The sequence below is a fragment of the Nonomuraea sp. NPDC050680 genome (assembly GCF_040654555.1).
In the GTDB taxonomy this organism is placed as follows: domain Bacteria; phylum Actinomycetota; class Actinomycetes; order Streptosporangiales; family Streptosporangiaceae; genus Nonomuraea.
Genome location: NZ_JBFAIF010000035.1, coordinates 1 through 56,380 on the forward strand (window position 1 = coordinate 1; position 56,380 = coordinate 56,380).

Here is a 56,380-nt window from a genome sequence, read left to right on the forward strand (position 1 = left end):
AGCCCAGAACCCACTGCCGCAGACACTGACCGCTTAACCTGCAGAAACAGGATCACGCGAAGATCCACTCATACACCACGTCCGTGGACGTGACCAGTCCCGCGTGATCACGTCCGCCCGCTGGGGCAGGCCGGTTCCCTCGGCCCGTCTGCCCCTCTCCGTCCCCGAACGGTCGGCCATCGTGATCGCCCCTATTGTTGGCTGCCTCGCGTGCTGGAAGTCGCTGTGGCCGGGGGTGGGCTGAACATCGTGTTCACCGCAGGCCGTGAACCGGCGCCGTGGTGTCACGAACCGTGGGTGCAGGAGATTCAGCGATCGCCTGTTCGGGCTGATGACGACGTGATGCGCTTGGGGCATGCGATGCCGACATCCCACTGGATGACCCTGAACGTCTCGGGCTCGCTCCGGTTATGAGACCGCTTGCGTTTGGAAGGCGCCCGAGCGATCAGCGAGGACCACGCTTGTGAAGGTGGGGGTGTGGGGGCGCTGCCCCCCACTGGGCGCAGCCCGAAGCCGACAGCGCGACAGCGCCCCCAAAAGCACTCGAAGCTCCCGTGGGCTGCTGGCGTTCGGCAACCGTTAGAGCCTGCTGACAAAGGCTCAAGTGCTGGCGGGCATGGGCCCGTAGAGAGCCGGTTGATATAGCCCTGGTGGGACCAAAGGTGGCTTCAGCCTTTGTAACCGATGGCGGCGTCGCTGCCGTGACCGCCGTTGCGCCGTGCCCGGTAGATGTCGCCGTCGGGGACAAGGAAGGAGCCGTCTGCGGCCTGCTCATCGATCGCCGGGACGTGGCCGTCGAGCCTGAGGTAGTACCAGGCGTGAGCGGAGCCCTTGGCGGTGCACCGGGAGCCCGGGACGCGAATGCGCGTTACCTTCCGGACACAGACCACGACCCGGGGAACGACACCGACCTCGACCATCACGAATCGGCTCCGGCCGCCCTGCGCGGGTGCCCGGAAACGATAGATGTAGTCGTCACGTGGCGTCGGTGAGGCATCGGTGATCTTCTCGCCCACTCCGGGAACCCGGGCGAGGCCGCCCAGAAGGTAGTAGCGCAACACGAACCCGGGCAGAGCATCGTCACACGGGCGGTACCGCACCCGAATCTCGGTCTTGCGATCGGCGCACACCTCTACGTACGCCGTCGCATCCAGCTCCTCGTGCTCGCCCTCCGGGGTCGCCACCGAAGGAGCCGCCGTCGAAGAGGCTGGTGCGGCCGACGGCCGGACGCGATCCACGTCCTGCGTGCACGCCGAGATCAGTGGCGCCAACGCCAGGGCAAGACTGGCCAGAACCCGGGACGACGACACCGGTCCAAGGTGAAGGGCGCCGTCCACACCTGTCAAGAGCCGCACCGGGCGGGCCCGTCCTGAGCCCACTCGTCATCGCCATCCTCCTACACCGACCTCCGCTTCGTCTTAGAAGGTGCGGGTGGTGACCCAGTTTGCCTGACTCGACGGATTATTCAGGTCGAACGTGGTCCCGGACAGGCGCCTGTCCGGGCCCAGCGAGCCGGTGTATCGGCCTCTGGCTCCGAACGACCACCCAACGGTGAAAAAGATGTTCCGGCCTTCCACCGCGCCTTCCTCGATCGTCCCCACGCCGCCGGACCAGGAGGCGGTCCCGAAGAGCCTCCCGCTGCTGTCCTGTGTCACATTCATCGTCACTGTGATCCCGCCGCTCTGAGTGAACTGCCACCTGCCATTGACGGAGAACTCGGGCGCCGTGACGGTCGCCGTCCGCGGAGCGGAGGACACGCTGGCGGCGCTGGCGGCAGGGGCCAGAGCGAGACCAACGCCACCCAGAACAAGAGCGAGGCCGGCCGTGGCGAGCTTGGTGCGCATGGGAGATCCCTTCGTTGATGTTCGATCGATCCGCTGAGCGGACCTGAGCGCTCCTCGGCGTCTTTTCTCGGTCGGGTGGCCTGACGCCTCGTGAGGACACATCTGATGGTGCGCTAACGGCCAACACACCCGGCATCCCATGCTTTCGGGGGTTGACCTGGTCTATCGTCGCCGACTGCACTGGTGTGGGCTGGTTGAGGCGCCCCGAACCTTCCGGGCATTGGCCCAACCATGATTGGGTGCGCGCCTCGGGCGTGATCGAGGGGAGCAGGCTCTCGCCGTACCAGTAGGCGGGGGTGCAGCGGAAACCGTAGCCGAAGCCGATGAGGTGGCCGTCGGCGTAGGTCGCGATGAGGGTGAACTGGTCGTGCCGGGTGTGGCCGGTGATCTGAGAGCGGGCCACTGCTGCTGGGACTCCGCTCCCCCGAGAAGGAGGTCTTGAGTGATCTCGGCTCGGGCACCGGCCACCTCAGTTATCTTGGGTGACTTCAAGTAGTCAGCCATGTCAGGCAAGTAAGGTTTCCAGGTACTTGCCTCACGGATATCCAGGGGTCTTCAGGCACGTCAGGCACGGCCTCGGTACCACCACCCTGGGTGAGCGGCGGCCGCGCCGCTCACGTGCTCCATCGCCGCGGCGTAGTCCTCCGGCTCGAGCTCCGGGCTCACCCGGCGGCATATAGCTTGGCGATGCGTGCACCCAGGTCGGCGCCGTAGTTCTCGTGGTAGACCTGGGCGGAGCAGTAGACCGCACCACCCTGGCGGGCCAGGGTGGGCGTCCAGACGGCGGCGTTCTCCACGCCGGGGTCGCTCATCGCCAGGCCGATGAGCGCGATGTCGTCCACGCTGACGTCGATGACGTAGTCGCTCACGCCCTTGCGCTCGTACAGGCGCCATTGCAGCGTCGCGCTCGTCGTCCCGCTCAGCTTGGCTGTGAGGTCGACCGTCGCCTTCACCCAGGTGTCCGCTGCGTCGGCGGTGACGTCCCGCTCCCAGACCACCTTGCCGTTGAGCAGGAGCTGCTTGATGTGGTATCCAGCCGGATGCTCCGGCCCGCGGGCGTCGCGGTGCCAGAAGCTCACCACCCGCTTGGCCGCCCCTGAGGTCAGGACGGTCTTCCGCGTCGCGCCGCACGACATGCCGGCCGTGGTGGCTGCCTGCTTCTGGACGACGAAGCTCAGCCGCCCGTCGCCCGTGCGGGCCAGGTTGTCGGCCGCGGGGCGCGTCCATGCCTGGTCGCGGGAGACGAAAGGGAGCTTGTACTGCAGGACCCCGGCGAGTTCACCGCTGCGTACGTGCTCGATCCCGTTCTTTGTGACCGCCTCGACGTAGGAGACCGTCGGCTTCTGGGCGGCGTGACTCAGCGGGTGGGCGTAGGGCATCAGGTAGACCTCGGTGGCTGGCAGCCGCTTGGCGAGCTGCCGCACCTGGTACGACAGGCTCCACGACCAGGAGGTGTCCCGGTACGGCTCGTCACGGAAGGGAAAGATCACCCCGTCCACGAGCGGGATCTGCTCGGTGATGAACGCGTCGGTGAACTGGACGTAGTAGACGGTCGGGACGAACTTGAGCGCGGGGCTGATCGCCTTGGCCACAGACCGCATCTGTCCGACGTAGGCGGGGGTGAACGTCTTGAGGTCGTAGGCGTAGTCGTCCACCGTCCAGCCGACCAGGTTCGGGTGGCTCTTGGCGAGGGTGGCGATCTCGCGGGACCAGGCAACGTAGTCGTGCTTGAACGGCCGGGACACGCAGCAGCTTTCCTGGCTCGGCGAGTACACCAGCACCCAGACGTCGATCCCGGCGGCGGCGGCCGCGGGCAGAAACTCATCCCGCAGGTCGGTCCAGTGCACGTTGTCACCGGCCATCGGATAGACGTAGGTGTTCGCGTTGAGTGCTTTCAGCCCCGCGATGATCGCCTTGGTGTCCACGTGCCTGATCCCGTCGGCGCGCGGCTGCTCTTCACGCACAAGGTTGCCCGCCGTGCCCAGCGCGCCCGGAACCCTGGCGTCAGACACGCCGGGGATCATCGACAGCAGTACGGCGACGACGGTCACGAACGCGAGACGGATCACGAGAGTTCCTTCGGGCATGATCAAGTACGGCCCGTCAGCGTAGCGAGCTCCGGTATATCCCCGGTATGTCGCCGGTGGGGCCGATCAGGTCGGGATAGCCGTCGTTGTTCAGGTCCTTGAGCCCGTCGGGCAGAAGCACCCGGTCGGACGGCCAATGCCCCATGCCTTCAAGGCCGGCCAACGTGCCTTACGTGCCTGACAAGATCATCGGGCTCCGACTGCGGGAAGAGGTCAACAACCCCAGATAGGCCCTGCCGTCACCGGGGCGACGGCGATCGCGATGGCCGTGATGACCGCGCCGGGACATGGTTGAGCTTCGAGTGCTTGCATACGCAGCTTCAAGCCGAGGACCTCCGCCGGGTGCGGCTCGCTCTCAGGGACCCGCTGAGCTGGGCGGACAGGTCGCTGAGAGACGCACTGCACCAAGCGAACTGCTTGTGGCGGTGACTGGGGTGCTGGAAGCTTGGTCGTCATGCCGGTGCCCCCGACGGTTTCGACGTGGTGGTTCCCTTGAACTCGCTGTCCCGGCCGGGTGGAGACACGAGCCCGACGTGAACGGGGCCGGGATCGGCGTGCTGGCCCCCGCCGACGCGTTCACCGACCGCAGCTACGTGTACGCCGTCGGGTGGATGGATGAGATTATCACCGATGCCGACCGTCTGCTGGGAGCTGGATTCCCGGCGACCGCCCTGCTGGAACTCATCGACGCCTTTCACGACGACCGCGACCGGTTCGCCGACCTACGCCCCCTTTGGGCGCGCGCCTACCAAGACCTAGGCCGTCCCCAACTCGCGGCTCGACTCGAAACGATGCTCCCGATGTATCAACGCCTCCCATACTGAGGACCTCGGTTGGCGACCGCGTGAGGCCGACATCCCAGCGGATGACCCTGCTCGTTTCGGGCTCGCTCCGGTCATGGGGCCGCTTGCGTTTGGGAGGCGCCCGAGCGATTAGCGAGGCCCATGCTTGTTCAGCCCGTCAGCGGTCCGAACGCCTTGCGGGTGTCGATGACGTCGCCGAACAGCTCCCACCGCTCGCCCTTGAACTTCATGAGCTGCATCGACTCAATCGGGAAGCCGTCATCGGCGGCGGTGTTCATCGTCACCCCGGGGAGCAGCATGTTGATCTGTACGTTGCTCAGGCTGCGCATCGAGTCGCGCAGCCCCTCGCGGGTCGGGCACTTCGCGGCCGACATCGTCTTGTTGAAGGAGTCGGCCACCGCCCAGCCGAAGGTGAAGAACGGCACGTTCGGGTCGGTGCCCGGGGCGTACTGCGCCATCTTCGCCTTGTAGAGCTTCATCTCCGCGTCGTCGTTCCACGTCGCGTCCCTGGGGTCCTTGTAGTAGGTGGAGGACACGACGCCCTGGACGTTCTCGAAGCCGACGGGCTTGAGCACGGTGATCGAGGCGGCGACGTTGTTGAGGATGTGCAGCGGGTTCCAGGTGGTGTTCTTGGCGTCGGCGGCCAGCGCCTGCGAGCCGAACTTGGGCGTGGTGATGTTGAGGAACACGTCGGCCTTGGACCCGGCGAGGTTGCGCATCTGCGGGTCGATGCTCGGGTCGGTGACCTCGTAGCTCTGCTCGCCGACGACCGTGATCCCGCTGCCTTCGATGGCCCGCTTGAACCCGCCGAACAGGTCCTTGCCGAAGTCGTCGTTCTGGTAGAGCACCGCGACCTTGGCGTTGGGTTTCTCCTGCTTGAGATATTGGGCGTAGACGCGCGCCTCGGAGATGTAGTTGGGTTGCCAGCCGATGGTCCACGGGTGCTTCGTGTCGGTGCCCCACTTCGAGGCGCCGGTCGCGACGAAGATCTGCGGCACCTTCTGCTGATCGGTGTAGTCCCAGGTCGCCGTCGTCGAGGGGGTGCCCAGTGTCTGGAACAGCGCGAACACCTGCTCCTGCTCGACGAGCCGGCGGGCCTCCTCGACCGCCTTGGGCGGCTGGTAGCCGTCGTCGCGGACCACGAACTCGACCTTGCGCCCGCCGATGCCGTTCTTCTCGGCGTTGATGTAGTCGAAGTACGCCTTGATGCCCTTGGGGATGTCACCGTAGGCGGAGGCGGGTCCCGACAGCGGGTAGATGCCGCCGAGCTTGATGCTCTTGTCGGTGATGCCGGTCGTCTGCTGGCCCTGGCACGGCCCCGACGCCGTGCTGGCCGGCTCGGTCCCGCCCCGCCCCCCGCAGGCCGCCACCGCGGCCAGGAGCATCGCCGTACAGCCGATAACGGATACGCGCATGCCTGTTACTCCTTCCGGAGGGTCTTCTTGATCGAGTACGCCGCGCGGCCCGCCAGCCCGGCCAGGCCGGTCGGGGCGACGTACATCACCGCGATGATCAGCAGGCCGAAGACGACGCCGGGCGCGGCGTCGTTCACGCTCTGGGAGATGCTCGGCACGAACATGACGAACAGCCCGCCCAGCAGCGGCCCCCAGTACGAGCCGAGGCCGCCCACGACGAGGCCCGCCAGCAGCGTGATCGAGAGTGTGACGACGAACGAGTCCGGCGAGACGTACCCGATCACCCACGTGTAGAGGCAGCCCGCGATCCCGGCGAGCATCGCGCTCCAGGCGAAGGAGAGCGTCTTGTAGAACGACAGCCGCACGCCCATGACCTCGGCTGCCGCCTCGTTGTCCCGGATGGCGTGCAGCGCCCGGCCGACCCGCGAGCGCAGCACGCTACGGGTCACCAGGAACGCCACCACGGCCACGGCCAGCGTGAGGAAGTACAGCCATTGGTCCTCGGCCAGTCCCGTCCACGCGGGCGGCACCGGCTTGGCCAGCGTCAGCCCCATGGAGCCGCCGGTGACCGACTCGAACCGCTTGAGCAGCGGCACCAGGAAGATCGCGATGGCCAGCGTCACCAGGGCCAGGTAGAGGCCGCGCAGCCGGACGGCGGGCACGCCGAGCGCCAGCCCCAGCGCGAACGCCACCGCGGCGGCGGCCGGCAGCGTGGCCGGGTAAGGCACGTCCCAGCTGTGCAGCAGGATGGCCGCGGTGTAGGCGCCGACGGCGAAGAAGGCGCCGTGCCCGAGCGAGATCTGGCCCGCGTGCCCGACGAGCAGGTTCAGTCCGAGCAGCGCCACCGCGTAGATCAGCACCATGGTGAACTGGAAGACCCGGAACGGCACCAGCTGGAAGGGCGCGTAGCAGGCCAGTACGAGCAGCAGAGCGACGACGATCCAGCGCCAGTTCGCGGGCACCGGCCACCGCCGGGCGACCCGCCCTCCGGGCTCCTTCGCGACCGGAGAACCGGGCTCCTTCGCGACCTGAGAACCGGGCTCCTTCGCGACCTGAGAATCGGGCCCTTTCGCGATCGGCGAACCGGTCGCTTCCGCCGACTCGCTCATACCCGCTCCACCACCGCTCGTCCGAACAGCCCTTGAGGCCGCAGCAGCAGGACGCCGAGGATGATGACCAGCGGCACCCCGATCTTCAGATCCGATCCGATGAAGCCGACGTACGCCCCGGCGAGCGTCTCGGCCACGCCGACGACCAGGCCGCCCACGACCGCGCCCAGCGGGCTGTCGAACCCGCCGAGCGTCGCCGCCGCGAAGGCGTAGATGAGCACCCCGCCCATCAGGTTGGGGTCCAGGAAGAGCAGCGGCGCCACCAGCACGCCCGACACCGCGCCGACCGTGGCGGCCAGGCCCCACCCGAGCGCGAGCGTCCAGCCCACCCGGATGCCGACGAGCCGGGCGGACTGCGGGCTGGAGGCCACCGCGCGCATGCCCAGGCCGATCTTGGTGTGCTGAAAGAGCAGGTACAGCAGGCCCATGACCACGCCGACGACGCCGAGAATGCCCAGCGTCGAGTACCCGATGCTGACGCCTCCCGCTGTGAGCGCGCCTTCGGGGAACGGGTTGGGGAAGTCCTTGATGAGGAAGGACCAGATCCACCCGGCGGCGGCGTTCACGAAGATGAACAGCCCAACGGTGACGATCACCACGGTCAGCTCGGGAGCGCCTTCGACCGGGCGGATGATCACCCGCTCGATGAGCATGCCGCCCGCGAACGACACCACGAGCGTGATGACCAGCGCCAGCCAGAACGGCAGCCCGGCGGCGGTGAACTGCCAGGCCAGGTAGGTGGAGAACATCGCCAGCTCGCCCTGGGCGAAGTTGACGATGCCGGTGAACTGGTAGATCAGCACCAGGGCCAGCGCCAGGCTGGCATAGATGGCGCCCGCGCCGAGCCCCTCGACGACCTGCTGCAGGAAACCGGCCATGGCTAGACCCGGTATCCGAGGTAGGACTGGGCGACCTGCTCGTCCGCCCTGATCCGCTCCGCCGTGCCCGACAGCACGATCCGGCCGGTCTCCAGGACATGCGCCTGCTGGGCGATGCCGAGGGCGAGATGGGCGTTCTGCTCGACGACGACCACGGTGGTCCGCTCCTGTTCGTTGATCGCCCGCACGATGCGGAACAGCTCCCGGGTGACCAGCGGCGCCAGACCCAGTGACGGCTCGTCCAGCAGGAGCAGCCGGGGGCGCAGCATGAGCGCGCGGCCGATGGCCAGCATCTGCTGCTCGCCGCCGCTGAGGCTGCCCGCCGTCTGCCGCAGCCTGGGCTTCAGCGCCGGGAAGTAGGTGTAGATGCGGTCGAGGTCGGCCTGCACGCCGCTTCTGCCCCGGCGTACGTAGGCGCCCAGGCGCAGGTTCTCCTCGACGGTGAGCGGCATGAACGTGCCGCGCCCTTCCGGCACGTGGGCGACGCCGCGCCGGGCGATCGCGTCCGGCGAGCGGCCGGTCAGCTCGGTCCCGCCGAGCCGGACGCTGCCGCGCCCGCGGACCATGCCGGACAGCGCCCGCAGCAGGGTCGTCTTGCCGGCTCCGTTCGGCCCGAGTATCGCGCAGATCTCCCCCGGGCCGACCGCCAGGCTCAGCCCGTGCAGCACCTTCGCGTCGCCGTACCCGGCGACCAGATCCGTCACCACCAGTTCGCTCATACGGCGGTCCCCAGGTACGCCTCGATGACCCCGGGATCGCGCTGGACCTCGGCCGGGGCTCCTTCGGCGATCTTGCGGCCGAAGTCCAGGCAGACGATCCGGTCGCAGATCCCCATGACGAAGCCCATGTGGTGCTCGACCACGACCATGGTCAGGTCGTACTCGTCGCGGATCGCGCGCAGGACGCCGGCGAACTCCTCGACCTCCGCCGAGCTGAGCCCGTTCACCGGCTCGTCGAGCAGCAGCAGCGCGGGGCGGCCGACCAGCGCCCTGGCCAGCTCCACCCGCTTGAGCGTGCCGAACGGGAGCCCGGCGGCCGGATGGTCGGCGACCTCGGTCAGCGCCAGCCGGTCGAGCACCGCGTCGGCCTCGGCGCGCAACCCGGCCTCCTCCCGGCGCACGCCGGGCAGGCGCAGGCCGGCGGTGAGAAAGCCGGCCCGGCCCCGGTGATGCGCGCCGACCAGCGTGTTGTCGCGGACCGACATGCGCGGGAACAGGCCGAGGTTCTGGAAGGTCCGGGCGATGCCCAAGGCCGCGATCGCGTGCGGAGGTACGGCGAGCAGGTCCCGCCCCTCGTACGCGACCCGGCCCGCGTCGGCGTCGTGGCGGCGGGTCAGGCAGTTGAACAGCGTGGTCTTGCCCGCGCCGTTCGGCCCGATGAGTCCCACCATCTCACCGCGCCGCACCGAGAAGCCCACGCCGTCGAGAGCCGTGATGCCACCGAAGCGGACCGTGAGCTCGCTGACCTCCAGCATCCGGCCTCCTGCTGATGGTGAGCGGAGAACAATGTTCTGAAAGCGTAGGAGCCACCCGTCCGAGACCACATTGGGCACGGTCACCCAAGATGCGTCCTGGCTGTTGTCCGCCGGGCACAGGATCTGTCTCGGACCGGTTACGAGCTGTTGACCGCCCGGCAAAGTGCATGGATCATCCCGGCATGTCCGGTGGTTTCAGCACGGAAACGCTCACCGGTTCGGCGACGGTCCGCGTCCAGCGCACGCGCATCCTCTCCGAGCTCCTCGATCACCTAGCCGACCTGGCCGACACGGCCGTCCAGACGATGCGGGCCGAGATCCCCGCCTACGCCGCTCAGGACGAGAACTTCCTCGCTGACGTACGCGACCAGGTGGTCCGCCATTACCGCAGCAAGCTGGCCGTGATGCTCGAAGACCGCACGGTCACCGTCGACGACATCGCCTTCGCCCGCCGGGCCGCCATACGGCGGGCCAGGGCCGGGCTCGCCCTGGCCGACTACGTCAACGCCTTCCGCGTGTGCCAGCGGGTCTTCTGGGGGTCGGTGCTGGAGCGGGCCGGCCACTCGGCCGCCGGCCATGAGGCGGCGCTCTCCCTGGCGGCCCCGATCATGCGTTACTGCGACTTCGCCAGCACGCACGCGGCCAACGCGTACATGGAGTTCCAGCGCTACGCCGCGGCGGAGGCCGTTCATGAGAACAGGGACCTGCTGGAGACCCTGCTGGCCGGCGGCGCGCCCACGCGCGGCGGGCAGCTCGCCGCGGCCCAGGCGTACGGTCTGGGGTCCGACACCCGCTCGCCGCTGCTCGTGGTGATCGCGGTCCTGCTCGGGCCGCATGCGCTCGTGACCGGCGGGAACCCGGTCACCACGGGCCCCGACCGCGGCGTGGACGCGCGGCACGCGGCCTGCGCGGCCATCTCCAGGGCCGGGGCGAACGGCACGCGGACGCTGTCGGTCGTACGGCAGTCGGAGATCGTCGCCATCCCCGCGCTCGGCCTCGGCGGCGGCCCGGAGGAGCTGTGCGACCGGCTGCAGGCCGTGCGCGAGAGCCTCATGGGCGAGGGGATCGTGCTGGCGATGGGCATCAGCACGGTCGTCGCCGGGACGGCCGGGATCCCGCGGGCGTATGACGAGGCCCGTACCATGCTGGAGTTTCTGCCGGAGGACGGCGGTGTGGCCGCGCTGCCGCGGCTCTCACCGTTCCAGTACCTGGCGTTGAGGGCCGACGACACCGCCCGCCACCTGGTGGATCCGCGGATCACCGCGCTCCTGTCCGAGGACCGGGCGCGCGGCGGCGTGCTCACCGCCACCATCCGCGCCTTCGCCGCCGCCGACCTGAACCTGCGCGCCTCGGCCGAGCGGCTGCAGATCCACCCCAACACCGCTCAATACCGCCTGCGCCGCATCCAGGAACGCACCGGTCGCAGCCTGCGCCGGATCAGCGACCTGCTCGACCTGCTCGTGGCGATCGCCCTGCACGACTCTCTCCCGCCCAACACCGATCAGCCACCCAACACCAATCAGCCGCCCAACGCCAATCAGCTGCTCACCCCCAAACAGCCGCCCAACACCAACCACGGGCGGCAAAGACTGGCCACCGCGACCGATGAGCGACGTGGGAGCGGGGACGTACGGTCGTTCCATGAATCTCGCTGACCGGCTCCACACCGCCGCCGATCGGCTCGGCGGGAGGACGGTTGTCACGCTCGACGACGAGGCGCTCACCTACGGCGCGCTCGATCTGATGAGCGCCCGCGTCGCCGCGCTGCTGCGGCTGCGCGGGATCGGCGCGGGCGACCGGGTGGCGGTCATGCTGCCGAACGTCCCGGAGTTCGCCGTCGTCTACTACGGGGTGCTGCGGATCGGGGCGGTCGTCGTCCCGCTGGATCCGCTGCTGCGCAGGCGGGAGATCGCCGCGTACGTCGGTGACTGCGGGGCCTGCCTGCTGATCGCCTGGCACGCCTTCGCGGAGACCGCCGAGGCGGGCACCGCCGGCACCCTGACCGACTGCTTCTTCGTCGTGCCCGGCGAGTTCCAGCGACTACTGCGCGGCCTGACGACCGAGCACGACGTCACCCAGCGCGCGGACGGCGAGACGGCGGTCATCCACTACACCTCCGGCACGACCGGCCGGGCCAAGGGCGTCGAGCTGACGCACGGCAACCTCGGCGGCAACGCCGCGGCCGTCGCCCGCATGCACGCCCTCGGGGTGGACGACGTCGTGCTCGGGGCACTGCCGCTCTACCACTCCTTCGGGCAGACCTGCTCGCTCAACGCCACCGTCCAGGCCGGGGCGCGCCTCACGCTGCTGCCGCGCTTCGAGGCGGGCCGGGCGCTGGAGGTCATCCGGCGGGACGGCGTCACGGTCTTCCAGGGCGTGCCGACCATGTACATCGCGCTGCTCGACCATCCGGGCGCCTCCGACATGTCGCTGCTGCGCATCCTGGTCTCCGGCGGGGCGGCGCTCCCGCTCGACGTGCTGCGGGCGTACGAGAGGCGGTTCGGCTGCTCGATCGTGGAGGGCTACGGGCTCAGCGAGACCTCGCCCGTCGCCTCCTCCAACCGGGGCCGCCACGGCACCCGGCCGGGGTCGATCGGCCGCCCGATCAAGGACGTCGAGATGAAGGTGGTCGACGAGGACGACGGCGAGGTGCCCACCGGCCACATCGGCGAGATCGTCGTCCGGGGTCCCAACGTGATGAAGGGCTACTGGAACAATCCGGCCGCCACCGCCGAGGCGATCCGCGACGGCTGGTTCCACACCGGCGACCTCGGCCGGGTCGACGACGACGGGTTCTTCTTCCTGGTCGACCGGCGCCGCGACGTGATCATCCGGGGCGGCTACACCGTCTACCCGCGCGAGGTGGAGGAGGTCCTGTACGAGCATCCCGCCGTCCGTCAGGCGGCGGTCATCGGGGTCCCGCACCCGGAGCTCGGGGAGGAGATCGCGGCCGTGGTGACGCTGCGCGCGCCGGTCGAGGCCGACGAGCTGCGGGCCTTCGTCAGGGAGCGGGTGGCGGCCTACAAGTACCCCCGGCACGTCACGTTCGCCGACGAGCTGCCCATGAGCCCCACCGGCAAGATCCTCAAGCGCGTCATCGAGACGTTGACTCGCCACCGCTAGTAGAACTACGTTCTGGATACCGGCTGGTCGGTTGGGAAGGTGGCTTCATGCGGGTGCGGGACAAGGTCGTCGTCGTCACGGGGGCGGCGAGCGGGATCGGCCGGGCCATGGCGCTCAGGTTCGCCGCGGAGGGGGCGGCCGGAGTGGTGGTCGCCGATCTCGACGAGGCGGGCGCGGGCGCGGTGGCCAAGGAGATCGGCGATCGGGCCGTGGCCGTACGGGCGGACGTGTCGGTGGAGGCCGAGGTGGCCGCGCTGGCGGAGACGCCCTTCGGCCCGCCCGATCTGTTCTGCTCCAACGCGGGCGTCATCGCCGGGCACGGGCTGGAGGCCACCGACCAGGAGTGGGACAGCCTGTGGTCGGTCAACCTGCGGGCCCACGTGTACGCCGCGCGGGCGGTCGTGCCCGGCATGGTCGAGCGGGGCGGCGGCTACCTGCTCAACACCTGCTCGGCGGCCGGACTGATCAGCTGCCCCGGCGACGCCCCCTACGCGGTGACCAAGGCGGCGGCCATCGCCTTCGCCGAGTGGGTCTCGATCCACTACGCGACCAAGGGCGTCAAGGTCAGCGTGCTGTGCCCGCAGGGCGTACGGACCGCCATGCTGGAGCGCGGCGTCGCGGAGGACCATCTGACGGCCCGCGCGGTCGGCGCGTCCGGGGCGATCCTCGACCCGGCCGACGTGGCCGGCACGGTGGTCGAAGGGCTGGCGGCGGAGCGGTTCCACATCTTCCCGCACCCCGAGGTGGCCGACTTCGCCCGGCGTAAGGCTGACGATCCTGACCGGTGGCTGGCCGGAATGGCGCGGTTCGTGGAGTCACTGTCATGAAGGGAGACGTTGACATGAAGGCGGCACGGCAGGCCTGGCGGCGGCTGGAGCCGGTGCACGGCATGATCTACTTCGTCCCCGAGGGCCGGAAGCGGTACGCCGCGCTGGGGCTGAACGCCCGCTCCGGTTACTTCGCCTCGCGTGGGGCGGCGCTCGGCCGCGCCTCCGCCGAGCTGGTCATCGCGACCTTCTACAACTTCCACCCCGATCTCGTACAAAAGGCGCTGCCCGCTGCCTGGGACCTGGCGACGCCCGAGCAGGTGCTGGCCGCGCGGTACGAGGCGGCCGACGAGGCCCTGCGCCGGGCGGGCATCCACGAGCAGCCCGAGCTGGACACGGTCCTCACGCTGGCCCGGCGCGCCGCCGAGGCCGCCTGCGAGCACCCGCAGGGCCGCCCGCTGTTCGCCGCGCACGCCGCGCTGGCCTGGCCGGACGACCCGCTGCTCCAGCTGTGGCACGCGCAGACGCTGCTGCGCGAGTTCCGTGGCGACGGGCACGTCAGCACGCTGCTCACCGAGGGCGTCGGGCCGCTGGACGCGCTCGTGCTGCACGCCGCCAGCGGGGAGGTCCCGGTGGACTTCCTCAAACTGAGCCGGGCCTGGCCGGAGCCGGAGTGGGCGGCCGCCGGGGAACGCCTGCGCGAACGCGGCCTCCTCGACGGCCACACGCTCAGCGCCGAGGGCAAGACACTGCGCCAGCACATCGAGGCCCGCACCGACGCGCTGGCCCTGCCCGCCTACTCGGCGCTGGGCGAGGAGGACTGCGAACGCCTCGCCGAACTGGCCCGCCCCTTCGGCCGGGCCATCGTCGACGCGGGCCTCCTCACCCCGGCCTGACCTCACCGGCAGCCCGTACGCCGGCGCGGCCCTCCTCACCCCAGGCTGACCTCACCGGCAGCCCGTACGTCTGCGCGGTCCTCCTCAGACGCGTCGGCGCGGCCCGATTCAAGGCGCGCCGACCGCGCCGACCGCGTCACCCCTTGGCGGCGGGCAGGCCGGTGGCCGGGTCGATCGTGGTGGTGAAGACGTCGCCGTTGCCCGGTGCCTCGCCGCCGGTCGGCGTGCCGTAGGTCAGGCCGGAGACGGCCACCTGGCCCGACGGGGTGGCGGCGGCGTACACGTTGACCTCGGAGAACGGGTCGACGCCGTCGTCACGGGCGGTGCCGAGCTGGGCGGCGGCCTGCTGCTTCCCCTTGCCGTCGAGCCGGACCGTCAGGACGTCGGCCGCGCCCGCCACCACGCCCACCCGTCCCCGTGTGTATCCGGCCAGCGCGACCGCGCCCCCGGGCAGCGGCACCACGGCGGCGCCCTCGTCGGCGGCCGGGGTGGCGACGGTGGCCTGCCAGCGCTGCTTGCCCGCGCCCGTGTACGCCGCCGCGACCAGATCACCGCCGACGCCGCCGGTGGCGACCGCGAGGCCCGCCGTGGTGACGGCCACCGCGTTCAGCCGGTCGTCACCGGTGCCGCCCACCGTGGTGGCCCACTTCCGGGCCCCGTTCGGGTCGTAGGCGGCGAGCCAGCCGTCGAGCCCGCCCAGCGCGGTCGTCCCCGGCAGGGCCGAGGTCGCGCTGCCCGTCACGTACAGGTTCGTCCCGTCCGAGGCCACGCCGTACGCCTTGTCCTCCCCCACCCCGCCGTACTGACGGACCCAGGAGAGCGCGCCGTCGGCGGAGAGGCGGGCGACCAGCGCGTCCTTGTCCCCGCTGTTGGCCCCGTCGAGCGCGCCCTTGGTGTAGCCGGCCACGTAGGCGCCGCCGTCAGGGGCGGCGGCCAGGCCGTAGAGGCGGTCGGCCACGCCTGGCGCGCCGAACTGGGTGAGCCAGCGGACCGCGCCCTTCGCGTCGAGCCGGACCACGAACGCGTCGTCCGTGGCGTTGCCCGCGTGGTGGCCGTCCAGGTCGCCCTTGGTGTAGCCGGCCGCGAGCACGCCGCCGTCGGGCAGCGCCGCGACGCCGTACAGCCGCTCGTCGGCGGCGGTGCCGAGCTGTCTGGTCCAGCCGGCCGCTCCGCCGCGGACCAGCACCGCGTCGAGGCGGCCCGCGTACGGCTGTCCGCCGACGGGCCCGCTCGCCGCGAACCCGGTGGTCAGCGATCCGTCGGCGTGGGCCGCGACGCCGCCGGCCCAGTCCTGGGCGGCCGTGCCGTACAGCGGGGCGGGCAGCCCGGCCGGCGGCGTGATGCTCAGCCCCGGGCCGAGCTCGGCCATCGCCTGCTCGAACGCGGGCGCCCAGACGGTCCAGTCGTGGCCGCCGTCGAGCACGCGTAGCTGCGCCGAGATCGCGGGCGAGCGCCTGGCCGCGTTGTAGAGCGCGGCGGACTCGAAGTCGAGGTCGTGCTGGGCGTCGGCGGGATCGGGGTTGGCGTACTCGTCGTCGCCGACGGCCACGAACAGCCGTACGGGCAGGTCCTGGTCGAGTTTGGGGAGCAGGGCGGGGTAGTTCAGCTCCCGGTACACCGCGTCGGCGAACTTCTCGCCGCCCTGGCCGTAGGCGCCGTAGTCACGGGTGGAGGAGTCGCCCGGCGGCAGTGGCGTGTAGACGGCCGGGCTGAGCACGATGGCGCTGCCGAACAGGTCCTGATGGGCCAGCGCGAAACGCAGCGCGCCCGAGCCGCCCATGGAGTAGCCGCCGACCATGCGCGCCTGGCGGATCGGCGCCGTGCGGTAGGTCGCGTCCACGTGGGCCACCAGGTCACGGGTCAGCGCGGTCTCGACCGGGCGTCCTGGCAGGTCGGAGCCGGTGTAGCGGGAGTCCACGTACCAGCTCCCGCGCTCGCTCCACGGCGCGTCGGGCATGACGGCGATGAGCGGCGGTATCCGCCGGGTCCGGATCATCGCGTCGAGCGTGTCCTTGACCCGGGTCCACGCCTGCATGGTGTCGCCGCGCCCGTGCAGCAGGTACAGCACCGGGTAGCGATCGGCGCCCTTGGCGTAGCCGTACGGCAGGTAGAGGTTGTAGGCGATGTTCTCCCCCAGCGCCGCCGAGGGCGCGGCGGCCGCGGTGATCGTCCCGGTCCGGCCGGCCCGCACGCGTGCCTCTCCCGGTACGGCCAGCAGGACGACAAGGGCGAGGGCCATGAGCGCACCGACACCGCTCCATCGAGATAAGGGCATCGGTCGCTCCCTGTAAACGTTTACCGAACAATCTGTCCAGTGGTGCAGGAGAGTTTCCTGGTGCCCTTTGATCCATGTCAAGTATTCAAATGATCACATGTCGTGATTCCTGCGATTTGCCCCAGGAATGACCTCTAGGCTGAGCCGGGAAAGATCCCTCCTCTACCGCGACGACCTGGGGAACCCTGATGACCGAGGACGCGAACGACGACGTAATGGAACAGCTCAGCCGCATAGACACCTCAGTGGCCCATCCGGCCCGTGTCTTCGACTACTGGCTGGGCGGCAAGGACCACTACGCCGCCGACCGCGAAACGGGCGAGCAGATCCTCAAGGTCATGCCGGAGCTGGCCATCATCGCCCGCGCCGAGCGGGAGTTCCTGGCGCGCGCGGTGCGGCACCTGGTCGTGGAGGCGGGGGTGCGCCAGTTCCTCGACATCGGCACCGGCATCCCGTCTGCCGACAACACCCACGAGGTGGCCCAGGCCGCCGCGCCCGAGGCGCGCATCGTGTACGTCGACAACGACCCGATCGTCCTGGCCCACGCCCGCGCGCTGCTGCGCGGCACCGACGAGGGCCTGACCACCTACATCGACGCCGACCTGCGCGACCCGGCGACGATCCTGGAACACGCGGCCAAGGCGCTGGACTTCACCCAGCCGGTCGGGCTGATGCTGCTGGGCGTGCTGGAGTTCGTGCCGGACGACGAGCAGGCGTACACGGTCGTCGCCGAGCTGATGCGGGCGCTGCCTTCTGGCAGCTATCTGACCCTCGCCTCCAGCGTGAGCAGCCCGGAAATGGACCGCGCCGCGGCCATCTGGAACGACAGCGGCGCCACGCCCATCACGATCCGCACGACCGAGCAGCTCATGGAGTTCTACAAGGGGATGGAACTGGTCGAGCCGGGCATGGTGTCGCTGCCGAAGTGGCGTCCCGAGCCGACGACCCAATATCGCGGCCAGGAAGTGTCGCAATACGGCGCTGTTGGCCGCAAATCCTGATCTTCTACCAGGGCTTTAAGGCAGTTGCCTGACCGCAACTCGACGATCAGCGCGATCGACTCGCACGCTTGACTATTCTCCTGGTGAAGCTTTGACGATTGCAGGATCGGAGCCAGGTGAACATGAGCGATGCAACAGGGGCCTCACGTTCGTCCGGACGTCCCAAGCGGACACGTGACGTCGGTGAGGTCGGCGAACCAGAGCTCCGGCAGTTGCTGGCCGGCCTGACCGCGGTCCGCGACGGCGACTTCGGCACCCGGCTGCCGGACGACGCCGACGGGCTGCTCGGGGAGATCGCCTCCGTCTTCAACGGCATGGTCGATCAGCTCTCGCTGTTCACCTCCGAGGTGACCCGCGTCTCCCGCGAGGTCGGCACCGAGGGGCGGCTCGGCGGGCAGGCCGAGGTGCCGGCCGTGTCCGGCACCTGGAAGGATCTCACAGAGTCCGTCAACGCCATGGCGGGCAACCTCACCGACCAGGTACGCAGCATCGCCCAGGTGACCACGGCCGTGGCCCGCGGCGACCTGTCGCAGAAGATCACCGTGGCCGCCCGTGGCGAGATCCTGGAGCTCAAGAACACCGTCAACACCATGGTCGACCAGCTGTCCTCCTTCGCCGACGAGGTCACCAGAGTCGCCCGCGAGGTCGGCACCGAGGGCGAGCTGGGCGGCCAGGCCGACGTCAAGGGCGTGGCGGGCACCTGGCGGGACCTGACCGACTCGGTGAACTTCATGGCCGGCAACCTCACCGCCCAGGTCCGCAACATCTCGCAGGTGGCCACCGCCGTGGCGCGCGGCGACCTGTCGCAGAAGATCACCGTGGCCGCCCGAGGCGAGATCCTGGAGCTCAAGAACACCCTCAACACCATGGTCGACCAGCTGTCCTCCTTCGCCGACGAGGTCACCAGAGTCGCCCGCGAGGTCGGCACCGACGGACGGCTCGGCGGGCAGGCCGACGTCAAGGGCGTCTCCGGCACCTGGAAGGACCTGACGGAGTCGGTCAACGTCATGGCCGACAACCTCACCGCCCAGGTCCGCAGCATCGCCGAGGTCACCACCGCCGTGGCCAAGGGCGACCTGTCGCAGAAGATCCGGGTGGACGCCCGAGGCGAGATCCTGGAGCTGAAGGAGACCATCAACACGATGGTCGACCAGCTCTCCGCGTTCGCCGACGAGGTCACCAGGGTCGCCCGCGAGGTCGGCACCGAGGGCAACCTGGGCGGCCAGGGCACGGTGCGCGGCGTGTCGGGCACCTGGAAGGACCTGACCGACAACGTCAACGTCATGGCCTCCAATCTGACCAGCCAGGTACGCAGCATCGCCCAGGTCGCCACCGCCGTGGCCAAGGGCGACCTGTCGCAGAAGATCACCGTCGAGGCCAAGGGCGAGGTCGCCGCGCTCGCCGAGACCATCAACACGATGGTCGACACCCTCTCCGCCTTCGCCGACGAGGTCACCCGGGTCGCCCGCGAGGTCGGCACCGAAGGCCAGCTCGGCGGCCAGGCCCGGGTGCCGAACGTGGCGGGCACCTGGAAGAACCTCACCGACAACGTCAACTCGATGGCCGACAACCTGACCAACCAGGTACGCAGCATCGCCCAGGTGACCACGGCGGTGGCCAGGGGCGACCTGACCCGCAAGATCGACGTCGACGCGCGCGGCGAGATCCTGGAGCTCAAGACCACCATCAACACGATGGTCGACCAGCTGTCCTCCTTCGCCGCGGAGGTCACCAGGGTGGCCCGCGAGGTCGGCAGCGAAGGGCGGCTGGGCGGCCAGGCCGAGGTCGAAGGGGTCTCCGGCACCTGGAAGCGGCTGACCGAGAACGTCAACGAGCTGGCCGGCAACCTCACCCGCCAGGTCCGCGCCATCGCCGCGGTGACCAGCGCGGTCACCTCGGGCGACCTGACGCGCTCCATCACCGTGGACGCGGAAGGAGAGCTCGCCGACCTCAAGGACAACATCAACTCGATGGTGGAGTCGCTGCGCGAGACCACCCGGGCCAACGAGGAGCAGGACTGGCTCAAGTCCAACCTGGCCCGCATGTCCGGGCTGATGCAGGGGCATCGCGACCTGGCCACGGTCGCCGAGCTGGTGATGGACGAGCTGGCGCCCCTGGTCTCGGCCCAGTACGGCGCCTTCTTCCTGGCCGGGGAGACCGAGCTGCGGCTCATCAGCGCGTACGGCTTCGCCGCCGACCCCGAGCGGCCGATCCGGTTCCGCATCGGCGAGGCGCTGGTCGGCCAGGCGGCGCGCACCCACAAGACCATCGCCATGACCGACATCCCGGCCGACTACATCACCGTCTCCTCCGGGCTCGGCCGCACGGCCCCCGTCTCGGTGATCGTGCTGCCGATCGTGGCCGAGGAGCAGGTGCTCGGCGTCATCGAGCTGGCCTCGGTCTACGCCTTCACCCCGGTCCACCGCGCCTTCCTCGACCAGCTGATGGAGACCATCGGCGTCAACCTCAACACCATCGTCGCCAACGCCCGCACCGACGAGCTGCTCGTGGAGTCGCAGCGACTCACCGTCGAGCTGCAGACCCGCTCGGCGGAGCTGCAGAACCAGCAGGAGGAGCTCCAGCGCTCCAACGCGGAGCTGGAGGAGAAGGCGACACTGCTGGCCACCCAGAACCGCGACATCGAGACCAAGAACCTGGAGATCGAGCAGGCCAGGCAGGAGCTGGAGGAGCGGGCCCAGCAGCTCTCGCTGGCCTCCAAGTACAAGAGTGAGTTCCTGGCCAACATGAGCCACGAGCTGCGCACCCCGCTCAACTCCCTGCTCATCCTGGCCCAGCTGCTCTCCCAGAACCACACCCGCAACCTCACGGCCAAGCAGGTCGAATACGCGGGCATCATCCATTCGGCCGGCTCCGACCTGCTGCAGCTGATCAACGACATCCTCGACCTGTCCAAGGTCGAGGCCGGCAAGATGGACATCAACCCCGAACGCGTGTCGCTGCGCCAGCTGCTCGACTACGTCGAGGCCACCTTCCGGCCGATGACCACGCAGAAGAGCCTGGAATTCCTGATCACCACCGCCCCGGGCGTACCGACCGAGCTGCTCACCGACGACTCGCGGCTGCGCCAGGTGCTGCGCAACCTGCTCTCCAACGCGGTCAAGTTCACCGAGAGGGGCAGCGTCGAGCTACGGATCGAGCCGGCCAGCCCGGCCGAGCTGCCCGTTCCCGCGCGCCCGCACGGCGCGGCGGTGGCCCTGCGGGTCATCGACACCGGCATCGGCATCCCGGAGCAGCAGCTGGAGGTGATCTTCGGCGCGTTCCAGCAGGCCGACGGCACCACCAGCCGCAAGTACGGCGGCACCGGGCTGGGCCTGTCGATCAGCCGCGAGATCGCCTACCTGCTCGGCGGCGGCATCACCGCGCGGAGCACCCCGGGACAGGGCAGCGTCTTCACGCTCTACCTGCCGATCGCGCGCCCCGACTTCGAGGACTACTCCGCCCCTGACATCAAGCCGCTGCCGTCCGCCGCCAGGCCGAGCCTGTCCGCAGCGCCCGAGGTGCCGCAGCAACGGCGCCTGCTGGTCATCGAGGAGCGGCAGCGCGGGCTGCTGTCCCTGGTCGCCGAGAGCGTCGTGTCCGACCTGGCCAACACCCGCGACCTGGCCCACCTCAACGGGACCGTCGAGGTGGTCACCGCCGCGGGCCCGGAGGAGGCCGCCGCCACGCTCGCCGCCGAGGCGTGCCACTGCATCGTCCTCGACATCGACATGCCCGACATGGCCGCGTACGGCCTGCTGGAGGCCATGGACGGCGACCCCGCGCTCCAGCAGGTGCCGGTCCTGGCCTACAACAACTGGCGCACCAACCCGCAGCAGGAGGCGACCCTTCAGGCCCGCGCCAGCAACCGGCCGCTGGAGCTGCTCTCCAGCCTCGACGAGCTGCGCGAGCGCATCGCCCTGCACCTGACCGCCGACCAGCCGAGTGACGTGCTCCCCCTGGTCCGGCCGGCCAACGTGGGCGTGCCCGCCGGGCGGGAGGTCGACGACACGCTGGCCGGGCGTACGGTGCTGGTGGTCGACGACGACGCCAGGAACCTGTTCGCGCTCACCAGCATGCTGGAGATTCACGGCATGAACGTGCTGCACGCGGAGAACGGCCGCAAGGGCATCGACACGCTCGTCGCCCACCCGGAGACCGACCTCATCCTGATGGACGTGATGATGCCGGAGATGGATGGCTATGCCGCCACGGAGGCGATCCGGGCCATGCCTCAGTACGTCGGCCTGCCCATCATCGCGGTGACGGCTAAGGCCATGCCGGGCGACCAGGAGAAGTCGCTCGCGGCGGGAGCGAGCGACTACGTCACCAAGCCGGTCGACTCCGACCATCTCATCGAGGTGATACAGCGCTGGATGACCTCCTAGCGCAGTCCCCCGGGCAAGCTCGTGTCCATCCCCAGGAGTCCCACGTTGCAACCAGCACAGCAGCCTGCCGCCCCACTTCCGGAAGGCGCCCATGCGGAGGCGGCGGCCGATGAGGCGAACGTCGGCCGGCTGGCCGCCACGATCGAACGGCTGCGCAAGGAGATCCAGGACGCCCACCTGGCCGCCGACGGGCGCGCCCTGATCGAGCTGGCCAAGGGCGTCCTGGTCGAGCGGCTGCGCTGCGGCCCCGCCCAGGCCGCCCGCCAGCTCACCACGCTCGCGGAGCAGGCCGGGATGTCGCAGCTGGAGCTGGCCTCGGTCATCATCGACCAGGCGGCGCAGGACCGCATCAGCGAGACGGCCGGTGAGTTCCTGCGCTCGGCGGTGGCCGACCACCACCGTGCCCGCCACTCCGTCTCCCTGCGGCTGCGCGCCGCCGAGAGCGGCGCGCTGGACGCGACCGACACCCAGGCGGTCGCCGAGTCGCTCCTGGAGCACGCGCTGGCGCCGCTCGGCGCGACGACGGTCGCCGTATGGGCCGCCGGTCCCGACGCCTCGCTCAGCCTGGCCGGCTACGCGGGGCTCAGTGCCGAGGAGGCCATGCGGTGGCGGTACGTCCCTCCCGGCGTGGCCACCCCGGCTCGCCAGGCTCTCTCGGAGCGCCGGACCGTCTGGTTCCCGGCCCTGCGCGAGGCCGGTTTGCCCACCATCGGGCACCGGCAGGCGGCCGAAGGCGGGCGGGTGACGGTGCCCGCCGGCACAGGCGGCCGCATCCTGGGCGTCCTGGAGATCGGCTGGCCGCATGATCTGGAGCCGCAACCGCCGCAGATAGAGCGGCAGATCGAGGCGCTGGCGGATCTGTGCGCCCACACGCTGGACACGTTCGCGCCGGGCGGCCCGGCCGGGCCGTCATCGTCCGACCCGGCCTTCTCCGAGCTCGTCGACCTGGCCGACGGGCTGCACGATCCCGCCCTGGTGCTCTGTCCGCACCTCGACAGCGGCGGCAGACTGACCGATTTCCGCATCGTGCACACCAACGACCGGTTCGCCGACCCGGCCGGGCGCCCGCGTCACCGGGTCACCGGGGCGCTGCTGCTGGAGGCGTACCCGCTGGCGGCCGAGAACGGCGGCCTGTTCGCCAAGGTCGAGCACGTCCACGCGACCGGCGAGCCGTTCCGTACCGAGCGCATGACCCTCACCACCTTGGTGGACCAGGTGCGGCTGAGCACCGAGGCCGGCGTCAGCGCCACCCGCCACGGCGACTGCGTGCTGCTCATCTGGCGGCCGCAGGACGAAGGCGCGCGGCTGGCCGGCATCCTGCAGCACGCCCAGCGCCTGGGCCGCATCGGCGGCTTCGAGGAGAACGTGCTCACCGGCCAGGTCACCTGGAACGACCAGCTCTTCGCCCTGTACGGCCTTTCTCCCACCGACGAGCCGATCCCCCTCGAACGGCTGCGCGAGCACGCTCATCCCGACGACGAGACCGGCATCGGCCGGTTCCTGCGCACCGTGCTGCACCATCGGCGCTCGGCTTCGACGGCGTTCCGGCTCCAGCGGCCCGACGGGATCGCCCGGCACATCCGCGTGGTGGCGGAGCCGGTTTTCGGGGCCGATGACCGGTTGCTGGCCGTACGCGGCGCTTATCAGGACATCTCATCCCAGCACTGGACCGAGGTGGCGCTGGCCGCGACCCGCGACCAGCTCGCCCACAGTGAGCAGCAGACCGCCGAACGTAACCGGCTGGCCCTGCAACTGCAGCGGGCCATCATGCCGCCGACGCACGACACAACGGACGCCTTCGGGCTGCGGATCGCCGTCCGCTACCGGCCCGCCGAGGAGGAGCACCTGGTCGGCGGCGACTGGTACGACGCCGTCGTGCTGCCGTCCAAGCACGTGCTCCTGTCCGTGGGCGACGTGGCCGGACACGGCATCCAGGCGGCCACCGGCATGGTCGTGCTGCGCAACGCCCTGCGTGGCCTGGCCGCCACCGGCGCGGGGCCCGGCCAGCTGCTGACCTGGCTCAACCTCGTCGCCCACCACCTCACCGACAGCGTGACCGCGACCGCGATCTGCGGCCTGTACGACCCGCGGACCAGGGTCCTGCGCTGGGCTCGCGCCGGGCATTTGCCGCCACTCCTGGTCCGGGGGGCGAGCGCGTCGGAGTTGCCGATGGTCCAGGGGCTGCTGCTCGGCGCGGTGTCGGAGGCGTCGTACGAGGAGGGGCAGCTGCAGCTCGAAGCCGGCGACACCCTGATGATGTACACGGACGGGCTCATCGAACGCCGGGACCGGGCTCTGCAGCACGCCCAGAACCACCTGCTCGCCATCGCCGGGCAACCGGCGCAGACCCTCGACCTGCGGCTGGACCACCTGCTGACGCACTGCAACTCGGACACCGACGACGACACGTGCCTGATCGGTGTCGAGTTGCGGTGACGCCGTTTCGGCCGGGCCTCAGCCCGACCGTCGCGGTGACGCCTGCAGTGACGCCTGCAGTGACGACGCTTCGGCCGGCGCCGTGTGGCGCCGGCCGAAGCGGTGTGACCCCGGACCTCAGTCCGACAGACCCTTGCGCAGGTCGTCGAGGACCTTGCGCAGGATGCGCGAGACGTGCATCTGCGAGATCCCGAACTCCGCGGCGATCTCGGCCTGCGTCATGTTGCCGTAGAAGCGCAGCAGCAGGATCTTCTTCTCCCGCACGGGCAGCGCGTCGATGAGCGGCTTGACGGCGTGCTTGTCGACCAGGGAGTCGAGCGATTCGTCGTGTTCGGGGATGACGTCACCGAGGGACGCGGAGTCGTCGTCGACACCCGTCGGGGCGTCGAGCGAGAGCGTGCTGTAGGCCGCCGAGGCGTCCATCGTGAGCAGCACGTCCTCCTGGGAGATCTTCATCTTCTCGGCCAGCTCGGCGACCGTGGGGGCGCGACCGAGGGTCTGGCTGAGGTCCGAGACGAGCTTGTTGAGCTCGGAGCGGCGCTCCTGGTAGACGCGCGGCACCCGGATGGCCCAGGTACGGTCCCGGAAGTGGCGCTTGACCTCGCCCGTCATGGTGACGACCGCGTAGCCACGGAAGTCGTGGCCGAGCTCGGCGTCGAAGCCGTTGATGGCCTTCATGAGGCCGACGTAGGCGGCCTGGCGCAGGTCTTCGATGGGCTCGCCGCGGTAGCGGTAGCGGCGAGTGATGTCGTTGGCCAGCCACTCGTGCATCGCCACGAGACGCTCGCGGATCCGTACCTTGTCGAGCTCGGAGGTCTCCGGCTTGACCATTTCGACCAGGAGTTGTTCGGCGGTCATCTCGCTGAGCACGAGTACCTGAGGCTGAGCGTGAGCCTGCTGGACGGTCATTCCTGCTCCTCATATCTACTGCAGGCGGTCCCGTCCAAAGACAAAAGCCCAGACAGAGACACGCCTCGATAACACGAGACGAAGCCCTCTGCTGGACTTCGTATTCATTATCTCCTATTTTCCGGAGATGTCACGCCTGTGAGATCACAAAAAGGTCACGGATCACACGGGCGGCCCCTCAGCCGCGCTTCCAGAAGGCCTCCGACAGCGCCTCGATCTCGACCACGGCCTGTTCGAGGTTCGCGGCGAACGGCAGTAGCGCCTGGTAGACCGGCTCACCACCCTCGGCGAGCCGGCGGATGACCTCGGCGTTCATCCGCGCGCGGTCGACCACCTCGGAGCGGAACGCCGTACGGTCCCCCTCGTAGCCGTAGGCGTCGAGCAACAGGTGCAGCCGCCGGGACCGATCCTCGAACGCCGTGAACCCCTGCTCCGTGACGACGCGCCGGGCGTGCAGCGGAACCCAGGTCAACGCGCTGTAGGCCAGATCGCGCTCCCGCGAGGACGGCCCGGCGGTGTCCCAGTCGACGAAGCCGACCAGGTCGTCCTCCTGCCACACCGCGTTGTAAGGAGAGGCGTCGTGGTGCCCGATGACCAGCCCCGGCCGCCAGGGACGCCCGGTGAACCAGACCGCGTCCGGCTCGGGCACGAACGTCGCCGTCGCGTCGTGCAGCCGCCGCATCCAGGCCCCGACCTGCTTGAGCGCGCTGTCCGACCAGGGCCACGCGGGCCAGGGGGCCCGCTCCCCGATCGTGTCGCCCTGGAGGTAGGTCAGCACCTCGCGCCCCCGCTCGTCGAACCCGAGCACCCGCGGCGCCCCTTCGAACCCGGCCGCCTCCAGATGGGCCAGCACGGTGTGGACGGTGCGCGTCCACGGGTTGGCGGGCCGATGGACGGTATCGCCGATGCGTACGCCGCCGACATGCCTGCCACCCGGCAGGGGCTGCTCATCCATGACGCCGTTTCTACGCCCGGCCCGCCGGCCGCCGCACCTGGTTTTCCTGCCTGGCCGGGGACGAGCATCTCTTACCATGATCGTGGTAAAAATGTCCCGTGTCGTCCGATAAACCCTTATCCATGGCCAGTCAACCGCCCGGCAACCTTTCGCCGACCACCTCCCCGGGCTCGCCGGCGTTCGGGACGCTCGGCCCCTCGCCGTCGCTGGTAAGTCCGTGCCCGCACATCCCCGCGTGCCCGCCGCCCGTGTGCCTCCCGTCGCGTCTACGCGCGCAGCCGGTGCAGGCCTCACTGGCCAAGTCCGCGCCACTGCTCGAGGACACCGACGGCCCCGCGAAAGGCTACGAGACCGACGCGGGGTACGTGCGGAAGTTCGCCGGCACCATGAACGACTCGGCCACCGGTGTGGACACCGTCAAGGAGCAGACCCCCCGCTTCGAGGGCTGGGATCTGGCCCCCATGGCCGGAGTGCCCATTGTCGGGCTCATGTTCGTCAACCGGTTGAACACCATCGCCGACACCTGGCGGGACAGCGCGGGCATCCTCTCCGAAGTGCTGCGCACCGACAGCGGCAAGATTGACAAAGCCGCAGACAACTACGTCGCCGCCGCGCGAGCCAGCACCGCCGAGTGAGGAGAAATTCGCGATGTCGACTCCGTCTGGAGAACCGCCGAAGCTGATCGTGCCGGGCAGCACCACCCCTACGGCCAATCAGCAGCTCTATGTCTCCAACGCCAGCGGCACCGTACAGCGGACCGTCACAGTCGCTCCCAAGCCGCGCACCGACCCCGGCTTCTACAAGCGGCTGATCACGGAGCTGAATCCGCTGCGCCAGTCCAACAGGGCCGCGATGGCTGTTTCGGGGCTCGGCGTCGCCGCGCTCGCGCTGGACGTGGCGGCCACCCTCAACCTGGGCAACCCGTTCCTGTTCTACGATCGGCGTGAGCAGTGGAAGAGCATGGCCGGACTGCTGGAAGGCAGCCGGTCCGACCTGTGGCGTGCCTTTTTTGATGACATCTCCCCCAACTGGAAGGGTCAAGCGAGGGATACGCTCCAGCAGTACGTCCGATTCAACGTCAACGGCTTGTACGGCCAGCTCGGCAAGATCACTGACGAGATGAGCGGCACCATGCACGGCCAGTACAAAGAGGTACTGGAGTACGACCTGTCGGTGTTCGGGCTCTACGCCACCTCGGCCCCCATACTGCGCACCGTCGCCGCCATGAGCGCACACCCGGTGGGGAGGGTCGCCCTGATGACCCAGGTCGGCCTGTTCATGAGCGCGGCCGGAAATCTGGTCAAGCAGTTCGCCGACGTGTACAACTCCTACGAGGGCGCCCTCAACAAGCTGGAACTCAAGCTCAACGATCTGAGGGGCGCCTTCTACCGGTCCGGCAACCCGGCGCTGGGGGCACGCGATCTCCACCTCACTCCTGCGATCTCGGACCCCGCACAGCTGGAAAACTACTGGGTTCCCATGTCGAAGGAAGCCTCATGAGGCATGTCGAGGCGTTCGCCGGGGGTCGGCAGGACGATGTCGACGGACTGCTGCGTGAGACGGACGGCTGGGCGCGCACCCTGGCCGGGGCGCTGGGCGAGTTGGAGGAGGAACGGCTGGCGGGCGCCGACCCGTCCGAGGTCGTCCGCGCCGAAGTGTCCGGCACCGGCCGCCTGCGCGGGTTGTCCATCGACCCGCGCGGCCTGCGCGGCCTGGACCACGTCCAGCTCGCCCAGGCCGTTTGTGAGGCGATCGCCGCGGCCCACCTCGCGATGGGCGAGCGGCTGACACAGGTCGTCCAGGGTCTGGGGGGACAAGCGCCTGACACCGCGGGCGCAGAGGGCGCCGCCGACCCGCTCGACGGCCACATCCGCAACGTGCTGCGAGGAGAGTGAGCGATGGAGGGCATGGAGGAGGCGCAGGCGCGGCTGGAGGCGTTGATCGCCGCCGCCGAGCAGGCGGAGGCGAGGGTGGAGGAGTGGAGTGCCGCCGAGTTCGCCGGCGTGGCCGACGAGGGTGGGATTGTGGCCGTCACCGACGCGATCGGCACCATCACGCGGTTGGAGATCTCCCCGCGGAGCAGGAGGCGACTGGACGCGACTGGCTTGGCCGCCGCCATCCTCGCGGCGATCACCACAGCAGAGGAGGCCGCGGCGGCCTCCAGGGACGCGCTGCTCGGGAGTCTGCACGCCGCTTCGGACAGGATCGCCTAGCCCTTCACCTGCGCTTTGAGATTGTTGAGCTCGCCGGTATTCCAGACTGTGCCGGCTCGCCGTCCTGCGGGCGGCCTACGCCGTCCCCGCCAGGAGGAGTCGGGTGCGGGCCGGCGCCGAAGGGGGTAGTGCGGCGAGGATGTCGGCGAGGGTGACCCCGGCAAGGCTGCCTCGCCACGCCTCGTGCGCGTCGGCCATCTTCTCGGCGAGGACGCAGGTGCGGCGGCAATCCTCGGCGGGCAGCGCGCCCCGTCCTCGCCGGCGGATCTCACGGCACTCGTACGGCGGGGACGTGCCGTCGACGGCCTCCACGATCCCCAGGAGCGTGATCTCGGAAGGGGGCCGCGCGAGCCGGAATCCGCCCCGCGGACCTGTGGTCGCGCCCAGCAGGCCGGCCCTGACAAGCGCCTTCAGCTGCTTGGTGAGATAGGGCGCCGGGAGGTCGTAGTACTGCGCGAGCTGCGCCGCCGACGCGCTGGCTCCCGCATCGAGCTGCGCCAGCGTCGTAGCGCAGTGCAGAACCCATTCAGTACTCACCGGCAGCTTCACGCCTCCGAGCCTATCGCAGACATTATGGACCTTTTTAGTCCGTGATAGCGTTCGCGGGTCAGCCAGAGAAGGAGAGAGATCATCATGCGGATCGCGATCGCCGGTGCGACCGGGAACATCGGAGCCCTCACCGTCGCCGCCCTCGAACGCGGCGGGCACGAGGTCGCGCGGATCAGCCGCTCACTGGGCGTGGACCTGGTGACCGGTGACGGGCTCGACGACGCGCTGGCCGGCGTCGAGGCGGTCGTCGACGCCACCAACGGACCGGCGAGCGACCAGGCCGAGACGGTGGCCTACTTCGGCACCGCCACGCGCAACCTGCTCGCCGCCGAGGAGCGAGCCGGCGTCCGTCACCATGTGCTGCTCTCGATCGCCGGCATCCATCGCATCGAGGGCAACGCCCACTACGCCGGCAAGCGGGAACAGGAGCGCCTCGTGTCCGAGGGAGCGGTGCCGTGGACGATCGTCCCGGCCACGCAGTTCCACGACTTCGCCGCGCTGCTGACGAGCTGGACCGATCAGGACGGTGTCGCGACGATCCCGCCGCTGCTCGTACAGCCGGTCGCGCCCGCCGACGTGGCCGACGTCCTCGCCGAGATCGCGGTGGGCGAGCCGCAGGGGCGTTACGTCGACGTCGCCGGACCCGACCCACAGGACCTGGTGGACATGGCCCGGCGCACCAACGAGGCGCGCGGCCGTACGGTGAAGCTCGTGCCGACGTGGTCGGCGGTGTTCGGCCCGGCGGCGGCCGGCAACGCGCTGCTGCCCGGTGAGGACGCCCGCATCGCGCCGACCACCTTCGACGAGTGGCTCGCTGAACAGCGATAGAACAGGTCCCAAGCTAGCCCGGCGGGGCAAGACGGATGATCTGGTCGCGGAGGGCATCGTTTTCAGCGTTTCCGCCAGAGAACCTGCCGTCCGGCGGTCGTGCTCACGCCGCGGATCCCGCTCATCAGCCCTGGTCGCACGTCGGGGTAGGCGAACCGGATGAGGTAGTTGGTCATCGGGCCGCCCATCAGCGTGCACATGACATCACGCTCCTCCGTGCTGACCGGAAGGTAACCGAGGTCGCGGGCCATGGCCTCGGCGTCGCCGGTCAGGGTCCGTGATCCGGCCAGCCGCTCGCCGCCCCTGCGGGTGTTGTCGCCCGGGTACGCGCAGATCATCGCGGTGACCGGTTTACCAGGTACGAGGTAGTGCCCGGCCCCGTCGATCTGCCCGGCGGCAGGCACCCAGCCGCCGGCGTGCCGGCCTCCCCACTGTTGCGGGCACGACGTCAGGACGATTGGCGGGCTGCTCGCCGAGGATGAGGTCAGGACGGTGGCCGCGCAGATCGCGGTGACGACGACTGCCACGTGACGAAGATTCACAAAGGTGAGACGTCACCTGCCCGCCCGACCGGTTCAGGTAGTTGATCGGCGTCACCGGCACCGATGAGGTCGCGGCGGCCGCGTTACCAGGGTGCCACTCCGGCGGGGTCGAAGAAGACCCCGGTGGGCCCGTCGGCGCCCAGCAGCGCGGCTCGTACGATCGGGGCGGCGCCCTCCTCGACGGTCTGCGTCCCGCTGAAGCCGTTGAGATCGGTGGCGGTGTAGCCGGGGTCGACCACGTTGACCCGCAGCTCGGGGCAGACCCTCGCGTACTGGACGGTCAGCATGGCGAGCGCGGCCTTCGAGGCGGTATAGGCCAGGGCGGGCACATGGGATTCGATGCGGTCGGGGTCGTGGACCCGGGCGAACGAACCGAGGCCGCTGCCGACGTTGACCACCACTCCATGCCCGCCGCGCCGCAGCAGCGGCAGGAACGCGTGGGTCACCCGGACGACGCCCACGACATTGGTGTTCAGGACGGCCTCCAGGTCCGCCCCGGTGAACTCGCTCGCCGGCGGCGCGCCACCGGCGATCCCCGCGTTGTTGACCAGGACGTCCAGGCCGCCCTGCTCCTTGTCCACGAGGTCCGCGGCCGCCTGGACCGACGCCTCGTCGGTGACGTCGATGAGCAGCGGCAACGCGCCCAGCTCCGTCGCCGCCCGCCGGGCGTTGTCCTCGTTCCGTGCGCCGATGTAGACGGTGTGGCCCGCTGCGACGAGTTGGCGGGCGGTTTCGAAGCCGAGGCCCTTGTTAGCTCCGGTGATCACTGTCGTTGTCATGACTCCAGCCTCACACCGTCGTCGCAGCTCGTACCAGCGAAGGGTCTTCCTGGGAACGTCCGTACCAGGCACGGGCGGGCAGGTGGTGCGACGATGAGGGGGTGAGCGGCAACGGCGAACTGGCGACGATCCTGCGGGTCTGGCGCGAGCGGCTGGCCCCCGCACAGGCGGGGCTGCCCGCCAACGGACAACGGCGTACGCGGGGCCTGCGGCGCGAGGAGCTCGCGATGCTGGCGGGCGTGTCGGCCGACTACATCGTGCGCCTGGAGCAGGGCCGCGCCTCGACGCCGTCGGCGCAGGTGTGCGCCGCGCTGGCGCGGGCGCTGCAACTGGACGACGCCGAACAGACCCATCTCTTCCTGCTGGCCGGCCACGCGGTCGGCAGCGGGCGGATCGGCCAGTTGGTCCCGGCGAGCGTACGCAGGCTGCTGAACCGGCTCGATGATCACCCGATCGCCGTGTACGACGCGATGTGGACGCTGATCCTCTGGAACCGGCCCTGGGCGGCGCTGATCGGCGACCCATCGGCCCTCGACGAGCAGGACCGCCATGTGCTCTGGCAGGCTTACACCGGCCAGCCGCACCGGATCATCATGACACCCGACGAGTGGGCGGCCTTCGAGCGCTCGATGGTCGCGGACCTCCGGCGGACCGCCGCCCGCTACCCCGACGACCCACGGCTGCGCGCGTTCGTCCAGAAACTCCGCGAACACAGCGGCTCCTTCCGCACCCTGTGGGACGCCCATCTGGTCTCCGACCATCACCAGACCACCAAGAGCGTCGACCACCCCGCGGTGGGCAGGATCGACCTGGACTGCGACATCCTCGCCAGCCAGCACGGCGACCTGCGGATCGTGATCTACACCGCGCAGCCGGGCAGCGAATCAGAGACCAAACTCGCCCTGCTCGCCACCATCGGCACCCAGACCATGACGCCTGGCTAGAGGCCGTGTTTTCCAAAGGTCTTGAGCCACCCGTTGATCGCAGCATGGCTACTCAAGGATCTTGCTGGCGGGCCTGGTGGCCGTTCCGCCGCCCGCGTACGCGGCTCCGGGCGAGGAACTGCACGCCTTACGCACCGTCACCGGCCCTGACAGCCGGTGGGCAGCGCGGCCGGGAACCGACCGGAGCGGACCATCAGGTCGACCGGGTGCACAACGGACGCGGCGACCCGCACCTGCCCCGGCCCCGGCCCGGGCCCGGGCTCGGGCTCGGGCTCGGGCACCGGCACGTCGGCCGCGGCACGGCGAGCTCGCCCACCGCATGGCGGCGTCAGCCAGAAGATGCTCACCCAGACCCTGCGGACGCTGGAGCGCGACGGACTGGTCACCCGCGCGGTCACCGCCTCGGTACCGGTCCGCGTGGGCCATGCACGCCTGGCCTTGCTGCGTGATCGCCGACAAGCATGGCCAAGGGGGAGCCTGGTGGGGCGAGGTTGGCGGCGATGGTCGCGCCGATGAGGCCCTGGGCTGCCTGCAAGCAAAGCGGAACATGTTGCTCGCGACCTCATGCCGCCCGCGGCGCACCTTCGGGCGCGGTCGTTCGCTGTGCGCGGTGAACCGCTCGCCCGGTCAGGACCCGGACCGCGAACGCGACCTGCCAGAGTCCGATGAAGAGTGTCGGCAGCCGCTCGAAGAAGCCGGCCGGCGAGTCTCCGCCGTCGTGGCCTTGAGCCGCCGTGACAGTCGCGAAGAACGCTGCGACCGCAACGAGGGACAAGACGCTGCTGGTGATCGAGAAGGCGGACCAACCGCGGAACGGGCGGCGCGCTGTGACGAATCCGGCGGCTGGAAACGCCAGGAACACCACCAGGGCGCCGAGGTTATGCACGGTGCCGCCCGGGGTGACGACGACAGGCTCACCGGCCGGGAAGCCGAGGATCGGATCCGTTCGGAACGGGCCGATGAGGATGAGGCTCAATCCGGCGGTGACGAGGAGCGCATATCCCCGCGTGTTGACGGCGCCTGAGCGTCTGAGCCCTTCGGCGAAGCACAGCGTGAGCACTCCGTAGAGCACGAAGTTGGCGATCTGAAGCCAGCCGTGGGGGGCCAGGCTGAGCGTGCTGATGGTGTCGTGCCAGGAGCTGTAGCCGGCCTGTGCCGCCCCGTTGACGAGGTAGGCCGTGATGAAGATGACCGGACCGGCCGTACCCAGCGCCAGCAGGGTTTGCGTACGAGGTAAGCTCATGAGTACATCGTACACAGATCAAATACGTCGTACCCATCTGAGAGGAAGTGGCATGGCATCCCTTTGGGAGCGGCTCGAAGAGACCGCCACCGCGGCACGACCGGCGCTGTCCGCCCAGCGGATCGCAGCGGCGGCGGTGGCCATCGCCGACGCCGAGGGGCTCGACGCCATCACGATGCGACGTCTCGCCACCGAGTTGGACGTCGCTCCGATGTCCGCCTACCGTCACGTGTCGGGTAAGGACGATGTCCTGGAGTTGATGGTCGACCTCGTCTACGGCGAGGTGGATGTCCCCGACGGCGCCGGCTGGCAGGAGACCTTGCGCGCACTGGCCATGGGCATTCGCGCCCTGGTGTTGCGGCACCCTTGGCTCACCCGGCTCTCCGCTTCGCAGATGGTGTATGAGCTGACGCCCAACCGGATGGACCTCACGGAGCGAGCGCTCGCCGCGCTGCACAGCCTGGACCTCGACGTTGACACGGCAATGAGCGTTTTCCGCACGGTCGCCGCCTACGTGCACGGTGCCACCGGCGCCGAGATCGGTCTCCGGCAACTGATGGACGACCGAGGCTGGACCACCGGCGCCGAGAGCCGGGCGGGACTCTCCGCACAGATGACCTGGCTGTTGAATACGGGCCGCTATCCGGCGTTCCAACGTTACGTCCACGAAGGCGCTCGCAAGGATGACCTGCAATGGCAGTTCGAGACCGGGCTGGAACACGTCCTCGATGGCATCGCCGCCCGCCTCGGCTGAGGAGACACGCCGGAGGCCAGCGCCTTTCTACGGTGCAAAGCCCCACGCCGTGCTTGCCAGACACGGCCGGACGAACAGCCCCGCTCGACAATCGCGGCGGATCGCCGCGTACAACTCGATCTTGGACTTGGGATGCACCAGCGCTACCGCATCCCGCCGAACACATCAATGCTCCCACCGCAAGCCCTCGGGCGCTGTCACTTCTCAACGACATCACTTTTAGGCGAAAACGATCGCTGTTGGAGCAGACCAGCAAACGCTGTCACATGTCATCGACAGAACCACCCGCGAGTTCGGCGAACAGAACTGGGTCGACATGGACGAAGACAAGACCCCGGACTGGCGCAAGGTCCTCGCAGACCTGGAAGCCGCCACCGCGACCCTCCGCCGCGCTGTGAACCTCATCGGCTAAGCCGAGGCGCGTTGCCTTACCGCCGATGTGAAGCAGGCTGCAGCGCCGCGCCGAGCGTGGTCAGCAGCGCGGTGTAGAAGCGGGCCACGTGGGTCGGAGGGCATCTGCACCATCAGCACCGGGATCTCCTCCCGGTCCGGGTGCGAGGTCGGCGGGTGCAGGCGCCGGAACTTCTCCAGGATCATCGACTTGCCGTTGTTGGTCGGCCCGATCACCAGCAGGTTCGGCATCCGTTGCTTGGCCGGCCAGTCCAGCAACGTGTGCAGCTGGTCCAGTGCCTGGGTGGCGCGGGTGCAGCCGATCCACCGATCCGCCCGTACCCGGGCCAGCCGTTCGGCGGCGGGCAGCCGGGCCACCGGCCGGGCGCACGCACGGTAGCGCACAGGACTATGGACGCACCGGATGTTCGTAGTCCTCTGCACAGATCCCGGAAGGCCCAGGGCAGCCGTGCACACGACTTCGAAAAGTGACAACGACTCCATCACCCTCCGAATGACCTTTTGGTCATGGACCTGTGAAAGGGGCCCACCCGACCAGGCAGGCCCCTGCCAGCCTGCTAGAAGTCGAATTCTCCCTTGGACATCCCGTCCCGGAAGGCGTCCCATTCGGCCTTCGTGTAGACCAGAACAGGCCCTTCCGGATGCCGACTGTGCCGCACCCCTACGCGTCCACCGCTCAGTGGGGCGACCTCGACACAGTTGCCTCCGTTGCCACCGCTGGCCGTCGCCTTTCGCCAGACAGCGGTGACGAACTCCTTATCGGTCATGACTTTCCATCACCTTCTGAATGATCTTCTCGGTCTCGTAGATAGGCTGTGCAAGAGCGGACAGCACCTCCCATCGCTCGCCCAGCTTCCGGATCATTTCTGTCTGGTGCGTGACCTCGCCGCTCTCGGCGCTGTCGATGTAGCCCGTCTGCGTACCGTCGTCAGTGTCGGCTATCGCGAATGCGCTAACCAATCCAGCCGTAGCCCCCGATACCAGGGGAATCACCCGAACCGTAATGCATGGGCGGGCCATCAGAGCAAGCAGATTTGCCAGCTGCGCCCTCATCGCCTCACGTCCGCCGACCTCCCGCCACAAGACGCTCTCATCCAGGATGACGGAGAGGGTAGGCGGAGTGACCCGAGACAAGATCGCCTGACGTTGGAGTCGAACCTTGACATCCTCTTCTACCTCGGCGGGTAGGGCCCCCGGTTCGCCCTGAAAGATCGCTCTGGCGTAGTCGGAGGTCTGGAGGAGACCGGGGATCAATGCCAGTTCGTAGAGCCGGATGAATCGCGCCGCTTGCTCAGCCGCCGGCCATTTCCTGAACCACTTCGGACCCAAGCCCCTGATCGGGGGTAGCAGCTCCAGCAGCTCGCCATGCAGCCCCAATGCCTTTTCGAGCTGCCTAGTGAACGGTTCGGTGGGCAGCCGGGTGCCTCGCTCAACCGCGCCTATCAAGCTCTCGCTGCAGGGAAGGAGCGGTGCGAGACGGGCGTGAGTGAGATCCTTCGCTGTTCGATACTTCAGCATTCTTGCCTGGTATTCCTCGCTGGCGTTTCTCGCAGCTTTATTCCCATCTTCCGACATATCACACCCTTTCTCCGCCGCTTGCACACCCGTACGTACATAGACAAGCACAGGCTGTGAAGGTTTTGGAGGGCCGTTCCGAAAGACATCCGCATTGACCATGGCCATGCTTGGGACAGGTAACCGCACAAACACAAGAGATCTGTACGTTCCGAGGTGGCCATGCGAGCAGCTGTGTCAGTCCCCCCGTACGCAGGTGTCAAGGTATGGACGACGGGCGAGGTGGAATCGCGCCGGATTCCCTCGCTGGCCCGCCGAGAACTCGTGGAATGGATGGGCCCGGACCATCCCGCCCTTCCCGACCTTCAGGAAATAGCCTCAGAACTGCTCACCAACGCCATCATTCACGCGAACGCCATATGGGTCCGGATGCAACTGATCCCCGAATCGGGTTTTTGGCGATTGACCATCACCGACCCCGGAAACTCCGCTGAAACTCCACGCGCCCGCCGGCCTCGACCGAACGAGACAGGAGGGCGCGGACTCCTGGTGGTAGACGCCCTCACCAACGGCCAGTGGGATACCCACCGCAGCCCGGCTGGCGAACGCGTCGTGTGGGCGCTACTGCCTCGCTAGACCTCCCCACGGTCGGTACGACGGTGCCTCTACCTGCCGTGGGGTGCGAACCTCCCTTGACCCCCCAGGGAGGAGAAGGCCCCCAGACGCGCATCCGCCGCAGCGTTCCGTCTGGGGGCCTTTCCCAGCCGCCGCGTCGTACTGGCTTCGCCGACCGCCGCGTCGTAACCCGGGAACGGAGCCGCCCTTTTGACCTTGACCCCCAGGTCAGCCTTTAGCGTCGCGGTCACTCACCTGTGGACAGAGAGGACACTTATGGACGGCCTGGCAGGCAAGGGCGTGGTCATCACCGGAGGCGGCACGGGGATCGGCCGTGCCACGGCTCACCAGTTCGCCGCCGAGGGCGCGCGAGTGCTCGTCGTCGGTCGCACCGCCGCGCGTCTGGAGGAGACCGCTGCCGCGTACCCCTCGATCAGTACGTTCGTCGCGGACGGCGCGGTAGCCGATGGGCCCGAGCGCATCGTCGAGGCGGCGGTGGAGCGGCTGGGCCGGATCGATGTCCTGGTCAACAATGCCGCGATCACCCGGCCCGCCGCGCTCGGGACGATCGATCGCCGTACCGCCGAAGAGCAGATCGCCACGAACCTCCTCGCTCCCCTTTTCCTGGCCCAGGCCGCCCTGCCGCACCTGGCCGCCGCGAAGGGGACGATCGTGAATGTGTCCTCCAACCCGCCCTCGTACGGCTGGCCGGACAACTCGGTCTACGGATCGACCAAGGTCGCGCTCGACTTCCTGACGGCCACCTGGGCGGTCGAGCTCGCGCCCAAGGGCGTCCGCGTCGTGTCCGTGGCGCCCGGCATCACCGCCACACCCGTGCTGGCGCACGCCGGATTCACCCAGGAGCAGATCGCCGCCTCGGGCGCGGGACTCATCGGACGCATCCCGCTCGGTCGCATCGCCCAGCCCGGTGAGATCGCCTGGTGGATCGTGAACGTGACGCGGCCCGAGGCCGGGTACCTCACCGGCACGGTGGTTCGCGTGGACGGCGGCCTCTCCGTGGCAGCGGGGGTATAAGGGTGGCAGACCAAGTACAGGCCTTGGCGATGCTGCTGGAGGGCAACCAGCGGTTCGTCGCCGGCGCGCCGGAGCATCCCAACCAGGACGCCGCCCGCCGCGCCGAGACCGCGCCGGAATTTCCTGGCCATTGACCACCGGGACTCACAGCCTGGCTGCTGCCGGCGCGCTCCAGGTTCGGCATGGCCGGGAAGGTGTCCGCCGAGCCGCATGCGGTGCGCGAGCTCATCCGGCCTCGTGCTCGTGAGGCCGGATGAGCCGGTGCTATTGAGCGGTCATCGTGATCTCGGCCGAGCACATCTCGGCTTCCATTTCCTTGGTGAGGATGCTGATCGGGTTGCCCCAGTCGCCGTTGATGTTGGTGACGACCATGTGCCTGCCGTCTCGGGTGCCCATCGCATAGGTCCAGGAGCCGTGGATCCTGCCACCGTTGCCCCAGACCGTCACGCCGCAGGACAGCTTCTGGGAGAAGATTCCGAGCCCGTAGGCGGTGTTGTCGATCCACTGCGTGCCCTTGGTGGAGACGGTGGTGAACATCTCCTTTTGCAGCGCGGGCGGCAGCAAACGGCCGTTCAGCACTGCCCGATAGAAGGTGTGCAGGTCGTTCATGGTCGAGACGATGCTGCCGGCTGACCCGGCCCAGGAGGGGTTCATGTCGGTGAGGTCGTAGGGGGTTGTGGTGTCCTCACCGACCGGGAACTTGATGTAGTGCCGTGCGTGCGGCCTGCGCAGCTTCGTGCCTTCGCCCGGCAGGTACGTCTTCCGCAGGCCGAGCGGGCGGATGATGCGCCGGTTGATCTCTTCGGCGTAGGACCTGCCGGCGACCTTCTCGATGATCATTCCGGCGAGCGTGAAGTTGGTGTTGGAGTAGCCCCACCCTTTGCCAGGCGCGAAAGAGGGCGGGTTACGCATGGCTGTCTTCACCAGTTGCTCGGGACGGTAGCTGTTGAAACGGGCCTTGAGGAAGGCGGTGCTCCACTGTTCGGTCGCCAGGTCCGCATCCGAGGTGTAGGGGAAGATGCCGCTGGTCTGGTTGAGCAGTTGCCTGATGGTGATCTTGCTGCCGTCGTGGCCGTTGCCCTCCACCACGCCAGGCAGCCACTTGTCCACGGTGTCGTCCAGGCTCAGCCGGCCCTCGGCCACCAGCTTCAACACCACGACCGCGACGAACGTCTTGGTGATGCTGCCGGCCCGGAAGTACTCCTGCCGGCGGCGCTTGAGGCCGGTGTCGGTGTCGGCCACGCCTGCCGTACCGAACCATGACCTGCGGCCGTCACGGACTTCAGCCATGGCGCCAGGCATGCCGTCGGCCACGGCTCGGTCAAGCACCCGCTGGAGCCGGGCGTGGTCGTCGGTGCGGCGGTCGGCGTGGTCGCCGGCCACCGCCGACGACGCGCTTACGGTCACGGCGACTGCGGCGGCGAGCAGGCAGGCGGTGGTGCGGAGGATCTTGGTCATGGGTAGATCGCCATTCATACAGGTGGAGTGTTGGTGTAGGGGAATATGTGAGTCAGCTGGTGACACGGTGGAGCAGGATGTCGCCCTGGGTGACGTGGGCGTGGAGCTCGACGGTGTTGCCGTCGGACACCTCGGAGTCGTCGCCCAGGTTGTCGCCCAGGTTGTCGTGGACCCTGCCGAGCGCGGTCTTGGCGTCCGCCAGTACGGCGGTGCCGTTCGGGATCCCGACGTTGATCGTCCCGGCGCCGACGTTCAGATCGGCGCGCCCGCGCGCCATCGCGCCGACCTTGACGGCGCCTTGCTCGACGGTCACGCGCAGGCCGTCTTCTGCCCGGTCCACCGTGACGTTCCCGGCGCCGTTGCCGATCACGGTGGCGCCGATGCTCTCGCCGACCTTGATCTGGCCGTGGGCGGTGGTGAGGGCAGCCGGGCCCCCGGACGTGGCCACGGTGATGTCGCCGTAGTCGGTGCTCAGGCGCGACTCGCCGGTGCGGGCGAGGTGGATGTGGCCACGGGAGACGTGGGCCCGTACCTCGCCCAGGCGGCCCTGGCCGTTCAGGTGCCCGTCGCGGAGGCTGATGTCGAGCGCCGAGCCGTTGGGCAGTTCGACCGTCACTGCGACGCGTCCGGGAAGGGATCGGATGCTCGAGCGGTCCTTGACCGTCAGGCGGCCGCCTGCGTAGGTGACGCGGGCGCGTTCGGCGGCTGCGACGTCGGTGGCGTCGGCCGGATCGGCCGGCCGTACCTCGACGGTGGTGTCGGTACGCTGGGTCACGCTGATGCGGATGTCGGCCGCGGTGAATGACAAGGCGGCGACGATCGGCTCCGGTGTGTCAAAGGTATCCATTGGTGGTTCACTTTCAGCGGGGGTCGGTGGCGGGCGGTGTGCTTACGCACCGATGGAAACGCCGAACTCCGCTTCGATGACTTTGAACATGGGGTCCCAGGACTTCCACTCGGTGTTGGTGTGCACGGCGACGGTGTGCCGGCCATCGGGAGTGCCGACCGCGAAGAAATAGGTGCCCCAGAAGCTGCCGCCGACGCCGCGCAGCGTCCGGCCGCCGGTCGCCTGCTCGTCGAACTCGAACATGCCCAGGCCGTAGCGGGCGTACGGCATCCAGTAGCCGCCCTCGGTGGAGACCGTGGTCCACATCTGCCGGTGCTGTGCGGGCGGCAGCAGGCTGCCGGTGGTCATCGCGTTGAAGAAGCGGATCATGTCCGTCGTAGTGGAGACGACGTTGCCGGCCGCGTAGCCCAGGGAGGAGTTGAGCTCGGTGACGTCCAGAGGCGGCAGGCCGGGCTCCTCCATCAGCGATTCCCAGTTCTCCGGGGTGATCGCGGCCGGGTCGGCGCCGTCCTTGAGGAACTGGTGGGAGTAGCCTCGCGGGTGCGGACTGGGGTAACCGGTCTCGGTGGTGGGGCGCACGCGGGTGTGGGTCAGGCCGAGCGGCTGGACGACCCGGCGGTCGACCTCGTCGGCGTAGCTGTTGCCGGTGACCTTCTCGATGATCGCGCCGGCGATGTAGAAGCCGCCGTTGGCGTACTCGAAGCGTTCGCCGGGCGCACCGACCGGCGGCTGGGACACCGCCACCCGCAGCAGTTCCCGGTGCTGAAGGTGTCGAAGCGATGCCGGTCGAACCCGGAGCGGGTGGCGTAACGCTGGCTGACCTCCGGGGCCAGGCCGGTGGCGAACAGGCCGCTGGTGTTGCTGAGCAGGTGCCTGATGGTGATCTTGTCGCCGTCGTAGCCGTTGACGTCCAGCACACCGGGCAGGTGGGCGTTGACCGTGTCGTCGAGGCTGAGGCTGGCCTCGGCCTCCAGGGCCAGAAGCGTCGCGGACGTGAAGGCCTTGCCGCTGCTGCCGGCGTGAAAGTACTCGCCCGGCACGCGCGGGGAGCCGGTTTTGATGTCGGCCACGCCAGCGGTGCCGAACCAGGTGCGGTCGCCGTCCTTGACCTCGGCGACGATGCCGGGAATGCCGACCTCGGCCACCGACCAGTCGAGTACCTGCTGCACGTTCTCGTGGGCTGCCATTGCACTGCCTTTCGGACGTTTCTTCCGTACGTCCTCCATGGTGTTCACCGGCGCTTACATGCGTCTTAGAACGCTCTTTTAGCCGGTATGGCGCCACTTTCAAACGGCACGTGCGCGTCTTTGTGCTCATAGCCTTTGTGCATGCGGATGGAGTTGCTGGGACCGGTCCGGGCCTGTGCCGACGATGGCACGCCGATCGAGGTCGGCGGCGTCATGGTCCGAGCGCTGCTGGCCCGGCTGGCTCTGGCCGAGGGCGAGATGGTGCCGGTCGACGCACTCGTTGACGGCCTGTGGGGGGATCATCCGCGCGGGGGCACCGTCAACGCACTGCATGGGCTGGTGCATCGGCTGCGCAAAGCTCTGGGCGAGGCCGAGGTCGTGGAGAGGGCGGCCGGCGGGTACCGCCTGCACGTACGAGCCGAGGACGTCGACGCCTGTCGGTTCGAGGAGAAGGCGAAGCGGGGCGGTCGCGAACTGGCCGCGGGTGACGTGCGGCGAGCGGCCTCGCTGCTGGACGAGGCGCTGGCGCTGTGGAGGGGAGACGCGCTGGCCGACGTGCGTGACACCCCCTTCGCCGCCACGGCCGGCGCGCGGCTGGACGAGCTACGGGTCGCGGCCATGGAAGACCGTTTCGAGGCGGAGCTGCGACTGGGCCACCACGACGAGATCCTGGCCGATATGGCGGCGATGGCCGCCGGTCACCCGCTGCGCGAACGGCTGGCCGGATTGCGCATGCGAGCGTTGCACGCGGCAGGCCGCCAGTCCGACGCGCTGGCCGTGTTCGACCAGGTCCGCGGCACCCTCGCCGAGGAACTGGGCGTCGACCCCTCCGAGGACCTCCGCGAGACGTACCTCGCCGTACTGCGGGGTGAGCGGGAGTACCCCCAGGCGCGACAGGCTCGGTCGCACGCAGTGCCAGGACGTCTGCCCGCCCAGCTGACCAGCTTCGTCGGCAGGCAGGAGGAGCTGAGGTTGCTGGCCGGGTTGCTGGAGTCCTCCCGGCTGGTCACCGTCGTGGGCCCCGGAGGAGTGGGCAAGACCCGGCTGGCCGTGGAGGCCGTGAGCCGGCATCGGGTCCATCAGCGAGGCCGGGCCTGGCTGGTCTCCCTGGCCGCGGTGAACACGGCCGACGGGCTGGTGGAGGCGGTGCTGAGCACGATCAGCCTCGCCGGAGCCCAGCCGGCCGGCACGCTACTGGAGCGGGTGGTCAACCTGCTCGCCGGTGGTGAAGGCGTGCTGGTTCTGGACAACTGCGAACAGATCTCCGGAGCCGTCGCGGAGTTCGCCGGGCAGTTGCTGGAGCGCCAGCCGGACCTGACCATCCTGGCCACGAGCCGGGAACCGCTGGACGTCATGGGTGAGGCGCTGTGCCGCCTCGGACCCCTCGGCCTCCCCCCGGCGCACGCGGATCGCGATCATGCCTCCGCATCGGCCGCGGTGCGGCTGTTCCTCGACCGGGCGGGAGCCGTACGACCCGGCTTCCCACTGGACGCGTCGACCGCGCGGCCGGTCGTGGACATCGTGCGCCGGCTGGACGGGCTGCCGCTCGCCCTGGAACTGGCCGCGGCACGCCTGCGGACCATGAGCGCCGAGCAGATCGCCCGGCGGCTGGATGACCGCTTCCGGCTGCTCAGCACCGGTAACCGGACCGCCCAGCCCCGCCAGCAGACGCTGCATGCGGTCATTGAGTGGAGCTGGGATCTCCTCACCTCACAAGAGCGCACACTGGCCGCCCGGATATCGATATTTCCGGCGCGGACGGGTATCGCTGTGATCGAAGCGGTCTGCGCGGATGAGACGCTTCCCGCGGACGAGGTCGTCTACCTCCTGGACTCCCTGGTCGACAGATCCATCGTGGAGCGGGCCGGCGACGGCTACCGGATGCTGGAAACCATCCGGGCACACGCGGCGGAGAAGCTCCGACTCGCAGGAGAGACCGACGCCGTCCTGCGTGGGCTCACCCGGTACTTCGCGGACCTGGCCGACGAACACGAGCCGCTGCTGCGCTCGGACAAGCAGGCGGAGTCGCTGCGGCTGTTCCAGGCCGAGTACGACAACCTGATGTACGCCCTGCAAACGGCCATCGACGGAGACGACGCCGAGACCGCGGCCCGGATGCTTGGACCGCTGTACTGGTACTGGGTCATGCTCCGCTACGACGCCCGGGCCGAGACCTACATCGCCAAGGTCACCGAGTTCGGCGACGCGCTGCCCGCGGACGCCCGCGCCGCGTTCACCGCGATCCACCTGGTGGGCGTCGAGGGCGGGCCGATCACTGACCACGAGCGGCTCCGCGCGCTCATCGGCGACTGCGCGCGCACGGGCGCCCTGCGCCGCTATCCGATGCTGCTGACGATAGTGCTGGTGATGGCTGCGATACTCGGGCTGGACGAGCTGCTCGATCAAGAGATCGCCCGGGTGCGCAGCAGCTCGGACCGCTGGGCGATCGCCTGCACCTTCATGATCGAAGCCATGCGCCATCGCGAACAGGGCGACCGGGAGAGCTCCGCGACCGCGATGACCACGGCACTGCGCCTGTTCGAGGAGACGGGCGATCGGTGGTGGACGGCGAAGGCGCTGTACGGCCTGGCCCAGATCCACGCCATCGCCGGAGACCACGACCAGGCGATCACCGCCTACGAGCATAGCCTCGCGATCGCCACCGACCTCGGCTCGCAGGACGAGGTCTCCACCCGGCTCGGGCTCGCCACGGAACGCATGCGCGCCGGCGACCTGGCCGGCGCGGGGCGCGACATCGACACCGCCGAACGAGCGGCCTGGCGGCGTGGCCAGCCGGCGCTGGAGATCGAGGTGCTCGGCGTCCAGGCAGAACTGCACCGCCGCTCCGGAGAGGTCGAACGCGCCGATCAAGCGCTCGACCGGATGGAGGCGCTCCTGCGCAAGCTGCCCCAGTCGGCGGAGGCCATCGACCCTCGGCTGTTCCTCGCTCGGGTAGCCAACCTCCTCACCGCTGGCGACGCCGTACGCGCCCGCGAACTGATGCCCCGCGCTGTCGAGGCGGCGCAGGCGATCATGGATGCCCCCTTGGCTGCTCAACTCCTGGCCAGGCTACTGTTGCTGGAGGGCGATCCGGCCGGCGCGGCCACCGCGCTCGGCCTGAGTCAGGCCATCCGCGGCGCCTTCGACCACGGCGACACCGAACTGCGCTGCCTCTCGGAGATGCTCGCGGAGTCGCTCGGCCGTACCGACTACGACAGCGCCTATGAACGGGGCGCCGACCTGACCCCACACGAGGCCACCGACCGTCTGACAAAGCTACGTGTATAAGTCCAGGGTGGCAGGAGCATTTGAGCCGATTGTCGTATGAGGCAGGCCAAGTACGAGGAAAAGAGCAACGTGCGCACAGGTCGGCGAAGTTCGGCAGCACCCAGTGGGTCTCCGTCTGCTTGTCCATCGCCTGTCTCCGTGCGATCACATTATGAAACAGACAATCCCCTGGATGCCCCAGCCGCCGGCGGCTGTTTCACAGGCGAGGGCTTATGAAACACCGGCCCGCCCCGTGGCGCGGGCCGCCAGCACGCTCGCCATCACCCGCTCGACGACGTCACGCGTGGGGCCGTGTGATCGCCCTGGTCGGCGACATGGCTATCCCTTTCCCTCGTACTTGGTCAGCCCCCTATAAGGCATAAAATGCGACAGTGCTGATCGGGGAGCTGGCGCGAGCGAGCGGCGTCACCGTCCGGGCCCTGCGCTATTACGAGCAGCAGGGCCTGCTTGAGCCGGAACGGGCCGGCAACGGGTACCGGCACTACGACGGCAGCGCGGTGGCCAAGGTCCGCAACATCCAGCTCCTGTTGTCGAACGGCTTCACCGCCCAGGACGTACGCGGCTTCCTGCCCTGCCTGGACGATGGCGAGGTCTCGCTGGGACCGGCCTGCCCACCCAGTGTGGAAGCGGTGAGCAGGAAGGTCGCGGCCCTGGAGGAGCGGATCGCCGAGCTGAGCGCCGTACGAGATCGGCTCGTTGCGGCTCTGACCGGCAACGCGACGCCGCGGCAACCCGAACCTGGCACCATCGCTCGCCACCCCGCCTACACCCGTCCCGCTCACGATTAGCGGAGTGGCCCTTCCTGCACCGGCTGAGGTGACGGGCGGTCGGCCCGATCACCGGCGCCTTGGCCGCAATAGCGGCACTGGCCTCGGCGGCGTAGGTGGTAGGCGAGGGCCGCGGCGGCCAGCGCACCGCCCCAGACCGGCCAGAACGTCTCCGGCAGCCAGGCGCCCCACTCCGACATGGAGAATCGGCCCGCGATCGCCCCGCGGATGTACGTCATGCCGGCCACCGTGATGGTGATCGCGACCAGCGTCGCCGGGATGATGGCGAGCAGCGGCGGCACGCGCCTGCCCCGCAGGCCGAGGATCCAGCGCGGGAACACCTCACCCCAGCGCTGTGCCAGCCCAAGAGTGAGCACACCGCCGCCCGCGCCGAAGGTGGCCAGATAGGCACCGGCCAGCCAGATGCCGGGGGCATCGCGCGCGCCCTCGACGAGAAACTCCTTGCTCACCCCCAGCGGGACACCGAGCGCCCAGCACCACCGGGTCGCGCAGTAGATCAGCGGCACCGTGGCGGCGATGTAGACGGCCCGGCGCCCCCACCGAGCCGCCGCCTCGGGTGCGGTCCAGCCGTCCTGGCCGGTACGCCCGCACGTACGGCAGGCGTCACGGCGACGCCGCTGACAGGCGAGCGCGGCGGCGGCCAGCAGCAGTCCGCCCAGCACGCACACGAGCTGGTTGACCACCGGCCACGGCCAGGCATCGGCCAAGGTGGTACCGCCCAGGCTCAGGTCGAAGAGCGGCGCGACGGCCAGCAACGGGCTGTAGGCCACGCCCATCATGAGGCGGGAGTCGGGGATCACGACGATCAGTACTGCCGCCGATGGCCAGGCCAGAAGGAGGGGCGTGAGGGAGGCCAGGCCCTGCCCGCGTCGGCGGGTATGGGCCAGCGTCAGTGCGAGGATCGCGCCGAGCACGCCGAACGCGGCGATCCACCAGCCGCCGGGACGTGGGGTGGCACCGGCGAGGATGGACAGCGCCCCGTCCGGATCGGGGTCGGAAGCGCCCCAAGGGAAGCCTGGCGCGCCGAGCGCCCAGGCCACGCCGAGCAGACCGTAGCCCAGAGACCACAGGGCCGCCGCGTAGGCCGACCACGCGGGCCAGCCCGAGATCAGGGATCGTGGGGTTGTCGTTGCCATGCGACCAGCCTGCTGGCCGGGGTCGACGCGGCCCATGTGCCATTCGGCTGATATTTGCGCTGTTCGGAGGCCACGGGTATGCTATTTGGCAGAGGTGCGGTCCAGTAATGACCGTTCAGCGGCGTTCTCGGCGCATTTCGTGGCGTTGCCGCAGGTACAGGCCGAGCAGCAGCCCCACCCCGACCGCCACCACGGCCACCGTCAAGCCGTAGATCCCCCAGTACTGCCCGGCGAACATCGACACCCGCACATCCACCTCACGGGCGTTCACCCCGAAGAAGGTGAGCACCAAGGTCACCGGTATCGCCACCGTAGACACGAACCCGACCGCCACCGTCCACCGCAGCCGCCGGTCCTCGTCCGCCCGCCGTTCCAGGCTCTCGATCGAGGTCAGCTCGGCCCTGATCGCCCGGGCGAGCCGTTCGAGCATGCGCGCCACGTTCTCCGCCTTGCCCACCAGCCCCATCGTCCCGTACAGGGCGTCGTGGTAGCCCGCCACCCGCAACGACGGCACCATCATCCCGAGGTCCGCCGTCGCCTCGACGCTGTAGCTGAGGTCCAGCTCCAGGTCGCCGAGCTGGTCGGTCAGTGACTCCAGGCTCCGGCGCCGCTCCCGCGTGTCCTGCCGGCCCCGGTCGCGGCCACGGAACGCCTCCACCGCCTGGTAGGCCACCGAGCGGATCTCGCGCAGCCGCGCCGCGCTCGCCACGCCCTGCACGGCCGAGAGGAAGATGCCGTCCTCCACGTACTTCGGCTGGCCGCAGAGCACGCTGACGTACGGGCCCACGGCGGCGGTCGTCTCCGGGCGCCTGTTCAGCTCGCTCGGGTACGTGATCGTGCCGAACTCTTCGCGCTCCGGGAGATCGCCACGGTAGATCACCCGCTGGACCAGGTCGTCGGACGTTTCGGGCGGGAGATGGGAGCTGAAGGCGAGCTGGTGGCGTTCGGGGAAGAACCCGCCGGTGCCGCCCGCCAGCTCCGCGGCCACCTCCTCCAGCGAGCGGCCGTCGATCTTGAGGTCGGCGTAGAAGCAGTCCTCCAGCAGATCGACCGTGTCGGCCAGCTCGTCCTCAACGTCCAGGGTCAGCACGGCCACGATCTGCGTGGACGGCACCGCGAACAGCCACAACCGGGCACTGGCGAGCGGCCGGTCCCAGCTCTCGAACTCGACCTTGTGGTGGTCGAGAGCCAGCTTGTGCAGGACCTGAGGAGTCGCCGAGCCGGTGAAGTAGGTTTCCGGCCGCCCGAGCCGTGGCCGCTCGCCCGCCGGCGCCGCCTCCGCGCCGTCTGTCACGTGCCAGGGCGTGGCGAAGATATTGGTGAGTCGTACGCCCTGCTCTGGACGAATGCCGAACAACGTCACGATCTCGAGGGTATCGCGGGGCGCAGCTCCCGGAGATTCGAGGCCGCCCCCGGGCAGCGGTTCACGACAGCCGCGCGAAAGGGGCGCGACAGAGGCCGCTTGCTATCCTCGACAAGCCATAACCCCCCGTCTCCCCAGGAGCGCGACCATGGACGTGTTGCGGATCGTCTCCCTGATGGCCGCCACGATGACGATGGGGCTGGTGGCCGGCGTCTTCGGCCTTTACGCGCACACCGTCATGCCCGGCCTCGCCAAAACCGACGACCGCACCTTCATCGGCGCGTTCCAGTCCATGGACCGGGCCATCATCAACCCGTGGTTCATGGGCGGCGGCTTCGTGGGCGCCCTGATCTTCACCATCCTCGCCACCGCCACCCACATCGGGCGGCCCGAGCTGCCGTGGGTCGTGGTCGCGCTCGTCCTCTACATCGTCACGTTCGTCATCACGATCGCGATCAACGTGCCGCTCAACGACGCGCTCAAGGCGGCCGGCGACCCCGACTCCATCGCCGACCTCGCCGCGGTCCGCGCGCGGTTCGACGAGGCCCGGTGGGCGAGCTGGAACATCGTCCGCGTCCTCGCCTCCACGACCGCCTTCGGCCTGCTGGCCTGGGCGCTCGTCGTGCACGGCAAGTCGAGCTGATCGAAGCGGAATCCACCCTGAGCGGTGGTACGCGAGAGTAATCTTCCGGCAACAGCCAGTTGCCAGGAGGCCCCCACCGTGTACTCCTCCCCCGCCCGGCGGCCGTTGACCGACGAGTCGATCGATCGGCTTCTTGAGGACGTGGCCGAGATCGCCGAGCATGCCGTGGCCGACCACGCCACCGCGGAAAAGCACTACCGCGACTCCTATACCCTCGCCGAACGAGTGCGAGAGCATGACTGCACGTCCGGCCGGCTGGTCGGCGGGCTCAGACTCGAGCCGCTGGTGTCGCTCATCGTCCAGCGGGTGCTCCTCGCCGAGAGCATGGTCGACGAGCACGAGGAGGCCGCCCAGAAGTTCATCGCCTGGTGGGTCGACCTCGCGGTCTGCGCGGTGATGGCGCTGCTCACCGGCGTTCCGCTGACCCGGGTACGCGCGGCGGCCGGCGATCCGAGCTCGTGCATGTGCCAGGCCGAACTCGCCTGCCTGCCCCCCATCCCCGAAGCCGACCGCCAACTGGCCGAGCTCGCCGGCAGCATGGATCAGTGCTGGACGCCGGAGGGCATCCCGGTCGGCGGCAAGGCGTTCGCGGCGGAGCTCGGACTGGTCCTCCAGCGCGACCCCGAGGGAAATCCGCTGCTCGTCGAGGACGGGACTCCGGAGGGGCGGCGGCAGCGCCTGTGGGGTGAGATGTGGCGCAAGCACCGGATGCCGCTCCTGCCGGAGACCGACGACCTCGTCCAGTCCCTGACCGCGGCCGGTGTCGCGCCGCCCATGGTGGACAACGTCCGCTTCGCCGCCGAGGCCGTGGAGATCGCCGTAGCGGCCAAGGAACGTGCGTGGGAGCTGTCCGATGAATGGGACGGTGCGCGCCCGTCTGAGGAGAGCGACCTCGTCGACTCCCTGTGGAAGCAGGCGGATGAGCTGCCCCATCTGCTCACCGCCTACGCCCGTGTCCTGACCGCGCTCCTGCCCACGCTCCGCGCGCTCAGAGACGTGCCCGACGACCACCAAGACTGACTGCACGACTGACTGATGGACGGGCCAGTGCTACGACTGAAAGACGGCGGCCAGCTCCGGGATCCGGGCCCGGTAACCGTCGAGCAGGTCGCGCGCCGTGCCGACCGAGTCGACCAGAGGGTGCAGGGCGAACGCCTCGACGGCCAGGCGGGACGAGCCCGACAGCGCGGCCTCGATGGTCGTCTGCTCGACCGCCTTCACCTGCTGCACCAGCCCGAGGAAGCGGCCGGGCAGCGGGCGGGTGGCCAGCGGCCGGACCCCGGAGCCGTCCACCGCGCAGGGGATCTCGACAACCGCCTCCGCGGGCAGGCCGGACACCGCCCCGCCATTGCGGACATTAAGGATCATGGTGGACGGCTCGCCACGGGCGATGGCGCCCACCAGGGCGAGGGCGATGCCTTCGTAGCCGCCCGCCTCCAGGTCGACGGCGTCGCGCTCGCCGGCGTCGGTGATCTCCCGCGTATCGGCCATGTACGACTCGTCGCGCTCCTTGCGCGCCCTGCCCCACTCGGCCAGAGCCTGCTCGGGCTGTGCGCGTACGGCCGCGTAGAACCGATCCTGCTGCCCGAGCAGGGACTCGCCACGGGTCTGCCCGGACATGGCGGCGACGGACTCGCGGGTGAAGTAGTAGTAGTACAGATACTCGTTGGGCAGCGCTCCCAGGGTCCGCACCCACTCGCCGCCGAAGATCCGGGCCTCCTCGACCTGCCGCAGCGCCGCGTCGTCGGCGAGCAGGCCGGGCAGCACATCACGGCCCTGGTAGGTGAGCCCGCGCAGCCAGCCGAGGTGGTTCAGCCCCACATAGTCGGGCGACACGCGGGCCGGGTCGAGCCCGAGGGCGGCGGCGGCCCGGCGGACCAGCCCGATCGGCGAGTCGCAGATGCCGATCACCCGGTCGCCGAGCACGCTCCGCATGGCCTCGGTGATCATGCCGGCCGGGTTGGTGAAGTTGATCACCCACGCCTGGGGCGCGAGGGCGGCCACCCGCTCGGCCACCCGTACGGCGACCGGAATCGTGCGCAGGCCGTAGGCGATGCCGCCGGGCCCGGTCGTCTCCTGGCCGAGCAGGCCCAGCTCCAGGGCCACCCGCTCATCCGCGGTGCGGCCCGCCAGCCCGCCGACGCGCATCGCCGAGAAGACGAAGGTGGCATCGCGCAGCGCGGTGTCCAGGTCCGTGGTGGTCAGCACCTCGGGCGGGTCGTCGTGCCCGGCGGCGAGCTGCTGGAGCACGTGCCGGATGGCCGCCAGGCGGTCGGCCGACACGTCGTACAGCATCACCTGCTCCACGCGCGGCTTCGCGGTGTCGCGCAGCAACGCGCCGTAGACCAGCGGGACCCGGAAGCCGCCACCGCCGAGGACGGTCAGTCTCATCGCCACCCCTTCATCGCCACCGCTGCCATCGGCGCCGCTGTCATCGCCGAAGCTGTCACACGACCTGCACCTCGGCGCCCGCGGCCGCGCAGTTGCGCAGCGTCGTCTCGTCGGCGCCCGCGTTCGTGACCAGCACGTCGACGTCCTCCGGGCCGCACACCCGCAGGGCGCCCGTGCCGGGGAACTTGTGCCGGTCCACGAGTAACACCACCTGGCCCGCCGCCGCGATCATGGCGCGCTTCAGCGGCACCTCGGCGAGCGTGGTGTCGACGAGCTGCCCGTCCGGCCGGACGCCGCTCACGCCCAGGAAGACGCGGTCGGCGCACACCTGGCGCAGCGCCTCCTCGGTCAGCACGCCGACCAGCGAGTGGTATGTCCGGCGGACCATGCCGCCGAGCAGCAGCAGCTCGACCGCCGGGTCGGCGCGGAGCACGTCGAGAACGGCGAGGCTGGAGGTGACCACGGTGACGCGGCGGCCACGCAGCCGGCGGGCCAGCCGCATGGTCGTCGTCCCGATGTCGAGCAGGACCACGTCGCCGTCGCGGACGAGCTGCGCGGCGCGGCCGGCCACCGCCTCTTTGTCCTGCTCATCGACCACCGCCACCTCGGCGAAGGGCCGGTCGGCGTCGGCGTCGACCTCGGCCAGAGCGCCGCCGCGCACGCGCCGCAGTGTGCCGTCGCGGTCGAGCACCTCAAGGTCGCGGCGGATGGTCGATGGGCTCACGCCGAGCTGGCTGGCCAGATCGCTCACGCTGGTGGCGCCTGAGAGGCGGACCCGGCGCATGATCTCGGCATGCCTGAGGCGCTGAAGCACGGGAGAAGCGTATCAGTCATATCTGCGCATGAGCGAGCATCTTTGACCAAAACCTCGCGTGAAACACTTGAAGTACGCGAGCAAACATGCAAGATTGCGCACATCTCGCTCTGTCGAGGAGGACTTGTTCTGTGTCTGCCCAGGCGTACGACCCTCTAGCCGATCAGCGAACCCCGGAGGGGCCGCAGTTCGACGTCTTCTTAGCGGGCACGGTCTTCCTCGACATCGTGTTCACCGGGCTGCCCGCGATGCCCGCGGCCGGTACGGAGATCTGGGCCGACGGCATGGGCTCGTGCCCGGGCGGCATCGCCAACCTGGCCATCGCGACCAGCCGGTTGGGCCTGCGCACCTCGCTGGCCGCCGCGTTCGGGGACGACGACTACGCCGACTTCTGCTGGCGTACGCTCGCGGAGCAGGAGTCGGTCGACCTGTCCAGGTCCCGGCGCTTCGAGAACTGGCACTCGCCGGTGACGGTCTCCATGGCCGTCGACCGCGACCGCAGCATGGTGACCCACGGCCACGCCGCTCCCATGGCCGCCTCGGACATGATCGGCGCCCCGCCCCGCTCCAGGGCGGCGATCGTGACGTTGTCCGCCGAGGAGCCGCTCGGCATGCCCGGCCAGTGCAACTGGGCCGAGAAGGCGCAGCTCGACGGCGCCCTCATCTTCGCCGACGTGGGCTGGGATCCGTCCGGCACCTGGTCGGCCGCCCTGCTGGAGCAGCTCGCGGTCTGTCACGCGTTCATGCCCAACGCCGTCGAGGCCATGGCCTACACCGGCACCGACAGCCCGCGTGACGCGCTGTACGCGATCGCCGACCGGGTCCCCCTCGCCGTGGTCACCGACGGGGCGAACGGCGCCATGGCCATCGACTCCCTGACGGGTGAGGAGGCGTTCGTCCCGGCTCCGCGGGTGACCGCGCTGGACCCGACCGGCGCGGGGGACGTCTTCGGCGCGGGCCTCGTGCTCGGCACCCTGTGCGGCTGGCCGCTGGCCGATCGGCTGGCGTTCGCCGGGGTCTGCTCGGCGCTGGCCGTACAGCAGTTCGGCGGCTCACTGGCCGCGCCCGGCTGGGGGGACATCGCCGACTGGTGGCACGAGGTGCGAGCGGCGGCCGGCCACAGCGGCGCCTATGGCGACTCGCTGGCCCGCCGCTACGGCTTCCTCGACAAGCTGGTGCCCACCGACCCGGTCGGCGCGGTACGCCGGGCCGCCGCCACCATCGCCCGGCAGGCCGACGTGGGGATGGCGCTCGGGATGCCGGGTAAGCCATCGGCCAGGACCGCCGCCGAGGCGTCCGGCGGGCCTGAGGGCACCACGGCCGACGGTCCACCCGACGAGCCTGAGGACCCGAACACGCACCGCGTGCCTGCGCAAAAGGAGTAACACCATGATCCCCCCGACGCCTCGCAGGCGTGCCGTACTCGCCGCCACCGCCGTGGCCCTCGCCGCGACCGCGTGCGCGCCCGGCTCCTCGGCTCCACCGCCGGCCGCCTCGTCGGCAGCGCCCAGCGCGGTCCGCACCGACGCCGCGGCCCTCGGCAACGTGACGCTCACCATCTGGGACCAGGAGGTACGCGGGGGGCAGGCCGCTCAGATGAAGCAGCTCAACGCCGCGTTCGAGGCGAAATACCCCAACATCAAGCTCAAGCGGGTCTCCCGCTCCTTCGACGACCTCAACACCACCCTGCGCCTGGCGCTGAGCGGCAACGAACCGCCGGACGTGGTGGAGGCCAACAACGGCCGGTCCTCGATGGGCGCGTTCGTGAAGGCCGGCCAGCTCCGCCCGCTGAACGCCTACGCCGAGGCGTACGGCTGGAAGAAGCGCTATCCGGACTCGGTCCTGCGCTATTCGAGCTACAGCGCCGACGGCAAGGTGTTCGGCGAGGGCAACCTGTACGGCCTGCCGCAGGTCGGCGAGGTCGTCGGCATCTACTACAACGCCGCCAAGCTGACCAGCCTGGGCTTGCAGCCGCCGAAGACCTGGGAGGAGTTCCAGGCCGCGCTGGCCAAGGCCAAGGGCGCCGGCGAGGTGCCCATGCAGCTGGGCAACCTCGACAAGTGGCCGGCCATTCACGTGTTCGGCACCGTGCAGGGCCGTAATGTCCCGGCCGCCCAGATCGGCACGCTGGCCTTCGGCCGCAAGGGCGCCTCGTGGAACACCCCCGAGAACACCAAGGCCGCCCAGCAGCTCGTCGACTGGGTCGACAAGGGCTACTTCAACAAGGGCTTCAACGGCCAGGGCTACGACCCGGCCTGGCAGGCGTTCAGCAAGGGCCAGGGCGTCTTCCTGATCGGCGGCACCTGGCTGATGGCCGACATGGAGAAGGTCCTGGGCAAGAACCTCGGCTTCATCCTGCCGCCCGGCGCCACGCCCGACGCGCCGCCCGTCGCGACCGGCGGCACGGGCCTGCCGTTCGCCATCACCGCCAAGAGCCCCAACCCCGACGCGGCGGCCGCGTACATCGACTTCATCACCAACGCCGACGCCATGAAGGTGCTCACCACCACCGGCAACCTGCCGGTCGCCGACACCGACCAGCAGAGCGTGCCGGCGGGCGCGCAGCAGGACGTCTTCAAGGCGTTCGGCACCGCGACCAAGAACGACGGCCTGGTGCCCTACCTCGACTACGCGACGCCGACCTTCGCCGACACGCTGGGCGCGGCGCTGCAGGACCTGCTGGCCAAGAAGGCGACCCCGCAGGAGTTCCTGGCCACGCTGGAGAAGGACTACAAGGCCTTCGCGGAGAGCAACGGGTGAGCGTGGCCCGACCTCCGGGCGAGCCCAGACGCGTCGCCTACCTCTACATCCTTCCGGCGTTCGTCATCTACGCGGCGTTCCTGCTCTATCCGATCGGCCGGGCGGTGCAGCTGTCGCTGTACGACTGGGACGGGCTGTCCGTCGGCACGTGGGCGGGTCTGTCCAACTACGCGGCGATCGTCGCGGACGAGGGGCTGCGCGACGCCTTCGTCCACGCCCTGGTCCTCGTCGCGTTCTACGCTCTCGCGCCGCTGGCCATCGGGTTGATGCTGGCCGCGATACTCAACCACGCCAAGGTGCGCGGGCTCGGGTTCTTCCGGACGGTGGTGTTCCTGCCGCAGGTGGTCGCCATGGTCGTGGTGGCCGTCGCCTGGCGGCGCGTGTACGCCCCGGACGGCACCCTCAACGGCCTGCTCGGCGCGCTCGGGCTCGACTCCCTCACCAGGGGGTGGCTGGGCGACTACACCTTCGCGCTGCCGGCGGTCGGCGTGGTCGGCACGTGGTTCGAGACCGGCCTGGTGACCGTGCTGCTGCTGGCCGGGATGAGCCGCATTCCGCCGGAGCTGTACGAGGCGGCGCGACTCGACGGGGCCGGGGCGCTCAAGGAGTTCTTCGCGGTGACGCTGCCCTCGGTGCGCGGGGAGATCGCGGTCGCGCTGACGCTGACCGTGATCGCCGCGCTGCGGACCTTCGACCTGGTCTACATCACCACGCGCGGCGGTCCCGGCAACTCCACGTCGGTGCCGTCGTACGAGGTCTACCACCGGGCCTTCGGGCTCAGCCAGATCGGCTCGGCGGCGGCGATCGGGGTCACCCTGACGGTCGTCATCTTCGCGATCTCGTTCATGATCAATCGCTTCGCGGACAGGGGGGCCTCGTGATCTCGCGCGGGGAGCGGCTGGCCAACTACGTCATCCTGTCGGCGTTCGCCGCGTTCGCGCTCTTCCCCATTCTGTCGATCCTTTTCGCCGCTCTCGGCCCCGATGACAGCGCCGACGCCACCGGGCAGGGGCTCAGCGTGGCGGGGCTGCACCTGGGCAACTTCTCGGCGGCGTGGGAGATCGGGCGGTTCGGCACCTATCTGCGTACCAGCCTGATGGTGTCGGCGTTCGTCGTGGTCGTCAGCGTCGTGCTGTCCATCATGAGCGGGTACGCCTTCGGCACCATGCGCTTCCGCGGCCAGTCGGTGCTGTTCTACCTGTTCATGCTCGGGATCATGATGCCGAGCGAGGCCATCGCGGTCCCGCTCTACTTCGATCTGCGCTCGCTCGGCCTCATCGACACCTTCTGGTCGGTCGCGCTGCCGCAGGTCGCCTTGTCCGTGGCGTTCGGCACGTTCTGGATGCGGGCGTACTTCCGCGCCAGCAGCCGGGCGATCGTCGAGGCCGCCCGCATCGACGGCGCCTCGACCTGGCGCATCCTGTGGCAGGTGCTGGTGCCCCCGGCCCGCCCCGCCGTCGTCACCCTGACCGTCCTGGTCTTCATGTGGACGTGGAACGAGTTCCTCATCCCGTTGATCATGGTGACCAGCGAGTCGCTGCGCACCGCGCCGCTGGGGCTGGCCTTCTTCCAGGGCCAGTACACCTCCGGCTTCACCCTCCTCGCCGCCGGGTCGGTCATCGTCGCGACGCCGGTCGTGATCTTCTACCTGTTCCTCCAGCGTCACTTCGTCCGCGGGCTGCTCCAGGGGGCGGTCCGCGAATAACCCCCCGGAGGTTCCCTTGAAGAGGTCGCTTCACGTGCTGGTGGCGGTGGCCGCCGCGCTGGTCTTCGTGCCGGCGGTGCCCGCGCTGGCCGAGCATGCTCCCGCTCCACCCATCGACCTCGACGCGCTGTTCGTCGGCGCCCATCCCGACGACGAGGCGTTCAGCCTGTCCACGCTCGGCCAGTGGAACGAGGACCACCGGATCCGCGCCGGCG

Annotated in this window: 52 protein-coding genes and 3 pseudogenes (1 of these 55 cut by a window edge); 28 read left to right on the forward strand and 27 right to left on the reverse strand. The window is 69.6% G+C overall.

The genetic code is table 11. From position 1 onward, the window contains the following. Positions 1–668: 668 nt before the first annotated feature. The 4 genes from AB0H88_RS49865 to AB0H88_RS49880 form a co-directional block, all read right to left on the reverse strand. On the reverse strand, positions 669–1,310 hold the full coding sequence (locus tag AB0H88_RS49865) for a hypothetical protein (RefSeq protein WP_357656887.1): 642 nt from the start codon (positions 1,308–1,310) through the stop codon (positions 669–671). Between the two features lie 108 nt (positions 1,311–1,418). Then, positions 1,419–1,844 (reverse strand): hypothetical protein, encoded by a 426-nt coding sequence (locus AB0H88_RS49870; protein ID WP_357656890.1) that lies wholly within the window; start codon positions 1,842–1,844, stop codon positions 1,419–1,421. A 662-nt stretch (positions 1,845–2,506) separates the two neighbouring features. Then, entirely contained in the window at positions 2,507–3,913 is a 1,407-nt protein-coding gene (locus AB0H88_RS49875; protein WP_357656891.1) for a hypothetical protein, read from the reverse strand. 34 nt (positions 3,914–3,947) lie between these two features. Continuing rightward, the gene (locus AB0H88_RS49880) at positions 3,948–4,076 is read right to left on the reverse strand and encodes a hypothetical protein (RefSeq protein WP_357656893.1); all 129 of its coding nucleotides are present in this window, start codon (positions 4,074–4,076) and stop codon (positions 3,948–3,950) included. A 388-nt stretch (positions 4,077–4,464) separates the two neighbouring features. Here AB0H88_RS49880 and AB0H88_RS49885 point away from each other — a divergent pair, with 388 nt between their 5' ends. Further along, positions 4,465–4,755 carry a hypothetical protein gene (locus tag AB0H88_RS49885; protein WP_357656894.1) on the forward strand — a complete coding sequence of 97 codons (291 nt, stop codon included), beginning with the start codon at positions 4,465–4,467 and terminating at the stop codon, positions 4,753–4,755. 128 nt (positions 4,756–4,883) lie between these two features. Here the strand turns inward: AB0H88_RS49885 and AB0H88_RS49890 are convergent, their stop codons facing one another. The 5 genes from AB0H88_RS49890 to AB0H88_RS49910 are packed head-to-tail and all read right to left on the reverse strand — an operon-like array spanning position 4,884 to position 9,610. Further along, the gene (locus AB0H88_RS49890; RefSeq protein ID WP_357656895.1) at positions 4,884–6,149 is read right to left on the reverse strand and encodes an ABC transporter substrate-binding protein; all 1,266 of its coding nucleotides are present in this window, start codon (positions 6,147–6,149) and stop codon (positions 4,884–4,886) included. Between the two features lie 5 nt (positions 6,150–6,154). Then, positions 6,155–7,258, reverse strand: a complete 1,104-nt coding sequence (locus AB0H88_RS49895) for a branched-chain amino acid ABC transporter permease (protein ID WP_357656897.1) — start codon at positions 7,256–7,258, stop codon at positions 6,155–6,157. Beyond that, complete coding sequence (locus tag AB0H88_RS49900) at positions 7,255–8,136, reverse strand: branched-chain amino acid ABC transporter permease (protein WP_357656899.1); 882 nt, start codon at positions 8,134–8,136, stop codon at positions 7,255–7,257. The genes AB0H88_RS49895 and AB0H88_RS49900 overlap by 4 nt, the downstream gene beginning before the upstream one ends. A 2-nt stretch (positions 8,137–8,138) precedes the next feature. Beyond that, complete coding sequence (locus tag AB0H88_RS49905) at positions 8,139–8,855, reverse strand: ABC transporter ATP-binding protein (RefSeq protein ID WP_357656900.1); 717 nt, start codon at positions 8,853–8,855, stop codon at positions 8,139–8,141. After that, on the reverse strand, positions 8,852–9,610 hold the full coding sequence (locus tag AB0H88_RS49910; protein ID WP_357656902.1) for an ABC transporter ATP-binding protein: 759 nt from the start codon (positions 9,608–9,610) through the stop codon (positions 8,852–8,854). The genes AB0H88_RS49905 and AB0H88_RS49910 overlap by 4 nt, the downstream gene beginning before the upstream one ends. A gap of 182 nt (positions 9,611–9,792) precedes the next feature. Here AB0H88_RS49910 and AB0H88_RS49915 point away from each other — a divergent pair, with 182 nt between their 5' ends. From AB0H88_RS49915 to AB0H88_RS49930, 4 genes are read left to right on the forward strand one after another with little or no spacing between them, the layout of a single operon-like run. After that, a complete protein-coding gene (locus tag AB0H88_RS49915; protein ID WP_357656903.1) occupies positions 9,793–11,265 on the forward strand; it encodes a helix-turn-helix domain-containing protein in 1,473 nt (490 codons plus the stop codon). After that, on the forward strand, positions 11,252–12,733 hold the full coding sequence (locus AB0H88_RS49920) for a long-chain fatty acid--CoA ligase (RefSeq protein WP_357656904.1): 1,482 nt from the start codon (positions 11,252–11,254) through the stop codon (positions 12,731–12,733). The genes AB0H88_RS49915 and AB0H88_RS49920 overlap by 14 nt, the downstream gene beginning before the upstream one ends. A gap of 47 nt (positions 12,734–12,780) precedes the next feature. Beyond that, positions 12,781–13,560, forward strand: coding sequence for an SDR family oxidoreductase (locus AB0H88_RS49925; protein ID WP_357656905.1), 780 nt, complete (start codon positions 12,781–12,783; stop codon positions 13,558–13,560). Continuing rightward, positions 13,557–14,396 (forward strand): hypothetical protein, encoded by an 840-nt coding sequence (locus tag AB0H88_RS49930; protein ID WP_357656907.1) that lies wholly within the window; start codon positions 13,557–13,559, stop codon positions 14,394–14,396. The genes AB0H88_RS49925 and AB0H88_RS49930 overlap by 4 nt, the downstream gene beginning before the upstream one ends. Positions 14,397–14,532: 136 nt before the next feature. Here AB0H88_RS49930 and AB0H88_RS49935 read toward each other — a convergent pair whose 3' ends face one another. Further along, on the reverse strand, positions 14,533–16,671 hold the full coding sequence (locus AB0H88_RS49935; protein WP_357656908.1) for an alpha/beta hydrolase-fold protein: 2,139 nt from the start codon (positions 16,669–16,671) through the stop codon (positions 14,533–14,535). A gap of 188 nt (positions 16,672–16,859) precedes the next feature. Between AB0H88_RS49935 and AB0H88_RS49940 the strand changes: the two genes are divergently transcribed. From AB0H88_RS49940 to AB0H88_RS49950, 3 genes are all read left to right on the forward strand, one after another. Further along, the gene (locus AB0H88_RS49940) at positions 16,860–17,672 is read left to right on the forward strand and encodes an SAM-dependent methyltransferase (protein ID WP_357656909.1); all 813 of its coding nucleotides are present in this window, start codon (positions 16,860–16,862) and stop codon (positions 17,670–17,672) included. A 122-nt stretch (positions 17,673–17,794) separates the two neighbouring features. Beyond that, entirely contained in the window at positions 17,795–22,057 is a 4,263-nt protein-coding gene (locus AB0H88_RS49945) for a HAMP domain-containing protein (RefSeq protein WP_357656911.1), read from the forward strand. 45 nt (positions 22,058–22,102) lie between these two features. Further along, entirely contained in the window at positions 22,103–24,493 is a 2,391-nt protein-coding gene (locus AB0H88_RS49950) for a SpoIIE family protein phosphatase (protein ID WP_357656914.1), read from the forward strand. 117 nt (positions 24,494–24,610) lie between these two features. Here AB0H88_RS49950 and AB0H88_RS49955 read toward each other — a convergent pair whose 3' ends face one another. Further along, positions 24,611–25,402 carry a SigB/SigF/SigG family RNA polymerase sigma factor gene (locus tag AB0H88_RS49955; RefSeq protein WP_357656916.1) on the reverse strand — a complete coding sequence of 264 codons (792 nt, stop codon included), beginning with the start codon at positions 25,400–25,402 and terminating at the stop codon, positions 24,611–24,613. A 178-nt stretch (positions 25,403–25,580) separates the two neighbouring features. Next, positions 25,581–26,357, reverse strand: coding sequence for a phosphotransferase (locus AB0H88_RS49960; protein ID WP_357656918.1), 777 nt, complete (start codon positions 26,355–26,357; stop codon positions 25,581–25,583). Positions 26,358–26,479: 122 nt separating this feature from the next. Here AB0H88_RS49960 and AB0H88_RS49965 point away from each other — a divergent pair, with 122 nt between their 5' ends. Genes AB0H88_RS49965 through AB0H88_RS49980 form a run of 4 tightly spaced genes read left to right on the forward strand, consistent with a single transcriptional unit; the run spans position 26,480 to position 28,570 of the window. Further along, positions 26,480–26,992, forward strand: coding sequence for a hypothetical protein (locus AB0H88_RS49965; RefSeq protein WP_357656920.1), 513 nt, complete (start codon positions 26,480–26,482; stop codon positions 26,990–26,992). Between the two features lie 13 nt (positions 26,993–27,005). After that, positions 27,006–27,857 carry a hypothetical protein gene (locus AB0H88_RS49970; RefSeq protein ID WP_357656923.1) on the forward strand — a complete coding sequence of 284 codons (852 nt, stop codon included), beginning with the start codon at positions 27,006–27,008 and terminating at the stop codon, positions 27,855–27,857. After that, positions 27,854–28,252 carry a YbaB/EbfC family nucleoid-associated protein gene (locus AB0H88_RS49975; RefSeq protein ID WP_357656925.1) on the forward strand — a complete coding sequence of 133 codons (399 nt, stop codon included), beginning with the start codon at positions 27,854–27,856 and terminating at the stop codon, positions 28,250–28,252. Before AB0H88_RS49970 ends, AB0H88_RS49975 begins: the two co-directional genes overlap by 4 nt. A gap of 3 nt (positions 28,253–28,255) precedes the next feature. Then, the gene (locus AB0H88_RS49980) at positions 28,256–28,570 is read left to right on the forward strand and encodes a YbaB/EbfC family nucleoid-associated protein (RefSeq protein WP_357656927.1); all 315 of its coding nucleotides are present in this window, start codon (positions 28,256–28,258) and stop codon (positions 28,568–28,570) included. A gap of 75 nt (positions 28,571–28,645) precedes the next feature. Here AB0H88_RS49980 and AB0H88_RS49985 read toward each other — a convergent pair whose 3' ends face one another. After that, on the reverse strand, positions 28,646–29,119 hold the full coding sequence (locus AB0H88_RS49985) for an Rrf2 family transcriptional regulator (protein WP_357656930.1): 474 nt from the start codon (positions 29,117–29,119) through the stop codon (positions 28,646–28,648). Positions 29,120–29,203: 84 nt separating this feature from the next. On the opposite strand from AB0H88_RS49985, the gene AB0H88_RS49990 reads away from it, so the two are divergent. Continuing rightward, positions 29,204–29,947, forward strand: a complete 744-nt coding sequence (locus AB0H88_RS49990; protein WP_357656932.1) for an NAD(P)H-binding protein — start codon at positions 29,204–29,206, stop codon at positions 29,945–29,947. 62 nt (positions 29,948–30,009) lie between these two features. Here the strand turns inward: AB0H88_RS49990 and AB0H88_RS49995 are convergent, their stop codons facing one another. Together AB0H88_RS49995 and AB0H88_RS50000 are read right to left on the reverse strand one after the other, a co-directional pair. Then, positions 30,010–30,474, reverse strand: coding sequence for a hypothetical protein (locus AB0H88_RS49995; protein WP_357656933.1), 465 nt, complete (start codon positions 30,472–30,474; stop codon positions 30,010–30,012). 98 nt (positions 30,475–30,572) lie between these two features. Continuing rightward, positions 30,573–31,268: an SDR family NAD(P)-dependent oxidoreductase gene (locus tag AB0H88_RS50000; RefSeq protein ID WP_357656936.1), complete on the reverse strand. Its 696-nt coding sequence runs from the start codon at positions 31,266–31,268 to the stop codon at positions 30,573–30,575. Positions 31,269–31,369: 101 nt separating this feature from the next. On the opposite strand from AB0H88_RS50000, the gene AB0H88_RS50005 reads away from it, so the two are divergent. Continuing rightward, positions 31,370–32,212, forward strand: a complete 843-nt coding sequence (locus AB0H88_RS50005; protein ID WP_357656939.1) for a helix-turn-helix transcriptional regulator — start codon at positions 31,370–31,372, stop codon at positions 32,210–32,212. 324 nt (positions 32,213–32,536) lie between these two features. Then, a pseudogene (locus AB0H88_RS50010) lies at positions 32,537–32,638 on the forward strand (winged helix-turn-helix transcriptional regulator); the annotation flags it as partial. Positions 32,639–32,774: 136 nt separating this feature from the next. On the opposite strand, the gene AB0H88_RS50015 reads toward AB0H88_RS50010, so the two are convergent. Beyond that, positions 32,775–33,455: a DUF998 domain-containing protein gene (locus tag AB0H88_RS50015; protein WP_357656941.1), complete on the reverse strand. Its 681-nt coding sequence runs from the start codon at positions 33,453–33,455 to the stop codon at positions 32,775–32,777. A 52-nt stretch (positions 33,456–33,507) separates the two neighbouring features. Here AB0H88_RS50015 and AB0H88_RS50020 point away from each other — a divergent pair, with 52 nt between their 5' ends. Next, positions 33,508–34,209 carry a TetR/AcrR family transcriptional regulator C-terminal domain-containing protein gene (locus tag AB0H88_RS50020; protein WP_357656943.1) on the forward strand — a complete coding sequence of 234 codons (702 nt, stop codon included), beginning with the start codon at positions 33,508–33,510 and terminating at the stop codon, positions 34,207–34,209. A gap of 446 nt (positions 34,210–34,655) precedes the next feature. On the opposite strand, the pseudogene AB0H88_RS50025 reads toward AB0H88_RS50020, so the two are convergent. The 3 genes and pseudogenes from AB0H88_RS50025 to AB0H88_RS50035 all read right to left on the reverse strand — a co-directional run. Then, a pseudogene (locus tag AB0H88_RS50025) lies at positions 34,656–35,025 on the reverse strand (TniB family NTP-binding protein); the annotation flags it as partial. A 152-nt stretch (positions 35,026–35,177) separates the two neighbouring features. Beyond that, positions 35,178–35,387 carry a DUF397 domain-containing protein gene (locus AB0H88_RS50030; protein ID WP_357656944.1) on the reverse strand — a complete coding sequence of 70 codons (210 nt, stop codon included), beginning with the start codon at positions 35,385–35,387 and terminating at the stop codon, positions 35,178–35,180. Then, positions 35,377–36,195 (reverse strand): DUF5753 domain-containing protein, encoded by an 819-nt coding sequence (locus tag AB0H88_RS50035; protein WP_357656946.1) that lies wholly within the window; start codon positions 36,193–36,195, stop codon positions 35,377–35,379. The genes AB0H88_RS50030 and AB0H88_RS50035 overlap by 11 nt, the downstream gene beginning before the upstream one ends. Positions 36,196–36,357: 162 nt before the next feature. On the opposite strand from AB0H88_RS50035, the gene AB0H88_RS50040 reads away from it, so the two are divergent. From AB0H88_RS50040 to AB0H88_RS50050, 3 genes are all read left to right on the forward strand, one after another. Beyond that, positions 36,358–36,771 (forward strand): ATP-binding protein, encoded by a 414-nt coding sequence (locus AB0H88_RS50040; protein WP_357656948.1) that lies wholly within the window; start codon positions 36,358–36,360, stop codon positions 36,769–36,771. Between the two features lie 255 nt (positions 36,772–37,026). Continuing rightward, the gene (locus tag AB0H88_RS50045; protein WP_357656949.1) at positions 37,027–37,785 is read left to right on the forward strand and encodes an SDR family oxidoreductase; all 759 of its coding nucleotides are present in this window, start codon (positions 37,027–37,029) and stop codon (positions 37,783–37,785) included. 2 nt (positions 37,786–37,787) lie between these two features. After that, entirely contained in the window at positions 37,788–37,919 is a 132-nt protein-coding gene (locus AB0H88_RS50050; RefSeq protein ID WP_357656951.1) for a hypothetical protein, read from the forward strand. Positions 37,920–38,049: 130 nt separating this feature from the next. Here the strand turns inward: AB0H88_RS50050 and AB0H88_RS50055 are convergent, their stop codons facing one another. The 4 genes and pseudogenes from AB0H88_RS50055 to AB0H88_RS50070 form a co-directional block, all read right to left on the reverse strand. Then, on the reverse strand, positions 38,050–39,243 hold the full coding sequence (locus tag AB0H88_RS50055; RefSeq protein ID WP_357656952.1) for a serine hydrolase domain-containing protein: 1,194 nt from the start codon (positions 39,241–39,243) through the stop codon (positions 38,050–38,052). A gap of 52 nt (positions 39,244–39,295) precedes the next feature. Further along, positions 39,296–40,090, reverse strand: coding sequence for a hypothetical protein (locus tag AB0H88_RS50060; RefSeq protein WP_357656953.1), 795 nt, complete (start codon positions 40,088–40,090; stop codon positions 39,296–39,298). Positions 40,091–40,132: 42 nt separating this feature from the next. Beyond that, positions 40,133–40,828 (reverse strand): serine hydrolase domain-containing protein, encoded by a 696-nt coding sequence (locus AB0H88_RS50065; protein ID WP_357656955.1) that lies wholly within the window; start codon positions 40,826–40,828, stop codon positions 40,133–40,135. Positions 40,829–40,986: 158 nt separating this feature from the next. Further along, positions 40,987–41,316, reverse strand: a pseudogene (locus AB0H88_RS50070) (serine hydrolase domain-containing protein); the annotation flags it as partial. A 102-nt stretch (positions 41,317–41,418) separates the two neighbouring features. Here AB0H88_RS50070 and AB0H88_RS50075 point away from each other — a divergent pair. Together AB0H88_RS50075 and AB0H88_RS50080 are read left to right on the forward strand one after the other, a co-directional pair. Then, complete coding sequence (locus tag AB0H88_RS50075; protein WP_357656957.1) at positions 41,419–44,565, forward strand: BTAD domain-containing putative transcriptional regulator; 3,147 nt, start codon at positions 41,419–41,421, stop codon at positions 44,563–44,565. 371 nt (positions 44,566–44,936) lie between these two features. Next, positions 44,937–45,353, forward strand: coding sequence for a MerR family transcriptional regulator (locus AB0H88_RS50080; protein WP_357656959.1), 417 nt, complete (start codon positions 44,937–44,939; stop codon positions 45,351–45,353). On the opposite strand, the gene AB0H88_RS50085 is transcribed toward AB0H88_RS50080, so the two are convergent. Then, positions 45,350–46,489: a hypothetical protein gene (locus AB0H88_RS50085; protein ID WP_357656962.1), complete on the reverse strand. Its 1,140-nt coding sequence runs from the start codon at positions 46,487–46,489 to the stop codon at positions 45,350–45,352. The two genes, AB0H88_RS50080 and AB0H88_RS50085, sit on opposite strands and share 4 nt — an antisense overlap. 115 nt (positions 46,490–46,604) lie before the next feature. Beyond that, positions 46,605–47,852, reverse strand: a complete 1,248-nt coding sequence (locus AB0H88_RS50090) for a hypothetical protein (protein ID WP_357656964.1) — start codon at positions 47,850–47,852, stop codon at positions 46,605–46,607. A gap of 148 nt (positions 47,853–48,000) precedes the next feature. Here AB0H88_RS50090 and AB0H88_RS50095 point away from each other — a divergent pair, with 148 nt between their 5' ends. Both AB0H88_RS50095 and AB0H88_RS50100 read left to right on the forward strand, forming a co-directional pair. Then, the gene (locus tag AB0H88_RS50095) at positions 48,001–48,495 is read left to right on the forward strand and encodes an anthrone oxygenase family protein (RefSeq protein WP_357656966.1); all 495 of its coding nucleotides are present in this window, start codon (positions 48,001–48,003) and stop codon (positions 48,493–48,495) included. A gap of 78 nt (positions 48,496–48,573) precedes the next feature. Beyond that, positions 48,574–49,515, forward strand: coding sequence for a hypothetical protein (locus tag AB0H88_RS50100; RefSeq protein WP_357656967.1), 942 nt, complete (start codon positions 48,574–48,576; stop codon positions 49,513–49,515). 30 nt (positions 49,516–49,545) lie between these two features. Here AB0H88_RS50100 and AB0H88_RS50105 read toward each other — a convergent pair whose 3' ends face one another. Continuing rightward, positions 49,546–50,886 (reverse strand): 6-phospho-beta-glucosidase, encoded by a 1,341-nt coding sequence (locus AB0H88_RS50105; protein ID WP_357656970.1) that lies wholly within the window; start codon positions 50,884–50,886, stop codon positions 49,546–49,548. A 55-nt stretch (positions 50,887–50,941) separates the two neighbouring features. After that, positions 50,942–51,700 carry a DeoR/GlpR family DNA-binding transcription regulator gene (locus tag AB0H88_RS50110; protein ID WP_357656972.1) on the reverse strand — a complete coding sequence of 253 codons (759 nt, stop codon included), beginning with the start codon at positions 51,698–51,700 and terminating at the stop codon, positions 50,942–50,944. A 131-nt stretch (positions 51,701–51,831) separates the two neighbouring features. Here AB0H88_RS50110 and AB0H88_RS50115 point away from each other — a divergent pair, with 131 nt between their 5' ends. The 5 genes in view from AB0H88_RS50115 to AB0H88_RS50135 are tightly spaced (at most 16 nt apart) and all read left to right on the forward strand, a layout consistent with a single transcriptional unit that may run on beyond the window. Beyond that, entirely contained in the window at positions 51,832–53,085 is a 1,254-nt protein-coding gene (locus AB0H88_RS50115; protein WP_357656973.1) for a PfkB family carbohydrate kinase, read from the forward strand. A gap of 4 nt (positions 53,086–53,089) precedes the next feature. After that, positions 53,090–54,460 carry an extracellular solute-binding protein gene (locus AB0H88_RS50120; protein ID WP_357656974.1) on the forward strand — a complete coding sequence of 457 codons (1,371 nt, stop codon included), beginning with the start codon at positions 53,090–53,092 and terminating at the stop codon, positions 54,458–54,460. Continuing rightward, positions 54,457–55,341: a sugar ABC transporter permease gene (locus tag AB0H88_RS50125; protein ID WP_357656976.1), complete on the forward strand. Its 885-nt coding sequence runs from the start codon at positions 54,457–54,459 to the stop codon at positions 55,339–55,341. The genes AB0H88_RS50120 and AB0H88_RS50125 overlap by 4 nt, the downstream gene beginning before the upstream one ends. Then, positions 55,338–56,165: a carbohydrate ABC transporter permease gene (locus AB0H88_RS50130; RefSeq protein WP_357656978.1), complete on the forward strand. Its 828-nt coding sequence runs from the start codon at positions 55,338–55,340 to the stop codon at positions 56,163–56,165. Before AB0H88_RS50125 ends, AB0H88_RS50130 begins: the two co-directional genes overlap by 4 nt. Before the next feature lie 16 nt (positions 56,166–56,181). Beyond that, on the forward strand, positions 56,182–56,380 hold the start of the coding sequence (locus tag AB0H88_RS50135; RefSeq protein ID WP_357656980.1) for a sugar-binding protein. The gene runs 2,483 nt beyond the window's last position; the window shows 199 of its 2,682 coding nt (coding positions 1–199); it begins with the start codon at positions 56,182–56,184; its stop codon lies off the right edge, out of view.

Bases quoted from the DNA above. Each gene is read 5' to 3' on its own strand.
- AB0H88_RS49870 (WP_357656890.1), bottom strand. From the start codon at position 1,844: ATGCGCACCAAGCTCGCCACGGCCGGCCTCGCTCTTGTTCTGGGTGGC.
- AB0H88_RS49880 (WP_357656893.1), bottom strand. From the start codon at position 4,076: ATGGGGCATTGGCCGTCCGACCGGGTGCTTCTGCCCGACGGGCTCAAG.
- AB0H88_RS49890 (WP_357656895.1), bottom strand. From the start codon at position 6,149: ATGCGCGTATCCGTTATCGGCTGTACGGCGATGCTCCTGGCCGCGGTG.
- AB0H88_RS49895 (WP_357656897.1), bottom strand. From the start codon at position 7,258: ATGAGCGAGTCGGCGGAAGCGACCGGTTCGCCGATCGCGAAAGGGCCC.
- AB0H88_RS49900 (WP_357656899.1), bottom strand. From the start codon at position 8,136: ATGGCCGGTTTCCTGCAGCAGGTCGTCGAGGGGCTCGGCGCGGGCGCC.
- AB0H88_RS49905 (WP_357656900.1), bottom strand. From the start codon at position 8,855: ATGAGCGAACTGGTGGTGACGGATCTGGTCGCCGGGTACGGCGACGCG.
- AB0H88_RS49910 (WP_357656902.1), bottom strand. From the start codon at position 9,610: ATGCTGGAGGTCAGCGAGCTCACGGTCCGCTTCGGTGGCATCACGGCT.
- AB0H88_RS49915 (WP_357656903.1), top strand. From the start codon at position 9,793: ATGTCCGGTGGTTTCAGCACGGAAACGCTCACCGGTTCGGCGACGGTC.
- AB0H88_RS49920 (WP_357656904.1), top strand. From the start codon at position 11,252: ATGAATCTCGCTGACCGGCTCCACACCGCCGCCGATCGGCTCGGCGGG.
- AB0H88_RS49925 (WP_357656905.1), top strand. From the start codon at position 12,781: ATGCGGGTGCGGGACAAGGTCGTCGTCGTCACGGGGGCGGCGAGCGGG.
- AB0H88_RS49930 (WP_357656907.1), top strand. From the start codon at position 13,557: ATGAAGGGAGACGTTGACATGAAGGCGGCACGGCAGGCCTGGCGGCGG.
- AB0H88_RS49935 (WP_357656908.1), bottom strand. From the start codon at position 16,671: ATGCCCTTATCTCGATGGAGCGGTGTCGGTGCGCTCATGGCCCTCGCC.
- AB0H88_RS49940 (WP_357656909.1), top strand. From the start codon at position 16,860: ATGACCGAGGACGCGAACGACGACGTAATGGAACAGCTCAGCCGCATA.
- AB0H88_RS49945 (WP_357656911.1), top strand. From the start codon at position 17,795: ATGAGCGATGCAACAGGGGCCTCACGTTCGTCCGGACGTCCCAAGCGG.
- AB0H88_RS49955 (WP_357656916.1), bottom strand. From the start codon at position 25,402: ATGACCGTCCAGCAGGCTCACGCTCAGCCTCAGGTACTCGTGCTCAGC.
- AB0H88_RS49960 (WP_357656918.1), bottom strand. From the start codon at position 26,357: ATGGATGAGCAGCCCCTGCCGGGTGGCAGGCATGTCGGCGGCGTACGC.
- AB0H88_RS49965 (WP_357656920.1), top strand. From the start codon at position 26,480: ATGGCCAGTCAACCGCCCGGCAACCTTTCGCCGACCACCTCCCCGGGC.
- AB0H88_RS49970 (WP_357656923.1), top strand. From the start codon at position 27,006: ATGTCGACTCCGTCTGGAGAACCGCCGAAGCTGATCGTGCCGGGCAGC.
- AB0H88_RS49975 (WP_357656925.1), top strand. From the start codon at position 27,854: ATGAGGCATGTCGAGGCGTTCGCCGGGGGTCGGCAGGACGATGTCGAC.
- AB0H88_RS49980 (WP_357656927.1), top strand. From the start codon at position 28,256: ATGGAGGGCATGGAGGAGGCGCAGGCGCGGCTGGAGGCGTTGATCGCC.
- AB0H88_RS49990 (WP_357656932.1), top strand. From the start codon at position 29,204: ATGCGGATCGCGATCGCCGGTGCGACCGGGAACATCGGAGCCCTCACC.
- AB0H88_RS50000 (WP_357656936.1), bottom strand. From the start codon at position 31,268: ATGACAACGACAGTGATCACCGGAGCTAACAAGGGCCTCGGCTTCGAA.
- AB0H88_RS50015 (WP_357656941.1), bottom strand. From the start codon at position 33,455: ATGAGCTTACCTCGTACGCAAACCCTGCTGGCGCTGGGTACGGCCGGT.
- AB0H88_RS50020 (WP_357656943.1), top strand. From the start codon at position 33,508: ATGGCATCCCTTTGGGAGCGGCTCGAAGAGACCGCCACCGCGGCACGA.
- AB0H88_RS50030 (WP_357656944.1), bottom strand. From the start codon at position 35,387: ATGACCGATAAGGAGTTCGTCACCGCTGTCTGGCGAAAGGCGACGGCC.
- AB0H88_RS50035 (WP_357656946.1), bottom strand. From the start codon at position 36,195: ATGTCGGAAGATGGGAATAAAGCTGCGAGAAACGCCAGCGAGGAATAC.
- AB0H88_RS50040 (WP_357656948.1), top strand. From the start codon at position 36,358: ATGCGAGCAGCTGTGTCAGTCCCCCCGTACGCAGGTGTCAAGGTATGG.
- AB0H88_RS50045 (WP_357656949.1), top strand. From the start codon at position 37,027: ATGGACGGCCTGGCAGGCAAGGGCGTGGTCATCACCGGAGGCGGCACG.
- AB0H88_RS50055 (WP_357656952.1), bottom strand. From the start codon at position 39,243: ATGACCAAGATCCTCCGCACCACCGCCTGCCTGCTCGCCGCCGCAGTC.
- AB0H88_RS50060 (WP_357656953.1), bottom strand. From the start codon at position 40,090: ATGGATACCTTTGACACACCGGAGCCGATCGTCGCCGCCTTGTCATTC.
- AB0H88_RS50075 (WP_357656957.1), top strand. From the start codon at position 41,419: ATGCGGATGGAGTTGCTGGGACCGGTCCGGGCCTGTGCCGACGATGGC.
- AB0H88_RS50085 (WP_357656962.1), bottom strand. From the start codon at position 46,489: ATGGCAACGACAACCCCACGATCCCTGATCTCGGGCTGGCCCGCGTGG.
- AB0H88_RS50095 (WP_357656966.1), top strand. From the start codon at position 48,001: ATGGACGTGTTGCGGATCGTCTCCCTGATGGCCGCCACGATGACGATG.
- AB0H88_RS50105 (WP_357656970.1), bottom strand. From the start codon at position 50,886: ATGAGACTGACCGTCCTCGGCGGTGGCGGCTTCCGGGTCCCGCTGGTC.
- AB0H88_RS50120 (WP_357656974.1), top strand. From the start codon at position 53,090: ATGATCCCCCCGACGCCTCGCAGGCGTGCCGTACTCGCCGCCACCGCC.